The organism is Arcticibacter tournemirensis, from assembly GCF_006716645.1.
Lineage (GTDB): Bacteria > Bacteroidota > Bacteroidia > Sphingobacteriales > Sphingobacteriaceae > Arcticibacter > Arcticibacter tournemirensis.
The window spans coordinates 3,457,845-3,515,515 of the sequence record NZ_VFPL01000001.1; the positions used below are offsets into that span (position 1 = coordinate 3,457,845).

A 57,671-nucleotide genomic window follows, 5' to 3' on the forward strand; every position below is an offset into this window, starting at 1 on the left:
TATTTATAGAAACTTTTCATGATATAAATCCATTATTAAATTAATCAAAAGATGGCCAGCCCGGTGCCTGTGTCAGGCGATTGTTCTTACGCAGCTCATCCCAGTGAATAGGCCAGAAATACATCTTCTGAGAGAAGGCGGTTTGCAGGAGAGGAACACGTACTGGTGAATAGAAAAGAGCGGGATTGCCCTTAGCTGTAATCAAGGTATTGTATCCATAAATCTGCTTCGCATCTTCTACCGGTGCATCTTTCCATCTTCTTAAGTCATAGTAACGCTGGTTTTCGGCCAGCAATTCTATTTGCCGCTCATGTTTGATGCTGTTACGTAGGCTGGCTTGATTTGCATACACTGTCGTTTCGTAATTGGGAACTCCTGCGCGAATACGCACAGGTGAAATAGCTTTGCTCATCTCGTTAACATCCCTTGAAATAATATAAGTCATCGCTCCATCCCATGATGGTATGTTATAAGAGCCTGACAGCTCATTGAGTGCTTCTGCATACATCAGAAGAATGTCGGCATACCGAATGGTGATTTCCACTTTAGGGTAAATTTTTCCGTCGTTATCGGCATTATCTTTCGGGTTTACATATTTCATCATCCCAATCCCAGTGGGCAGCCAGCGATCGCCATTCACCCTTCCTTCTCTTTCCCCACGGTAATAAAATATCTGTTTATTTGTATTCTCTCCTACGTTCTTGGTAGCGCTTGACATGGTCCATAATGCCCCGCTAAAAGCAACGGATGCGTAAAATCTGGGTTCCCGGAGCGCAAACTCTTTCCAAACGTTCGCTTTCAAGGGTTTAAACTGGTCCACTTCATTGCTTTGCACGAACATATTCGAGCCATATTTCTGCAATATCTCAGCCCTGTTAAATGGACGCCCATCGTTCATGTCATACGCATCGCATTGCTTCAAAGTAAGACCATGGCTATTCCATCCTCCCGCTGTCTGCGGCATCTGATGCCTCGTTAATGCGATTACGCCGTGTTCCTGATCAGTTTGGTTCTCGCCCCTCGTGAAGATCATTTCCGTGTTTTCCGAAGCATAGAGGTCGCCGTTGAACAGTGAGCGGTATGACTCGAAGGGATCTATATTGGCCCATCCTTCAGGGAAATTCTTGTTCGAGTACTCAGGATGATGCGGCGGAATTATAGTCGCAGGATAAGATTCTGTACCTTTAATCCTCCTGTCAGCCGTATAGAGCTTATATAAGTTCAATTCAATAACATCTTTAGCTGCAGCTGCAGCCTTTGCCCACTTTTCTTCGCTATATTGTTGCGAAATTAAAACCCTGCCCTGATCATCTGTGAATCCTGCCATCTCCGCGTTTCCGTTCGCTAAAGGACTAGCTGCAAATAACAGCGCTTTTGCCCTCGTTGCTAAAGCCGCACCACGTGTAGGACGGGCAATATTACGGTTATCACGTTTCAATGGAAGGTCTTTAGCTGCCAGGACCATTTCAGAAGAAATAAAATCAGCTACCTCATCGTAGGTATTACGAGGGAACGACAGGTTATCATACGTTTGATCATAATCGACTCCCTTCTCAGGCATGAGGGGTACTGGACCATATTTCCTTAACAGCAACCAGTATAAGTAAGCCCTGATAAAACGAGCCTCGGCCTTATATTGAGCTACCTCATGATCGGTAAAGGTGCCTCCTTCAGAAATTGTATTAATCATTATAGAAGCCTGGCGGATACCGGCGTACGACTGTGTCCAGGACTGATTATACCAGCCTTGATCGTATTCACCAAATTTAAATCTTCTGTAATCAGCGCCGTTTCCCCCTTCGTTATAAAACATGTCATCTGCATAGTTAGAGACCGTATAGTTTTTATGCCCGATTTCCAGGTTATAATCTAACAACTGACTGTAACAATTTGCTAACCATTGTTCAGTGTAGTCTCTGCTGTTAAATATCCGTTCTTCACTTTGCCTGTCGTCGAAGAAATGTTCTACGCTCAGGTAGTCTTTACAGGAACTAGTAAAAAGCCCTGTGCCAACTAACAGTATAATTATTATGTGCTTTGCTTTCATTCTTTTTTTCGTTTATAGAGTTGCACTTACACCAAAGGTAAAGGTCTTTGCCAGCGGATACTGCTGACCGTTGGAACTGTTCATTTCGGGATCCCACAATTTAAACTTGGAGAAAGTGAGCACATTGGTGCCCATAAAGAACAGCCTCATACTATTTACGTGAAATCTATTGATGAGCCGTTTCGGCAGATTGTACCCTGCCTCAACTGTTTTAAGGCGCAGGTATGAACTCTCCCTAAGCCAATATGACGAAGGCCTGTAATTGTTGCCATTTCCACCATAACTTAGTCTGGGATAGGAAGCGTTAACATCTTCATTCTCGCCCAAGACCCAGCGGTTTGCCTCAACTACGTCCGTTAGGATATTACCCCAGTCTCCTCTGCTAAAGGGATACACCGTATAGCCATTGATAAAGAACGACGATTTACCTACCCCCTGAAAAAAGACGTTGAAATCAAAGTTCTTCCATTGACTTACCAGTGCAAAACCATAAACAAGGTTAGGATAAGGAGTTGCACCAACAGGTACAATGTCATTAATGTCGTCTATTTTTCCATCACCATTGATATCCTTGTATTTAATATCGCCAGGCATAACAGGTCCGAACGTTTGTGTCGGGCTGTTCCTGATATCTTCATAATCTTTAAAGAGTCCAAGAGCTATCAGGCCCCGGTTCTGGTTTACTCGAAATCCGGCCTGAGTATTGTACGGATAATTACTGAACTGCTCGTCGTATTCCAGAACCTCATTCTTACCGTAGGTCATCGTACTACGCAATGTGAAATTTATCTCCCCTATTTTTTGAGAGATCTTTAACTGTCCGTCAAAACCCTTTGACACAGCAGAGCCAACATTAGCCCGGGGTCTGGCACCTTGCAGCCCAACACTAGCCGGTATAAAGTCTCTTGACATATAGATTCCATCCCGTTGCTCGTGAAAATAGTCAAGAGCTCCACTAATTTTGTCGCGGAATAATGAAAAATCAAGGCCAAGATTATGCTTGGTAGCCACTTCCCATGTCACAGAATTAGAGGCTATATTATCATAGGTAAGGCCGGAAAAACTGAAGTTACTTTCGATATCTCCCCAGTTATACCCCGTTGCGTTTTTGAAAGAAGCGAGGTATGGAAAACGTATTGGCATGTAATCATTCCCCACCTTACCATAGGAGTAACGGAGCTTGAACATATTCATCCAGCTCAGATTTTTCTTTATAAACGGCTCTTCTCCAATATTCCAGGCACCGGAAATGGCTGGAAAAAGATCAAACTGGTGACCAGTGGCAAAGTTCTCAGAACCGTTGTATCCAAAGTTAAAATCGAAAAAATAACGGGATTTATACCCATAGGTTAATCGTCCGGCGAGCCTTTGGTTACGCCGCTCAATGCCCTGAATCAGATCTGTTCCATAATCGGAAGTGTTTACCTTCTTTTCCTGGGTATATTGCAGCGTACCTCCCATATTATGATTGCCAAGGGTTTTAGCATAGTGAAGTTCGCCTTGTAAAAACTCCATTCGTTCGCCATTCGCATTGGAAAACTGAGTGAGCAACTGTTCAGTTATACGACGCTGAAATATCAGATTTCCATCTGAATCCCTTAGGCGTTCTGCTTCCCATCCTTCAGGCCATTTCATTCTTCTGATATGGTTCCAGTTATTCGTATCGTAACCATATCTCCCAACAAAACGCAAGCCTTTGGTTACGAAGTTCAGATCCTGTTCCAGCGTCACATTGGTTTGGATCTTATTCTCCCAGTTCTCAATGTAACCCTGTTGAGTGATCAACGTCCATGGATTATTTCGTTCTGCCCCCCCTCTCGAAGCTACATACCCATTGGTATAACGGATGGGGATGGCAATGGGATTCTGTCCCATCAATGAGGCCCATATTTCATCATAAGTCCCTCCCGGCAGATTCTGCTTACCCAGCGATCCTGCTATTCCAACCTTCACCAGGGTCGTTTTCGTAAGGTTCATATCCACATTGGAGCGGTAATTCCATCGTTTATAATTGGCATTGGTATTGTAATCTTTTATCGTTTTGTCGACAGCGTACATACCGCCCTCGTCAATATAACTACCCGATACAAAATACCGGGCCGTAGCGCCTCCGCCGTCAAAGTTCAATGAACCTCTTTTTGTATAGGCTCCGTCTTTAAGGAACATTTTCATCCAGTCGATATTGGGGAAAAGGTCCGGATCCAGACCGTCGCGGATAAGACCCAGATCGTCTTCTGAATAAAACGAGGTCTGATTACGCGTGCTGCGCGCTTCGTTCATTAATTGAGCGTAGGTATACCCCCCTACAAACTCTGGAGTGAAGGTTCTGGTGTTGTAAGAACCTTCTGCTTTCCCACTAATGGCAACTTTACCAGCTTTTCCGCGTTTAGTGGAAACCAGAACAACACCGTTTGCCCCGCGCGAGCCATATATAGCCGTTGCTGATGCGTCTTTTAGTACCGAGAACGATTCGATATCTTCGATATTTATTTCATTCAGACTACGCTCAAAACCATCTACCAAAACAAGAGCGGCTGTACCTGCACCGAAGGTGGAAATACCGCGAACCCAAAACTCAGCAGCGTTATTTCCCGGTTGTCCGCTACGCTGCATGGTTAAAACCCCCGCCACGTTTCCGGCTAGCGCATTGGTGATACTGGAACCCGGCGTTTTTAAGGTTTTGGGATCTATCATAGAAACGGCCCCCGTCACTGTTGCTTTCTTCTGTGGGCCCGTGGCCGTAACTACAATTTCCTCGAGAGCATTTGACTCAGCTTCTTTCAATACAACATTGATCTCCAGCTCATCTTTAATCAGTATCTCCCGGGTCACAAATCCTATAAAGGAAAAGACCAGCACCCGGTATTTGTCGGTTTTTATCGTATACTTCCCATTGATATCGGTTGGCACTCCCAAACCCGGCATATCCTTCACTGTAACAGAAACGCCCGGGAGAGCTTCATTCTTTTCATCGACTACCCGCCCTTTGACGGTCACAGGTATTCTGTCATTCTGCCCAAATACCTGGGCACAACAACCCCAAATCCATAAAAGGATAATTATGTATTTCTTCATGTGTTCTTATTTGTATCACCTGCCTGCCATTACATGATGAGTTCCACCATGTAAACGAAGCAAATAATCTTTACTGAAAAACTTGGTTAAGTTGCGGCTATAACTATTCGACGCTGATTGTTCGGATCCTCTTATTGTTCATCTCTGTGATGTAGAAGATTTCCCGTACTGCATCATATGCTATACCACTAGGTTTATTGAAACGGGCTTCTTTTCTCAAGTCACCATCGATATATCCTTCTTTCTTACCATCAGAAGAAGGGCTCCCTTTACCTGCAAAGGTTGATACCTCTCCGGTTGGAGTCACCACACGGACACTGTGATTATCGACATCACACACGTAAAAATCGTATTCGTCCTCCTGGCCTGCATAAGCCGGATTTTTTACAAACACACCCTGATAAAGCCAGCCAAATCTGGCTGAGGTGCCAATGGCATCCACATCGCCTCTAAAACCTTGAGCTCCCGCGAAAACAATAGGTGCCTCCAATTCCTTAGTCGTCCAGTTGTACCTGCTCTTGTACACACAGCCACCTTCCAGAAAATAGGCAAAGTTACCGGAGGGATGAAAGAAGATTGTAGTCTTTATACTGTTATTTCCACCTACTCTGAAAAGTTCCTTGGAATTTAACCCTCCAAGTACAGGATCGTAGAAAGCCTTCAGTAATCCTCCACCCCACCAGGTGTTAAAAAACATAACCCGATCCACAGGATGATGCGCACAGGCATAGCTAGTGCGATCATATAGGTAGGGGTGCACTCTCCTGAAATTCTCGGAACGCAGAGTATAAGCTATGGCCACTGTATTTTTATGATCTGCTCCGTTGTCATCCACGATAAAGAGTGTGTCGTTATCAAAGCTTAACGTAGCAGTCTGAAGTGATTTAAAAGAAGCCTGTCCATTTGTGATCAGAGTAGAAACCATCCTATCGTTGATATCAACTCTTCGAACCAGTTGATCACGTTCCACTACAAAAAGCGAGTTAGTGTTTCGCTCAAAAAGCACCCAGGTCGGATTATTAAAACCGGCTTCTTCAAAGGTCCCGTTTACAACTGCCGAATTGCCGTACTGATCGACCTTTCCCACAAGAGTTCCGACTGAAACCCTTGGCACATAAGTAAATTCCTCGCTAAAGACATGCTCCGCAAGTGGTGTTCCATCGTCACCATTGATCACTACTTTTACCTCACCGGTATTGGTGCGTTTCGGGACGATACAATAAACCTTATCGTCAGAAGCTCCAATGACATTGAGCATGCGACCGCCGATTGACACCTTTATCCTCGAAACGTCGGTCCCTAAATTAGTCCCGTAGATATAGAACCTCGTGCGAACTGATCCTTCCCGGGGCGAGTAATCGCTGAACTCCACCGGCTGGCTCGGATCTGGTCCCTTGCCTACCTCTTCTTTTTCTTCGTCCTTCTTACACCCCCCCAGGGTGAGAAGACAAATGAGTGAAAAAAGTAAATACTTAGTAAAAACTCTCATATGTTTGAATTTAGATTGTTAGTAAGCCAAAGTTGTATAATTACTTTCACCTCGTTTACTGCAGCAGAACCCCTCCAAATAAAATCCAGACAACAAAAACACTAATCAATTAATAAACAACCACTTAACATCGATAACAACGACTAAAATCTAAACCATATCTTGCTCCGAAGCATTCGAAAAGCCAATTTAGGTTCGGCAAACCGGGTAAAATTTATTTCCCGCTAGTACAAAAACTTACTGTAAAGTGCAGGGCTTAGTCCGGGAAGGCAATAAAAAAGGCTCATACCCGTTAGGGCAGAGCCATATTATAAGATCAATACCAATTTATCTACATGGGGTTTTGCGTGAGATTATCCAGATTAACCTCTCTTTGCGGAATAGGAAGCAACAGGTTATTCTCAGTCACCATATAGGAGTTCGAAGGAATGGGTTGTTTTGGAATCTCCTCACGTCCGTGCGCCGTCATCACAGCAACTGCCCTTCCCGACCTTACCAAATCATACCATCGCTGGTTTTCAAAAGCCAGTTCCACTCTCCTTTCCTGAAATATTGCATCCCTGAATTCCTGCTGGTTTTGTATCCTTAACGAAGGATTGACATTGCCGGAAGTTTTAGGCTGCAGGCCCGCTCTAACTCTGATCTCATTTAGCAATGTAAAAGCTTCGCCGTTAGCAACAAATCCCTGTTCGTTCAGGCATTCCGCTATCATCAATAGCACATCAGCGTATCGAATAACAGGAAAATTATCGTCCGTACTACCTATGTCAACGATGCCATGATTGTATTTATTGATGTAAGGAACATTGACGAAACCTGCCTCAGGATCGGTAAATCCTTCTTTTAACGAAACGTCCTTTCTTAGGTCGCCGGGCTCATACGCTTCGATAAGATCCTGCGTCGGGATATTCCATCCTGCGTTGTAAGACAGCGTAGTATTTCGATCACCAGTTACAACACTCCCGGAGTTAAAGGGAGCAAACTGATAAATAAAATTGCTGGCAAGTTCAGGAACGGCACCGAGATACTGTATTTCAAATACCGATTCATCATTGTTCTTATTCTCGGGACTGAATACGCTGGCGTAATTTGGTAATATTCTGTAGCCAAGAGAAGTAACCTGCCGCAACGCCAGCAGCGCTGCCGGATAGTTTTTCTGTGTGAGGTATACTTTTCCCAAAAGAGCCAGCGCAGCGCCTTTTGTTGCCCTGCCTTTATCGCTGGCTCCGTATACCGGGGGCAGCTTTGCCGCAGCATCCTCAAGGTCTGAAATGATCTGCTGGTAAACTTCCTCCACTGTAGCCCGTCCGGCCGACTTAGCATCGCTGGGCGTTTGCGTTACGCTTAGTCTTAAAGGAACGCCTCCAAATTGCCGTACGAGGTTAAAATAATGAAAAGCCCTCAGAAATTTTGCCTCTCCTATAGACTGGTTCCTGGATTCATCCGGCATAACAACAGCCGGCGCATAGGTTATAATATCATTACAACGCGCAATACCCGAATAATTCTCCCTCCAGTAATCCTGGATCAGTGTATTTGTTGAATTTACTAAAAACACGTCAACAAACTCCCTGTTTTCCTGACCGCGCTGCGGAGGATTGTACTGAAAAGTAGTATTATCAGATCTCATTTCACCGAAAACCCAGTAACTGAATAATCCCATATCCCTCAGAGACCGGTAAGCTCCGTTTACCCCCTGTTTTATATCAGACTCGGTCTTAAAGAAAGTGGCGCCTGATAACTCTGTTTCCCGATTCTGATCCAAAAAGTCTTCATTACAAGCTGCTAAAAGTATATTGAGGCACAACAGGCCTGCTAAAAAATTTCTTCTTTGATTTCTCATTGCCAATAGATTTAAAACTCCATCAAAAAGTCATGTTCACTCCAAATGTTACTATCCTGGGAAGAGGATAATTGGTAAAATCCCTCCCGGGAACAAGTACGCTTGAACCTGAAGTACTCGCTTCAGGATTCGCCCCGCTGTAGTTTGTAAACGTGGCGACATTCTGCACACTTCCATAAAGACGCAGGCCTTTTATAGTCTGCGAACTGCCTATAAAAGACTGTTTGAAATTATATCCAAGGCTGATATTCTGAATGCGCAGATAACTTGCATCTTCTACCCATGTAGAATTGACATCGCGGTAAATGACACGGGCGCCATTGGTTGTAGGAGTCATTCCGTCTCCTGGATTCTCCGGCGACCTCCATCTGTTAAGTACTTTTCGGTCCACATTAAACACACCGTCAATGTTGGTCAGGTATTCGTTTGCCGTTTTAAGGATCTGCCCGCCTTGCGATCCTACCAACAAAACGTTCAGGTCAAAATTCTTATATCCGAAACTGTTGGTGAAACCATAGGTAAAGTCGGCCTGGGGATTACCAATCACAGCAAAATCTTTTACCGCCTCTATGATGCCATTCCCATCCACGTCTTTGTATTTTACAGAACCCACTACAGAAGTTGGATGTTTAGGCGAGTTTGCCAGATCCTGGGCATCCGTATAAAGCCCTTCCATCACAAAACCAAAGAACTGTCCGAGAGGCTTACCCACTTCTGTTTTATGAGTATATGATCCCTCTCCGCTGCGACCCGAATATATGGGATCGTTATTTGCATTCAGGGCCAGTACCTTGTTCCTGTTAAAGCTGATATTAAAATTTGTGTTCCATGTAAAATCGCCTTCCAATATCCTTGAGTTCAGTCCTACCTCAAGCCCGCGGTTTCTGATCTTACCCAAGTTTACAATAGCACTGCCAAAGCCCGATGCGAAAGGAATCTCTGCGGTATAAAGCATTGCCGTTGTGATCCGGTTATAATAGTCGACTGTCAAATTCAGACGGGTCCTGAATAAGCCTAAGTCCATACCTGCATCAAACTCATCCGAATTTTCCCAGGTAAGGTCACGGTTATTCAAAGACGTGGAAACGCGGCCATTGGCAAGTTGCCCGCCAAAAGCATAGTTAGCGCGACCAACCGATGATGTATACGTGTAGTTACCGATGTTAAAATTACCCGAACGTCCATAACTAGCCCTTAACTTCAGGTCGCTGATCCAGGAAATATCCTTTATGAAATCCTCCTGTGAAACTCTCCATCCAATCGCCGCGGAAGGGAATGTTCCATATCTGTTATTAGCCCCGAAACGGGAGGAACCATCCGAACGAATAGTCGCAGTTAGAAGATACTTATCTTTAAAAGAATAGTTTACACGGGCAAGATAAGAAAGCAGCGACCACTTTTCTACTCCCTCGCCCCAGGTTCTGATTTGCGTCGCTGCATTGATCGTCTTCACAAGATCATCCGGATAGTTGGTTGCAAAGATCGATATAGTCTCGTTTCTTTCTTCCTGAGCTGTATATCCAACTACTGTATTCAACCGGTGATCGCCGAAAGCCTTATCATAGCTGACCACCAGTTCAGACAACCAGTTAGTTGTGTTACTTCTGCCTGTATTAGAGTTTGGCACTACCGGCGGCGGACTGCTTTCTCCCCCCACTGTAGAAGGATTGAAGTTGAAACTTCTGTTCGCGCTATAGTCAACATTAAAACTATACTTAGCTTTCAAACCTTTGATGATCTCATATTCGGCGAAAGCGCTTCCAATACCTCTGAAAAACTTTTCTTTGGTACCGGCGAATTCAAGTGAATTCAGAGGATTAGGTGCCCCGATTGCCCCGGGAGAAGTTATATATGGCGTTCTGTTTCCCGACGCATCCAGAGCAGGAACAATCGGACTTAGCCAAAGGGCACGCGTGATGATATCCCGGAAACCCGTTTCAAAGGAATTTCTGTTCTGTGTTCCCGCAGTAGGCGCCAGGTTTAACCCTATTTTCAATTTACTGCTCAGATCCGACTCAAGGTTTGCCTGGATGGAATACCTTTCATAATCTGTATACCTTACCGTGCCCTCCTGCGTTAAGCGACCTAAAGAAAAAGAATAACGTGTACTTTCAGATCCTCCCCGTACGCTTGCGTCTACATTATACTGAGGTGCCGTTCTTAAAATTTCGCTGTACCAGTCCGTTCCTTCGCCATACTGAGCGGGATTTCTGAATGCTTCAGGTATATCAGCATCAGTGGTAGCGAGTCCCCGGGCCGTCCGGTCATCTACAATGATATCCCTTCTGAATTGTGCATATTCTGTCCCGTTCAATACCTGCGGACGGCCTTTCTGAGGGATAGTCTGAGATCCGGCATAAGCGTTCACGTTGACTACAGGTGGCCCGGTTTTACCCCTTTTCGTGGTAATGACAACAACCCCGTTAGCGCCCCTTGATCCATAGATAGCCGTAGAAGAAGCATCTTTTAAAACGGTTATAGACTCAATATCTTCCGGGTTGATAATATTTAGCGGATTGTATGTCTGTCCGCTTGTATTCGAGATCGCAAATCCGTCTACGACAAAAAGAGGGTTGTCTCCAGCTCCTATGGAACCCGAACCTCTGATCTTAATTCCCGTCCCTCCTCCGGGGGCGCCTGTCGGCGAAGTGATCAATAAACCCGGCACCTGGCCCACCAGCTTCTGGTCTACAGATGTCACTGGCAGGTCCCTCAGCCGTTGGGCAGAAACCGTCGACACGGAGCCTGTCACATCCTTCTTTTGCTGTTGTCCGTATCCAACTACAACGACTTCTTCAAGAGCTGCACCATCTGCCTCCAGAGTGATTTTCAACCCCGTTTGTCCGGGACTAGCCGATACTTCTTTACTCGCATAACCGATATATTTAATTAGTAAAGTAACCGGCGCATTGCCTTTAACTCTGAGGACAAACTTACCTCCGGCATCGGTCGACGCTCCATTCGTTGTACCCTTTACAATAACACTTGCTCCGATTAAGGGCTCGCCGCCGGGATCGCTGATTGTACCACTGATTATTTCCTGCTGCCCAACATCGGAATCTGCGGGCTTAATGATCACTATATCATTCAGTATTTCAAAATCGAGGGGCTGCCCCTGCAGAACCTGCTTCATTACAGATTGAAGACTGCCGTTCTCAGCAACAACATGCACCTTCTGACGCAGATTGACCTGATCCTGCCGATAAAAAATAGTATAGCCACTGGTCTTTTCAATCTTCTTTAGAACGTTACCCACGGTAGTATTGGGCTCATTTAAAGTAAATGAACTCTGAGAGTAGCCAGCTGCGTGAATTTGCATAACTCCACAAAAAATGAAGAAGGTTGTAAGCTTCATAGCTCTTAAAAAAATTCGCCTTACCGCACTGCAGGGCAGTACGTTTCCTGGTAGAAAAATCATAAATTTGGTTAATTATTGAGTTAACGAAAGGCTGCCCTGGCTTCGCATGCGCAGGCAGCCATTAATTCAGTCACCGGGATGTTAGCGCATCCCGGTTTTAATAAAATTGGTAGTTGTAAGTCTTTCTATCCCATATTCATTTAATTTAGTTATTTCCCTTTATAATGATCTTGTTCCCGCTGATGCTGTAATTTATTGGTGTAGTTTTCTTTATAATTTCCAAAACGGTGGTCACATCATTTACACTACGGAAGCTTCCCGAATACTTAAAATCTTTCAGATCTTCGTTTTCGAAAATCACCTGCACGTTATATCTTCTTTCAATATCCTGGGCAATTTGTTCAAACGTACTTTCATGAAAGGCCAGCAACCCATCTTTCCATCCAATATACTGATCCTCCGTTTCCGGGTTTAGCTGTTGAATCCGAACGGGTACATCAGCTTCAATCGGTTTAGATTGTACTGTAGCTGCGACATTCCCGCTCTGCTGCCCGATATCTATCTTTAAAACCTGCCTGCGCTTCAAAAACACCTTAGCTAATTTTGCCTTCTGATTAAACTTGCCTTCAACGGACACCTCCCCTTCCAATACTGTAGCTTCGAAGACCGGCATTTCGGAGTATGCTTTAATATTGAAAATGGTACCAATATCTCGTATTATAAAATCTTTGGTTTTCACCATAAATGGAATCTTTTTGAGGCCCGGTGCAATATCAAAATAGGCTTCGCCATTTAAATAAACCGTCCTCGATGTCTGACCAAAATCCTTTTCATACTTCAGGGTACTACCGGCGTTTATCCAAACCTTACTTCCATCTGGCAGCAGCAACTGTTTCCGGCTGCCCTTTATAACATTAACAACCGTGAATTCACTTTCATTTCCAGCAGGTCTGGTGAAATAGTAAAACCCTGCCGAAATGCATAGTACAATCGCCGCGGCAGCGGCGATACGCCTCCAGAGTTGCGTGATTCCCGCAGCTGTACTTCCTGCCGGTCCCGCCGTCTGCCCTGTCCGGCTCAGAAATTCAGCGTAGGCCTTATCGGTATTTATCTGATGCCCGGTGATCAGCGTATTATGCCAGGTTTCATAAAGCTCTGCGAAATAAGCCTCGTTCTCCGGGCTTTCTTTCATCCAGGCCTTTAGCCAATCGGCCTCCTTTTCAGACGCCTGTCCGGTTATATATTTAACCACTAATATTTTAATGTCAGAATCCATATTTCAGGTGATAAGACAACCTGGAAGGCAGACACCCCCAAAAGATTTAAAAATTATTGCAAAAACAGCAGGAGCAACAGGAGATGATAACGGAGGGAGTGTCTTAACTTCTCTAAAGCAATGGTGATTTGACGCTCAACGGTCTTCTGGGAGATATTCAGCGTATCGGCGATCTCCCTGTTTTTAAGGTGTGAAAACCTGCTTAACTTAAATACCGCCTTGCATTTCTCCGGGAGAGCATCTATTGCTTTATTAATATCTGCGCGGAGATCTTTCTCGTTGTATAAATGAATGAACGACTCCGTTGCGCTTTGCATGAAGCCGCTCCTCTGAAGGTAGCTGATATACTCGTTCTCCACCTTCTTATGCTTCAGATAGTTCAAACACCTGTTTTGAACCATCTTGTATAAATAAGATTTCAGAGAATCCATCGGTTCCAGCGACTCTCTCTTTTCCCATAAATAGGTAAACGTATCCGAAACTATTTCCTGGGAAAGGTCCAGATCATTTAGAAAACGGTTGGCAAATAAGGTAAGCTCAGGATAATACATCCTGAAAACCCGTTCAAACGCCTTAGCATCTCTGAGGTCATATTGGCTAACAGACGTTTTATTTGCAGATGTCATCTTTTTAAATCCTCCGAAAGGTGTCGAAGTGTCAGGAGCAAACTATCTCACTTCAAAAATATGAGTGCCTGCCGCTAAGTTCAATACCTTTTTCCCCTGGGCATCAACATTTGTTGAAATAAAATCAGTTTCTTTCAAAGCTTTGCCGCTGGTAAACACTCTTTTCCCTTCTGCAACCTTCAGACATACTGTGGCGGTTGAATTGGCGGGAATAACGAAAGTATAGCTGGTCTTTTTATCCGTTTTCTTCCATGAAGATATAATTTCACCGTAAGGACTTTTGTGCTTCGCCTCAAAAGAATTGAGTCCGGCAACTACATGGGGTTCAAGCAAAACGTTTTTAAAACCAGGCGAAGCCTCATCAGGCCTTATACCTCCGGGGCCCTTATACAGCCAGGCACCAATCTCTCCGAACATCATGTGGTTTAACGAAATGTCCCGGGCGGCTTTAATATCCCAGTTCTCGTAAAGCGTAGTTGCACCGTTCACTATCCACCATCCCCATGAAGGATAAGTATCCTGGCGGGCAAGTTTATAAGCAGTTTCCGCTTGTCCATTTTCGCTGAGAGCGTTCAAAATGGCTTTTGCTCCGAGTACCCCAACATCCAGGTGAAAATTGGACTCTTCCACTTTTTTAGCCAGATTAGAAGCAACCTGCGCTTTAAGCTCGTTAGGCACTACGCCCCAGAATAATGGAACACTTAACTCGGTTTGTGTGCCGCTGGCGTAGGTGGCTTTACCCCGGTCGAGGTATTTGTCGTTTATTGCTTTCTTTATTTTCTCAGCAAGAGCGCTGTAGTAGGCATAGTCATCATTCTTATTGAACATTTTTGCAGCTTTAGCAAGAATGCTGGCATCAACAAAATAATATACTGAAGATGTCAGTTCAAGCGAAGATTGCGACTTAACCGGCACCCAGTCGCCCCTCCCCCAACTGGTAAGTCCGCTGGGACTTCTATGTTCAATGTAGTCGACGTAACGCTTAATATTCTCATAACTTTCTTCAAGCAAACGGCTGTCGCCATAAAAAAGATAAACATTCCAGGGAATTATGGCGATGGTACTGGTCCAGTCCGTCCCGTTTGCAGTACCGTAGCCCCAGCCTCCTGTAGGAATTATATCGGGGAGCACACCATTGGGTTGTTGCTCATCCCGGTGATCTGCGATCCACTTTTCATAGATAGTGATACCGTCAAAGTTATATAAACCTGATTCCACTGCAAAATGTCCGTCACCTGTCCAACCGTTTTTCTCCCGTTGAGGGCAGTCTGTAGGGTATCCATAAAGATTCGATAAATATGAATTATTCGTGGCTTGCCAGATCTTATTGATCAGCTCGTCGGACGCATGGATGCTCCCTGCAACCGGCACATCGCTATGCATAAAATAGCCGGTAAGGCTCTCCTTGTTCAGGGTAACAGGCTTGCTGCTTGTTACCTCCACATATTGAAAGCCTTTATAATTGAACTTCGGCATAAACTCTTCGGTTCCTTTCCCACTCAGGATAAAGATATCGGTCTGAAAAGGATCGGTATTATCGAGGGGCCTGTAGTAAACATCGATATTCGACATATCAAGACGGCCGTTCGGATAAAGACGTTCGCCATGCTTCAAACGAAGTGTCGTTCCCTCCGCCCCCTGAACACTGATCCGGCTCACCCCGGCAATATTTCTGCCCAGATCGAACAAATAAGTGGTGTCATTAATCTTTTTAACAGATTTAGCAGGGATCGTTTCGACATTGCGAATTGGATGTAAAGCCTGAGATACTATATTCTGAGAAGGCGCAGCGCGGTACATTACTCCGTGCCACTTAGAATCATCAAAATCAACGGTATTCCAACCCTTTTGTTCACGCCGGGCATCGTAATGTTCGCCCGTATAAATGCTGTTGAATACAATAGGCCCCTGATCGGTTTTCCAGTCGAGGTCGGTGCCCACCACTTCTAACGTTCCGTCCTCATACGTCAGGCGGAGATCCATACAAAATGCCGGCCTGTTACGCCATGGAGCACGCTCAAAGTTCCAAACTGCACGCGATTGATGATTGTACCAGCCGTTGCCAAGAATGACTCCGACTGCATTTTTTCCGCTTTGCAGATGCTCCGTTACATCATAACTTACATAGATGTTGCGGCGGTCGAAACGCGTATAAACCGGATCAAGCCGATGATTACCAACTTTCTTACCATTCAGATACAGTTCATACAGGCCGCCAACAGCAATATAAGCTCTCGCGCTTTTCAGCTTTTTGGAGGTATTAAAAACCTTACGAAAATAGGGCGCAGGCTTCGTATCAATGGAGCCATGATCAGAAATCCAGGTTCCTTTCCAGTTCTGCTGCCCCATCATTCCTGTCTCAAAAGCCGATACCTTTGATTCTGCTGGTTTGCCGAGCTGATCCCAGCTTACAACTTTCCAATAATACCTGGTAAAACGATTTAGTTTTTTTCCGGAATAAATGACCGGCATACTTCCTGGAGAAATTTTCCCCGAGGTCCACAGATCCCCGTCCTTATTCCCTACCCTTATAGAATCAGTTCCAACAATAACCTCGTAGGCGGTTTGCTTCGCTCCCTGGCGACTGTCGTTAAGCGTCCATGTCAGGCGGGGTCTTTCCGAATCAATTCCAAGTGGATTTACAAGGTACTCACACCTAAGGTCAACAGGCTCGCCTTCACTTGCAGCAAACGAGGATGCGGATAAGAAGAAGAGAGCTATCAAAGCTAAAGAGCAGCGGTCAAATTTTACTAACATCTATTCAGGTTATTATTTCAAGGCTAATTTGCAATAATAATTTCATCTTTCAGTGTTAGCAACCTGTACTGTCCTGCCTCAAGGGGGTGTAATGGATATCATAGTAGCTGGAAAGTTCCTTCCTCCTGGCCGGCTAATACGCTAGCTCTTCACAGTTAAAACCAGTGTCCCGCAAGGTTCTGATTATCGTTTCCGGGCTGCCCGCTGGTGTGTCGACGCGTAAGATCTTATCGCAATCGTCTAGATCGAAAGTCCATTTCGCCAGCGGGATTACCTCATTCAAACAAATATTCATGCCTTTGATTTTGTAAAATGTAATTGATCTAACGGTCACTAAAAACGACCTGCTGGTTAAAAGCTTTCATCCTGGTGCGTAGTCTCAAAAGCGGTATCGCGGGATGCCACAGACCTCTTTCCTTTAGCTATACTTTTAAGTCGTATACTTAAATCAGGATAAGAACTTGCGTCCTTAAACACTCTATTGAGTGCAGCAGCGTCAAGGTTTGATAATTCCGGAAACTTCTTCCTGACCTTAGCGTAGAGAGCAGCAAACTGCTTTTGTCGCTTTAAAAAGAGTGCCGGATCTTCTACCCCTCTATTTCGATAGTACTCAATCCATTCCTTCAGCATCTTGTTTTTTTCTCGGGGAGGATGAATATCCTTACTTCTATCCCTGGAGAGCCACATATTCGCAGTGTTTTGATACATTTCATTCATTCTTTTGAATTGGGGGTCTCCCCTGAGCCTCTCAGATAAACGATTTGTAAATGCCAACTTTTCGCTGATTGACATTTGAGAATAAGGTTTGATTTTAGAACTGTTATTCACCGGACCCTTATCCGGGTTGTTGCGACATGAAGCTATCGAAGCGACAATAGATATTAATAAGATTATTCCTTTCATTTGATTTTAATTATTCAAGTAAACAATGGGCTTTTGCGATAACTTGCAAATGGTGGTCGTCTTGTAGAACTCAAGGGCTAGTATCTGTTGCTAAGGTTTGTTTAAGATTTGTTAACGGTTTACAACTGTTGATTCATTAATATCAAAGGTATTGTCAAATTTAGACAACTTCTCTCCTAGGGTATTTGTTCTTGAAAAATCTAAAAACTCAAAACAACAAATATCTATATGTCAGTTATTTAACATTCAAAACAATACAATCTAACTCCAGCGAGAACTCTCACCATGCCTTCAAACATACTAAACACATTGTTGCTCTACAAGATGCGGCTGACAAACTATTTCGGGAGTAGCTTTTTGGATTCGATTTCTGATACCCCATATGATCATTATCTTATTCTGCGTACTTTCAGGCATTTAAATCCAAACATCAATTAACGATGAGAAAAACACTAAGCATACTGGTTATTGTATTGATAGCAGCATTAAATTCAAATGCTCAACTCCAGAAAAGGTACCAATTAAAAAAGGACCCGTGGAATAAAGATGAGTTGATTGATCCGGCAACACTGGCCGCTCTGATAAAAAATCCAAAAGCATCTAAGCCCATCATCTTCAATATAGGTGTAGTTGAGAATATAAAAGGAGCAAGACATATTGGGAAAGCCAGTGATAAGGAAAATTTGGAACAGTTTAGAAAGGCATTATCGTCAATACCCAAAAGTAATAGCATAGTAGTGTATTGCGGCTGTTGTCCCTTTGATAGATGTCCGAATATCCGGCCTGCCTTTGAGATGTTAAAGACCCAGGGATTTAAGAACGGTAAACTCCTCAACCTCCCAACGAATATAAAAGTCGACTGGATTGATAAAGGATATCCTATAGAATAAGCTAATGTGCCCACTATCATATCAAAGTATCCGTCCCGTAATGTAGGTTCCCTAAAGAATACGGGAGCGTTCTACCTTTGAAAAAAAAATCAAAGATGGAAGCAGTCAAAGCCTACACGAAAGAAGAACGGGAGTATCATGTACAGCAATGGCGGGACAGCGGCAAGAGCCAGAAGTCCTACAGCTGGGAAGCAGGCATTCCAGTGTTATCCCTTCATTATTGGATCTACGGAAAGAAAAAGAAAGCAAGACAAAAAAGCGGGATACCAGCCTTTGCCCCCCTGCAAGTGAAAGAAGATGAGGCCCCCCATCTGGAGATCACCCTTGAACTGCCGCGGGGTATACGGATTATCCTTCAGGGCCAGGTGAGTGCAGAATACATCAAAAGTTTGCTTGGATGAGCCTGCTATCGCTGCCCGCCCACCTTTCTTATTATCTGTATACCGGCCATGCTGACATGAGACGTACCTTTGAAGGCCTGTGCGGGCTGGTGCGTAATGAAATGGAAGCAGACCCGCTGAACCATCAGGTGTATATCTTTATTAACCGGCGGGGTACCCAGGTCAAACTATTATTATGGGAAGGCGACGGTTTCAGTATTTACCACAAACGTCTGGAAGCAGGCACCTTTGAAAGACCGGGCCATAGTGGGGACGACCAACGGGCCATCATTAGCAGAACCCAGTTGCAACTGATCCTTCAGGGGGTAAAGCTGCAGAGCGTCAGTTATCGTAAGCGGTATCAGCGGCGGGGAATCCCTTAAAAGATTAACTTTACGGACATGAAGAAGAAGCGGAAACTACCCCGGTTTAAAGACCTGACCCCAGAGGAATACCAAAAGGTGATGGAGGGGCTCAAGGGTGAGATTGACTATCTGAAAAATGAGAATGAGCAGTTGCAAAATGAGCTCTCCGACCTGAGTGCGCGTAAGGCTTTTCTGAATGAAATAGATGAACAAAATGAGCGTCTTTTAAGGGGTAAAAACTTGCTTTAATACGTTTAAAGGCCTATATTTAAAGCATAATGCAGGTCATCATTCCTCTGTTTGAAACCCTTACCCGGGAAGAATATCAGTCGCTGGTACAGCGGCTGCTTACCCGAATTGAGGAGTTGGAAGACCGTCATTATAAGGACCGCAGAACGCTGGCAGAATACGCGCAGCTCATCTGGGGTAAAAAAAGCGAGAAACACATCCGGGCGCTTGCTGAGGCTGACTTGAATACCGTCCAGGGGGAAATCCCTTTCGCAGACCAGCCGGAAATAGAGACCAGCAGGGAGAAGGATGCAGAAGAAACAGCGTCTGCAGAGGTTGTGCCTGCCAGTGAACCGCAGCATCGGTATCAGCGCCGCCTGAAACCTTGCGGGCGCAAAAAACTGAGCGCAAACCTTCCCCGCGAATATGTGGAAATCCTTCCGGAGAATTACCATCAGGAGATGGTGCGTATCGATGCTGAAATTACCGAAGAACTGGACTACCGTCCGGGCAGCTTCTTTGTGCGGGTCATCTCAAGGCCCCGTTTTACCGATCCCCGCACCAAAGGAGTGGCTATCGCCCCCATGCCACAGCGCCCGGTACATAAAGGTATCGCAGGGGCAGGGCTGCTGGCCTGGGTACTGGTATCCCGTTTTTGTGATCACCTTCCGTACTACCGCCAGGTGAAAATGCTCAACCGCTACGGGGAGGATATTGTAAACACCTCTACCATGGGACGCTGGGTAAAGGAATCGATCAACCTTCTGGCCATCATCTACAGCCGGATGAAAGAACAGGTTCTTCAAAGTGATTATCTGATGGCCGATGAAACCACCATCAAAGTACTGGATACCCATAAAGAGTCAGGCAAGCACCAGGGCTATATCTGGGGCTATCTGGCACCGCTGGTAAAATTGGTGGTCATGGACTATGCCGAAGGGAGGGCTGCCGACTATCCAGAACAGTTTATCGGCGACTATAGCGGTACCTTTCAGACAGACGCTTATGGTGGCTATGATAAATTATTGAAAGACAGAAAAGATATGGTACACGCCGGATGTTGGGTCCATACAAGGCGCAATTTTTTTAAAGCCCTCTCCGGTGATAAGAAACGGGCCACAGAAGCATTGGAGATGATCGGGGCATTATATGCCCTAGAATCTTCAGCACGGGACAAGGGGGCAAATGAGCAGGAGTTTTTACGGATGCGCCAGGAGTTTTCCCTTCCCATACTGGCAGAACTGAAAGAATGGGCAGAAAAGCAACTAATGGAACTTAACCACAGGGCTGCCATAGCAGAAGCCTGCCGGTATATGCTTAAGAGATGGGATAAACTGATGCACTATACCACAGATGGAAGAATGCTTCCGGATACCAATCTCCTTGAAGGCCGTTTTCGCTGCATTGGATTAGGCCGTAAGAACTGGTTGTTCGCCGGCAACCATCAATCGGCCGAAAGAAGTGCCATCATCTATTCTATTACAGAATCCTGCATACTCAATAGCATTGATCCTTTCAGCTATCTCAAAGATGTGCTGGCCAGGCTGCCTTATCTGGTTTTTGCACCCAAAGAAAGACTTGATGAATTGCTTCCTAACAATTGGAAGCCGAAGGCCCAACGAATATATACTCCTGTTCAAGGTCAGGATATGATGATGGCCGGCTAAAACTGAAATATTCCCCAGGAATCAAATACCTATTTTACGGCATGGATACATATCAAACTCATGATTCTTTGGACCATTCGTCTTTTTACTCTTTATTAACTTGCATAAAAAACCGCTTTGATAGCCGGTGGCACGCTTTTTAATTTACGTCTCACCTAAAACTGGCAAATAGAACTCAACAAGCATTATGAAGCCCGAAGACAATTTCATAGAAATAAACAAACACTCGTGGAATAATAGAGTAGATACGCATGTGCATTCAGAATTTTATAACCTTGAAGGGTTTTTAAAAGGAGAGACATCTTTAAACCCTATTGAATTAGAGATACTTGGAGATATTAAGGGAAAAAGGATTTTACATTTGCAATGTCATTTCGGACAAGACACCATTTCATTAAGCAGGCTCGGCGCAAAAGTCACCGGTATTGATTTTTCTGACAAGGCAATTGAAAGTGCCAGAAAAATTGCCAGGGAGACCTCTTCAGACGTTCAATTTATCTGTTGCGATTTGTATGATTTAGGAAACCATCTGGATAAGCAATTTGATCTTATTTTCACGAGTTATGGAACTATTGCGTGGTTACCCGACTTAGATAAATGGGGAAAAATAATCTCCAGGTTTTTGAAACCAACCGGGAAATTTATTTTTGTAGAATTTCATCCTGTGGTTTGGATGTTCGACGAGAATTTCAATAAAATCAGCTATAATTATTTTAATGTAGCACCGATAGCGGAAACAGAAAGCGGAACTTATGCGGATAAAAATGCAAGCATATCTCAGTCTTATGTAACATGGAATCATAGTATGAGTGAAGTGATAAGCAGCTTGTTAAATAATTCTTTAGAACTTAACGAAATGCGGGAATATGACTATTCTCCTTATAATGTTTTTAACAATACGATTGAAATAGAGCCTAAAAAATTCAGAATAAAGCATTTCGATAATAAAATTCCGATGGTATTTTCAATTGTTGCAAGCAAGAAAGCTGAAGGGTAATAATCTTCAAATAGTTTCTATATTTTATTCATTTTCTGTTAGTTTAGCTTCCTAAACCACAGAATATCACCAATGATCAAGACACTCACCAGATTACTTCCGTTTGTTTTTCTGTTCACCTTCACATCAGCTCTTTTTGGTCAGGACTGGACGTTGAAGCAAGCTCCCTTAATGACAAAATGGGCTGCACAGGTCGAGCCCAAAAATCCCCTGCCCGAATATCCGAGACCTCAGATGGCACGCGAAAACTGGATGAACCTGAATGGCATCTGGCAATTTCAGGCTAACGGCACGAATGACGGCGTTCCAATTGGTAAAGATTTATCGGGAAGTATTTTAGTACCCTATCCGGTTGAGTCGGCAATATCGGGTGTGATGAAACATCATGAACGAATCTGGTATCGCCGCACTTTTACTATCCCTTCCAAATGGAAGGGCCAGCGCATCATGCTCAACTTTGGCGCTGTCGACTGGGAATCAGAAGTGTTCGTTAACGGAAAAAGTGTTGGAGTGCATCGTGGCGGATATGATCCCTTCAGCTATGATATTACTCCCTATCTTTCAGGTAAAGGGCCGCAGGAACTTATTGTCAGGGTGTTTGATCCGTCGGAAAACGGTGGTCAGCCCCGTGGTAAGCAAGCTACTACGGGTATAGAAATTATGTACACTCCCTCAACAGGAATCTGGCAAACCGTCTGGCTGGAACCGGTCCCCAAAATCAGCATTGATGACATTAAGATCACTCCGGATATTGACAATTCTTCCTTAAAACTGACAGTGAATACAATGGGATCCGCTAACGGTGTTTCGGTTGCTGTAAAGGTTAAAAATGAGGGTAAGATAGTGAAGTCTGTGGTTGGTAATCCGAACACTGAGATAACCATTCCCGTTCCTGATACCCGGCTTTGGTCACCCGACGATCCCTTCCTTTATGATCTTTCAGTCTCTTTAATTCAAAACAAGAAAACCGTCGATCATATTTCCAGCTACTTTGGAATGCGCAAAATTTCAGTCGGTATGGTTGATGGTGTTCAGAGAATATTACTCAACAACAAATTTGTATTTCAGCTAGGTGCACTGGATCAGGGTTTCTGGCCCGATGGCATTTATACTGCGCCGACCGACGAGGCTCTCAGATATGATTTGGAGCAGCAAAAGGCTTTAGGTTTTAACATGATCCGTAAGCATGTGAAGGTAGAACCTTACCGCTGGTACTACTGGGCCGACAAGCTAGGTTTCTTGGTATGGCAGGATATGCCCACCGCCCAGTCATATGGTGGTGTGGGTGCCGATGCGAAGCAATATTCTACTGAACTGGCCAGGATGGTACAAACACACTGGAACGCTCCGAGCATCATTATGTGGGTTGTCTATAATGAAAAATGCGGACAGGATGTTATTAATAAAACGATACCTACCCCTGTGTTAACAAATATGGTTAAGGAGCTCGACCCTTCCCGCCTGGTTAACGAAGCAAGCGGGTACGACTGGTATGGTTCGGGCGATATTGCTGATAGCCACACCTACCCAGCTCCGAAATCTATTCCAGGCAAACCCAACCAGGCTATTGTTAGCGGCGAATACGGCGCTACAAAATATCCTCTCGGAGGGCACCTCTGGGGTAAGGATAATGTAGTTGAAGTGACCTCTGAAGATGAATATATCAATCGTTACGAAAACTATGCAAATGCACTTTGTTACCTGAAAACAAAGGGGCTAAACGGTGCAGTATACACTCAAATCACCGATGTTGAAACCGAACTCAACGGTATCATAACATACGACCGTGCTGCTTTTAAAACGGATATAAATAAGTTAAGAACATTTAACTTAAATGCTATAAATAAGGAACTCTCGCTCGAAGACGTGTTGCCTAACTCCCAAAATCAAGGTCAGTCATGGAAGTATGTCACCGCCGCCCCTGCTGCATCGTGGTACAAGGCCAGCTTTAATGACTCAGGCTGGAGCGATTCAAAAGGTCCTTTTGCTTCTGCGGGCACACCGGATATCATTATTGGAACTTCATGGACTTCATCTGATATTTGGTTACGCAAGCAATTCAGTATGGGAGCGCTGAGCGCAGAGGATTTGAACAACCTGGTATTCAACCTCTACCATGATGACGATTGTGAAATTTACATCAATGGCGTTTTGGCTGCTTCAATCAAAGGTTTTTCAACCTATTCTATCGTTCCGTTTAATGAAGTAGCAAAGAAAGCATTGATTCTAAATGGCACCAATACCATCGCTGTCCATTGCCACCAGGATGCTGGCGGGCAGGGAATTGATGTAGGGATCGCTAAAAAGATTATTAAATAAGCATAAACACAGACATTATACTATTTAAACTGCAAACGGCAGGATGCAAAAGATGCACCCTGCCGTTTGTTTTACACTTCGTTATTTTCTTCCTCTTTTTCCTCTATGGGTTCCCATAGTTCGATGATATTCCCTTCGGGGTCAAGCAAATGCACAAATTTCCCGTAGTCATATTCTGCAATCTCATCAACTACCTGAACACCACTCTCTTTAAGCTGAGCAACCAGTTCGACGAGGTTTTCCACGCGGTAGTTGATCATAAATTCTTTCTCCGAAGGCTTAAAATATTGTGTATCCTTAGGGAAGGCCGACCAAATAGTCAATCCCTTTTGATCAGGGTGCTCTGCGTCGCGCCATTCGAAGTTAGTGCCATAGGGGCCCGTTTTTAAACCGAGGTTTTGGGCATACCATTCGTTAATTTTTTTGGGGTCGTCGCATTTAAAGAAAATGCCTCCAAGGCCGGTTACTTTTTTCATAATCGATTTATTGATTTAATTCTATCTTCAAAATTGAAACATTCATACATTGTTCACATCATCCTTTAGTATGATTTTGAAGATAATGCTGCTTATTCGTCCTTTGCTATTTGCCTGATCACCCTGCATGGATTGCCGGCAGCAAAAACATCCGCTGGAATATCCTTAGTAACCACACTTCCTGCACCGATCACGCTTCTATCCCCTATTGTTACACCGGGACAAACAACTACGCTCCCGCCTACCCATACGTCTTCGCCAATCATGATGGGCCTGGCATACTCCCGTCCCGAGCTCCGCTCAATATGGTTAAGCGGATGTGTAGCCGTATATATCTGAACATTAGGCCCGAACATTGTACGACTGCCAATAACTACAGGTGCTACGTCAAGCACAACACAGTTGAAATTGAAAAACACCTGTGCGCCAATTTTTATATTATATCCGTAATCACAATAAAACGGTGGCTGTAGCCATAAACCGGCTGCTGCGTTGGGTATAAGTTCTTTTAGGATCTGTCCTCGTTTTTCAGGTTCGTCCTCCCGTGTTTCGTTTAGTACTTTTATCAGCAGGCGGGTTTGTATCCTGTCTTCGGTTAATTGTTTGTCAAGCGGATCATACATTTCACCGGCAATCATTTTTTCTTTTTCTGTTTTCATATACGTAGTATGGAAGCACTTGTTCAGGGCGCGTTTCGTTTACTTTTTTTAGATGATTTAGCTTTAGGATTAAAGTCGAGGCATAACTCCACCCAGTGTTTCAGATCTTTTTGCTGAATAGCACCTTCTATCGGGACATATACAAAATCCTTGCTGGCACGTCCTCTCATAATCATTTGCCGGCAGGTACCTTTTCCGAGCTCTTCGGCTGCGCTGGCCTCGCCAATCCGGCACAACAGATCGTCGTTTGTAACGCATATAAGCATCTTGTCGTCAACCATGAAGCACAGACCATTAAACATCGTCTTTTCAATTACATCCTCGTGATCAACCAGCAATTCTCTGATTCGGTCTGCCATTTGCAAATCGTACATTCTTTTCATAGGCTTATCTCATACTAAACCTAAATTAGGAATTACTATGATTATTCCCTAATATTTCGATATTTGGCTGTACCAAATTCAAGGAATAGCGTTTTGGTCGTCGTAGAAACGACAACCACATGGTGCCCATGGCTATTAGCGCAATCAGTATGCTGAATGTGTTTGCAGGATGGGTTGAAAGTTGATATTGCAATTAAGCCGGCAGCGACAACAATTTTCTTTCTCATTTCAATAGATTTTGATGAACTAAAGGCTGATGCATCCGGCAACGGGTAAATCGCCAGTTTATATAATGAGCAAGAGCTATAGTGAACCCTCCTGCCGGAATCAATACAGGCTCAAGCACCTTGTGCCCCGAAAAATGCCCCATAGCAATAAGGAGGAATCCACTTAGTAACGTTGCAATTGGCGTTATCCTGCTGTGATGTTTTTTAAACGAGACACCAAGGGAAAGTATTCCGATCACAAGTGCGGCTCCTATCATTGTTATCTCAACCCATTCTTCTGCTAAAAACTCAAGTCCCCACAAGGGAAGCAGTGTGAGAATTAACGGTACAACTGAGCAATGAACAGCGCAGAGTACACTTGCCACCATACCGGCGTTGTCCAATCGTCCTGTTAACTTTTGTAGTTTCATTTTGCAAAACTAACAAAAGCAACATTATTGCAATAAAACATTTGCAACTTTATTGCAATTATCAATTACTGAACGAGTGTTACATCCTGATATAAAACATCAAATAAGCACTGCGCTTACCTAAAGATTATCTTTTAATTAATCAAAAACTATCCTCATGGGACTTTTCTAAAGTAACCCATAGGAAAAACAACAAGAGTGTGTCAAACATATAAACAGACAATATCTTCAACGATTTAATTGATCAGGTCATGAAAATAAAATCATTTTTACCACTTTTCGCTTTATTATTTGGAAGCATAACTCTTAGCGCGCAAACTAATCCGAATAACAAGGGACAGGGAAACGGGGCAGGTCGGTGCGCTGCTTTTGTAGACAACAGTAAAAACGGTGTCTGCGATAACTATGAGAACCGGAATACGACAACTGTACGTAGTAACTCTCCGGGACGACGCAACTGCTGCGGCAACGGCCGCGGGAACGGATGCGGAAATGGCTATGGTAATGCCAAAAGGAAAGGCAACTCCGGCAACTTCACAGACGCCAACAAAAACGGAATCTGCGACTACTATGAAGCAGCTCCTAAAAAATAGGACTTCCATCGTCCAATGACGGCCGGGTGTAGTATATCCATTAAAAATACACCCGGCTTGTATAAAAAGCTGCGACACTGAGGCATCGTTTTTATACTATTCATACACCTGAATCATACTTCCTTTCGATTATAATTGTAGTTTTGTCTGATAAAGATAGCAGGCATTTGTTCGATGACGCTGCCGCCCTAAATAACAGAGGTAAGGAAATCTTCCAGATTACCTGAAAATATAAAAAACAGATAACCCTGTTGATAATAGGCCCGTATAAAAGGCGAGTCTGAACCTTCCCTCTTCAGTTAGACGCTACCGGTTCGTGCAAAAGATACAGTGACTAATGCCGATGCTGATTTTCGGGACGAATTTTAGATAATTGACGAACTGACATCGATTTGGATTGGCCCGCTGCTGAAGCTGGCCTATATTAATGCCTTTAGAAAACGGTGAATATTTTATGGAATACCGGAAATTAGAAGAAGCCCTTGAACGACAGAATAAACTTATACGTACAATAACCGAAAACGCTACCACCGCCCTCTTTACAATGAATACTGAGGGATACTGTACCTATATGAATCCTGCGGGAGAAAGAATGTTCGGATATACGGCCGAAGAAATCGCTTCAACTCCCCTGCATTATCTTATTCATTCCCGTCGTCCTGATGGCAGTCTTTATCCGATTGAAGAATGCCCTATCGACCGGGCCTTGCCCGAGCATACAACGGTAAGGGCCCACGAAGATGTTTTCTTCCGTAAAGATGGCTCTCCGGTTCCGGTTTCATGTTCAATAAGTCCGGTCTATGAAAACGGACATCCTGTGATAACGGTTTTGGAAGTGCACGACCTGACCGAGCAAAAAAAACACGAAGAGGCAATACTGCGAAACACAAAGAATCTCGAAATTCTAAATTCCATAGGCAAATCGATCTCTGCCGAAATGGATCTCCGGAATATATTGCAGAAAGTAACGGATGCCAGTACCAACCTTACAGGAGCACAATTCGGGGCTTTCTTCTTCAATACAGTAAAAACCAAAGGCGAATCATACCTGCTTTACACTCTATCGGGAGCAACGGCAGACACGTTTAAGGGCTTTCCAATGCCAGGAAAGACACCTTTATTTCATCCTACCTTTAACGGTGAACGTGTCATCCGCAGTGACGACATTACCATGGATCCGCATTTCGGGCACAATTACCACAACGGAATGCCCGGCGGACATCTCCCTGTAGTGAGCTATCTGGCCGTGCCGGTGATCGCCAAATCTGGCGCCGTGATAGGCGGCTTGTTTTTTGGCCATTCAAGGCCTGGTGCTTTCAGCACCGAAGACGAAAAGATGGTGTCGTCGATAGCATCCCAGGCTGCAATTGCTATAGACAATGCCAAACTATTTGACAAAGTAAAAACGGCAAACCGCCAAAACAAACGGCTGCTTAAGATTGCTAAACAGTTGGATGATAAAAAAAATGAATTCATGAGCATTGCAAGTCATGAATTAAAGACTCCAGTAACAAGTATCAAGGGATATCTCCAGATAATTGAAAAAATAGCGAAGGCAGAAGAAAAACCAATTTTAAACGGCTTCATTACAAAGGCGGCGCGACAAGTGGATAAATTAACCTCCCTTGTAAACGATCTGCTCGACGCAACCCGGATACAAGCAGGAAAGATTACTTACAATTTTACGACGTTTAATTTTGGCGACGTACTTGAAGACTCTATCAGTTCACTGCGGGTAGTTAACAATACTCACACGATTGAGATTAACGGAGACCAGAATATCTTCATTACAGCCGACAGGATAAGGCTTGAACAGGTTATATCCAATCTTCTGTCGAATGCGGTTAAATATTCTCCTGAAGCAGATAAGATCATTCTAAACGTCAATCAGGAAGAAGAAATACTAAAAGTGGAAATAATCGACTTTGGCATAGGAATAAGTGAACATACCATTCCTAATATTTTCGACAGGTACTTCCGTGAAATCGATAAAAACTACCAATTTAATGGCCTGGGCCTTGGGCTTTATATCTCCGCCGAAATCATAAAAGGCCATAATGGCATGATCTGGGTTGAAAGCGAACCAGGTATGGGCGCTACCTTTTCTTTCACTATTCCTGTCAACCAGACAACCTGAGCTGTCAGATAAATAAATAAAAGTTATAACTTTTATCGCGCAATTGCGGTATACATGTAAAAAAGCCGCATGAAAACAATCGACAGCCATTTCAGACATTTCTTGTCATTTAGTCCCGAAGCCGAGATAAAAGGCAGTGCTATACTGAGGGCAGTAGAAGGACTAGGAGCGTATTCAAATCAGGTATATACACTTTTAAGTCTCGAAGGCTTACCTATGATTTATGCCGAGGAGTGGTATAACTTGCAAAAATGGCTGAACGTACTCAAACTGGTTTATACGAAGTATGGTGCATTTACGCTGCTAACCCTGGGCAAATCAGTCAGCGACGACTTTCCTGAAAGCGAAACTATGGACTTACAGACCGCCCTGTCCTTGCTGGATTCGGGATATAGATTCAATCACCGGAACGGGGACGTTGGAGGTCTGGAGCTAACCGGATTCGACAAAGAAAAGCGGACTGCAGTTTTTAACAGCCACAGTCCCTATCCCCCTGAGTTCGGCAAAGGCGTAATCCTTGGAATAATGAGGAAATTTAAACCAGATAAAGGTGCTGTTCCGGAAATCATCATCGAAAATACAGAAACACCTTTGAGTTATACATACCACATTTCCTGGTAAGCCCGAATGTCCGTTGTTCTGCTATTCTTTTGCTGTTGCCTGCAACGGTTCACCGCCAGCTTCAGCGACCTTGTTCACTGTTGGACTCGCAGTTTTAGAACCCGGAACCTTCGCCCCTGAAGGCCTAGACGAAGCCGCCGGTACAGCAGCATCCTTTGCTATCGCTTCGGGAACACCACCCTTCTGCTTAAATGCGGCCAGCTCGGTCTGCAAAACTTCATTTTGAGTGCTCCACTCTTTCTCCTGCGCCTTTAAAACGTCTACAACATTACGTAACGCAGATATTTTAGTAGTCAGACTTTGTATGGTAGTATCTTTAGACATTAATAATGCTGTAAGGCTGTCAGCTTTGCTCTCCAGACGTTTTATAACCTCATTATGCGCTTCAGTAGCTCCCTCCAGTCTCGCCTGTTTAATTTCGAGCTGGTGAAAACTTTCACTTTTTGCTGATAGTGCCTTTTGCAGGCTATCCGCCTTCAGCGTCAGTATTTCTATCATTTGCTTCTTGCTCTGTGCACTGGCAGCACTCATGGCTATTACAGCCACACCCATAATCAGAAATAATTTAATTGCTCTCATAGCCTTACTTTTAATTCTTACCACATTTAATAACTCAGCACCTTAAATCTTCGGGATCCAACTGACTACCTCATTCAAATACCAGCCCCTAAAATGGAGTAAAAAACTAAAGATCAGCCAATTGAAGCCAGACGTTTTCAATTAACATTAACTAAGTTTGAAAGTTTAATTGTTTTTTATTTTTTTTCAGAGAAGAATATTGCTGCTGACATAAGGTTGTCAGCTCCGGGTTATTTCTTTGTATCACACAAAAAAAACAACCATGTCAATTATTGAAATGCTCTTAAAAGAACTGGATCAGGAATCACAGATCACACGCAAAATGCTGCAGCGTGTACCCGACGACAAGTATGACTGGCAACCGCACGAAAAAAGTATGACCCTGCGACAGCTTGCTATACATGTTGCCGAACTACCATCCTGGATTATGATGGGACTTACCACCGACGAACTTGATTTCGCCACCAGTCCTTACGATCCGGTGCCTGTTAACAACAATGCTCAGTTACTGGAGCTTTTTGAAAAATCGCTTGCAGAAGGCCGATCGCAGTTAGCTGCTGCAAATGAGGAGAAGCTGGAAGAAAAATGGACTCTTCGCAACGCAGACCAAATCTATTCGGTAATGACGAAAGGAGAAGTAGTAAGGCATTCTCTCAGCCAAACCATTCACCACCGCGCACAATTGGGTGTTTACCTGCGGCTATTGAACATTCCAATTCCGGGAACTTACGGACCAAGTGCTGATGAGCAGGGTTTTTAAATAAATTCCCTATATTTATTGGTCTACAGACCTCCTTTATGTTGAAATATTTAAGTACAATAGCCTTTATAGGATCAATAATCATTTTTTGTTCCAGCTTCAGTAAGCAGGCCGATAATTCGGCACAAATAGCAACGCTGCCTTCATTAAAAGATTCTTCCGGCTTTAAAAAGGCTGCGTTGAACTATACTACTTACTGCGCCGGATGCCATGGCGAAAAAATGGATGCCTTTGTTGACCGTAAATGGAAATTTGGAAATTCACGTAAGGACTTATTCACTTCTATAAAACTGGGGCATCCGAACGAAGGAATGCCTGCCTTCGACGCTACCTTTAGCGACGGGGAAATTTATCAGATATCTGATTATATCTTGCATGGCATAGAGAATGTAAGCAAATATTCCTTTAATGAGAGGCCATCCTCAAACATCTTTAAAACAGAGGAAATGACCATCAGGCTCGATACTGTGGCCAGAGGAATGGATGTTCCCTGGGGGATGGCCTTTTTACCCAATGGCGATATCCTCGTTACCGACCGAAACGGGTCATTCTATCGTGTAAAGAAAGATAAATCGCTTCAACCGATAGACGGTGCGCCCGAAGTGCTTAACCGCGGACAGGGCGGACTAATGGATGTTGTTCCCGATCCATCATTTAACGAGAACAAATTTATTTACCTCTCCTATTCTAAATTCAGGAAGGAAGGCGATGCTGTTCTTGCAACTACGGCAATAATGAAGGCAAAGTTAGAGGGTGATAAATTGATTGAACAAAAAGACATATTTGTAGCGCTTCCTTATTCGCGCACGCAGCATCACTACGGCTCAAGAATGCAGTTCGGCAGAGACGGGTATTTATACTTTTCTGTTGGAGAAAGAGGCAATGAAAAGGAAAATCCGCAGCAGATAAAGGCCAATGATCTGGGCAAGATACACCGGATCAAAAGTGATGGCAGCATCCCATCTGATAATCCTTTTGTCAAAACTAAAGGTGCGGAGCCTTCTATCTATTCATATGGGCACCGCAATCCGCAGGCGCTCACCATACACCCGTTAACTGGTAAAATATGGGAGACGGAACATGGCCCCCGGGGCGGAGATGAGATTAACGTTATTGAACCTGGCAAAAACTATGGCTGGCCTGTAATTACCTATGGAATAAATTACAACGGCAAAATAATAAGTACCATCTCCTCAAAACCGGGAATGGTTCAGCCTCTGCATTACTGGATACCATCTATCGGTCCAAGCGGAATGGCATTTGTTACCGGCGACCGCTACAAGAGCTGGAAAGGTGATATTATGAGTGGTTCACTACGGTTTAAATATTTAAACCGCAGTGTCTTAAAGAACAACAAAGTGGTAAAAGAAGAAATCCTGTTCAAAAATATCGGGCGTGTGCGTGATGTAAGGATGGCTCCCGATGGCTACCTCTATATCGCTGTGGAATCCCCCGGAACTATTTATAAGCTCGTGCCGATAAACGAATAGCGATTCATTCTTCACTCAGCAACCGGTTCCATTGTGGATGACGCTTAAGGAATGTCGCTACATAAGAACAATAGGGTACCAGCTTTAAGCCGCGTTCCTCTATGTCGTTGAATGCTTTTTCTACCATTCCGGCAGCGATTCCTTTGCCTTCGAGTTCTTCAGGCACTTCTGTATGCGTAAGGTAAATGATATTGTCCTTTATCTCATAGTCGATAAAAGAAAGAAGTCCCTCAACTGTTAGTTCATACCGTTGCTTACTTTCATTATTTACCAGCTTAATATCGTTATATTTCATATAGTACAGTGACTTTGAAGTTTAAAACAAAAAATTATAGATTTTTTAAATTTATTTGCAACCTTTCATACCTCGCTCCGTATAATCAAGTGTCCTCCCAAAGGACATGTTTTTCATAGGTAGATGTAGGGCTGAGTTTTTTAACTCGGCCCTTTTTTATTCCTATTGAAAAACGCTTTTTGCCTTCTTTACAGCTTTTTCGAGGTCAATCCCTTCGCCAAGTGCTCCTGCAAATAAATCCCCTTCTGTTCTCAGTCGCCCAATGGCATTGAATATGTTATAGTCTTTCATTTTCAATCCCGGTTTTACTTCGTCCCAGTGAAGCGGCATAGAAACAGTGGCGTTTGGCTTGGGGCGCAACGAGTACGGCCCGGCAATTGTGGCGCCCGGACGGTTCTGCAGAAAGTCGAGATACATTTTCCCTTTACGGTTCTTAATCTGCCTTTCAATACTGGTGTAACCTGGTATTTGCCGATGTACGATGTTGACCAGCAACCGGGCAAACAGCTGTGACTGATCGTATGTGTATTTAGCGCCCATCGGGATGTAGATATGTATGCCTGTGGACCCTGAGGTCTTGCAAAAACAGGGGACATCTATAGCGTCGAGCACCTTCTTAACCGTGAGCGCGGCTTCGATTACCTGTTCAAAAGTATTTTGATCGGGATCCAGATCAATAACACAGTAGTCGGGGTAATCCGGCGACTGCACCCGTGAGAACCAGGGATTCATTTCAATGCATCCCAACGAAGCCATCCATAATAAGCTCGCTTCATCTTTAGGTACAAGAAACTCCTTATGCTCGCCGTCACTGGTTGTGTATGGAAATGTTTCTGCCCAGGCGGGGGCTTTGTCTTTTACGTTCTTCTGGTAAAAGCCTGGTTTGTTAATACCGTTCGGAAACCGGTTGAGCGACTGCGGACGATCTTTCAGATAAGGCATGATGTACTCGCCTACCTGATAGTAGTAGTTAAACAGATCGCGCTTTGTTATGCCATCCTCCGGCCAGTACACCTTGCTGAGGTTGGTAAATTTGATATCATGCCCGCAAATCTTACGTACCTGAGTCTCGTCTTTTGGATTTAGAAGCGACTTCCGTGTTTTATCTTTCGGCGCAGCAATCATTTTCTGCCTCAATGGTTCAGGCTCATCCTTCACTACCTCATCCGTATGTGCTGCCTTTTCGCGAACTACGTCCCTTGCTTTTTTATCCTCACGCAAGCCTTCAAAAGACGGATGTCTGAACACGCCGTCTTCTGTTACTTCCGCAAAGCTAACTTCACAAACAAGCTCCGGCCTCAACCAGATGGCATCGGCCCTGGGCGGGTTCGGGCGAAACCGCGAGGGCTTATTATAGTCTGGCACCGTATGAAAGGGACAGTCATCAGCAATCATGGGCCTGAATCTCTCCATCAGTTCTTTTTGCACTTTCACGCTGAAGCCAGTGCCAACTTTACCGACGTATTGAAGCGTATCGCCTTCGTATACACCTAACAGCAGGGAACTAAACAGTTTGGTGCTCCCTTCATTCCTGGTAAAACCTCCAACCACTACTTCCTGACGTTTATGAATCTTAATTTTAAGCCATTCGCGCGAACGAAAGTCAGGTATGTACAAACTGTCCGCTTTCTTTGCAATGATTCCCTCGAGCCCCATACGCTGCGCTGCGTGAAAAAACTCCGTACCATTCGCCCTGAAAACCTCGCTCAATCGTATCCGGTCGTCAGCTAACGGAAGAACTTCTTTTAAAATAGCCTGACGCTGAGATAATGGCAACTCCATCAAATTTTTTCCATCATACCACAAGATGTCGAATACGTAAAACACAAGATCGCCGTCGGCTTCACTTCTCCAGTTTTGTAAGGATGAAAAATTTGACACCCCTTTATCGTTCAGCACCATAATCTCACCGTCAAAAACAGCATTGATATTCCATTGCTTCAGGATATGATATAGTGGATAAAACTTTTCATTAAAGGATTTCTTATTCCGCGACATCAGTTCTACTTCTCCCCCCTTTATAAAAGCAAGCGCCCTGTATCCATCCCACTTAACCTCATATACCCAGTCGGGATCGTCAAAAGGTTCATCTACAAGCGTGGCAAGCATCGGCTTGATGCCTTCAGGAAATTCGGATTTGGGAGCTTTCGCGGGGGCCATAAGTAGTAAGTTATAAGTAGTAAGTTATAAGTAATAAGTTGTAAGTAAATCTCTATTTTACAGAGTTGTTCTATCCTTAACTTAACAGACGATTAACCAGAAATACATGGAAATAGTTTGCCCCGGGCAGCATTCACAGAGATTTACACTTTATTAGTTACTTTTACGGAATTGTTAATTTATCATTAAGAAAACAGTATACATGTTTGATATCTGCTGTATAGGACACATTACCTTAGATAAAGTCATTACTCCCGGTTCGGAAGTAAATATGCCGGGGGGCACTTCTTTTTATTTTTCAAACGCCCTAAGCAACATGGACGTGAGCTACAGCCTGCTTACCTCTATCGCCGCCAGCGAAAGTTATATTATCGATGGTTTGAATGCAAAGGGAATACATACTGAAGTATTCTGGGGAAAACATACTGTTTGCTTTGAAAATATCTATAGCTTCGATCAGGATCACCGGCAACAGCGGGTACTCGAAAAGGCCGATCCTTTCAATATGGCTCAGCTGAGCCATGTTAATGCCAAAATATATCACCTCGGTCCCCTGCTCGCAGACGATATACCGGTTAACATGATTGAACATCTGTCGCAGAAAGGAATTGTGTCGCTTGATGTTCAGGGATATCTCCGTGAAGTGAAAGATCAGCAGGTGCTGGCTATCGACTGGCTTGAAAAGAAAGCAGCCCTTCCCCATGTAGGGATCCTGAAAGCCAACGAAACCGAAATGGAAGTATTGACAGGGTGTATCGACATCCGTGAAGGCGCAAAAGCCCTGGCCGGAATGGGTGTAAAAGAAGTGGTGATTACCCTGGGCAGCAAAGGGTCTGTAATCTATTCTGAAGGAGTTTTTCACAACATCCCTGCTTACAAACCCACAGCGGTGGTAGATGCAACGGGTTGCGGCGACACGTATATGGCTGGGTATTTATACAAAAAATCGAAAGGAGCTTCCTGCTATGAGGCAGGTACCTTCGCAGCGGCGATGGCAACCTTAAAGATCGGAACTTCGGGTCCTTTTTCGGGCACCAGTGAGGAGGTGATAAAATTATTATCAGCGAACCTGCAGTAGCACGGGCTTAATGCCCGGGTTCAGTTCATAACAATGCTTATTGCCACTCCGAAAATCGCTTTTTCAGGAGAACAGAGAACTTACCGGGACGATAGGAAGCGATGCTCCGGAGCACGAGATTCTCCCGCATTCCGGAGCGTATCCTTTTGTGCATATATCCCACTACCCTGTCCTTCTCTACTTCTCCCTGTTCTTTAATGCCGGGCAGCAAACGAAGAGAGAGCATGGCGAGCAAGCCGCCAATGACAAAAAAGAAGTTAAGTCCCTTCAGACTGATCATTTGAATAACCGTTACCCCATGGGCTCCCTGCCACTGAAAATTCCATTCCAGCTCATGATGTGAAAAGTAATCGGCCATCATACCTGCGAGCAAAGGCGCCATTGCAGCACACAAAGAGACGATAATGTTCTTTACAGCCATATACGACATGGCGTCTTCACGCGGCGCTAGCTTAATTCCGATATTGGAGACAGCAAGGTTAATACCGGCTGTTGATATGCCGCTGAAGATATTTATGACAGCAAGCAATATTATGCTGTATAACTGACCTGAAGGAAGAGATGTAAAGGCCATAGCCATAATACAGGAAATGTATACCGGAGCACAGATGCGGATAATGGTTTTATTGCTGTACCTGTCGGTATACCGTCCCCATAATTTCAGAGATGATATGCTGCTTAGCTGACCAAGAATGGTGAATGCCATGACATAAGATAAAGGGAGGCCGATTGTTTTCATCATATAAACAGAAAAGAACGGCACTGCAAGATCGAGGGCAAAACTCCAGAATGAATTAAAGAAGATCAGCTTCCGAAAGTTCGGGTCTCTCAGGGGCTTTTGAAACGACGTAAGTACTTTGCCGCTGTCGGGCTCAGCTTTTGGTTCAGGAGCCTTTGAAAGTAAATAGACACCTAACATTCCCACTCCGGATCCAACTAAGAACATCACGAAATACGCGGTATTCACCATATCAGGATGATGCACCTTCATGAAGTCAATAAAAAAAGCAACCAGCAGGCTCGTGGTAATACTCAGAATCTGCATCAACCTGGTCCTGTAGGAGAAATACTGTCCGAGTGTTTTTTCGGGAACCAGGTCTTTCATCCATGAATTCCAGCTCGCTGATGCCAGTGAGCCGAAAAAGTAGTGCACGGTTAAAAGGGCGATGAGGAAATTCACATTTGCACTTTTCCCGAAAATAAATGGGATGGCACCAATGATTAACAATGCCAGCCGCGCCACAACAGAAGTAAGCACGGCTATTGCCCGGCGGTTGTTGAATGTATGCACCAGCCAAATTGACGCAAGCTGAAATACATTGGTAAATATTGGAAGCGAAGCCAGTAGCCCGATCTGGAAATTCGAAGCTCCCATAAACACAGCCATCGAAACCAAAAATGTGCCCCCCGTAAGGTTCACCATTACTTCGCCGGCCAGACTTTCTTTCACTATATATCGAAGACCACTTTGTGTCTGTTCATCCGTAAGTTTTACGGAGGGTGATAAAAACTTCATTATTCTCGTGAGTCCTGTTACGATCCCGCTTAAAAAGATGTTACAACAATCTTTAAACAGCTTTTTTGCCTGCATCGGGAGTAAGCGGGATATATTTTCAGTCCTGCTCAAAATCAAGGATCTCCTGGTCGTGTTAAGGTGTGAAATCATGTCATTGCGCTGGACAAACATAGAACGCCACGGTTGATTTTCATAGCAATAACAGGCTTGTGGCATAGTATGACGCTGTTTGACATAATTTGACACGGTTTGACACTGTTTGGCGATGAGAAAACGAACGGCACAGGGGTATACGATTATGGAATGTACATCAACCGGACCCAACTGGGTCTCCGGATGCCTCCCGGATCTCTCTTTACCGTCTGTTTATTTACATGCTGACGAACAGCTATCGAATAACTGACGAACAACTGTAAAGCAATTGACGAACGTTCGACAAGGCGGCGACAAGCATCTGACGAGGAAAAAGCAAGCCGGCAACGCAAGAGAAACGAGAGGAAAGCAAACATCTATCGAACAGCTGTCAAACAAGCCTTGAGACAGTTCAAATAAGTGTGTCAAAACATTCACACCCTTGATTAAACGGATGGTATTCAAACAAAAACGCAGAGACAACGATATTACCTCTGCGTTTTAACGAACAGAACTTTAATGCCTGCAGGCAGTCTGATCTTTATAGTTTCTTCAGTCCTTTTAAGTCGCCTTTATCTTTTGCCTCCATTACGCTGATAGCGAAACCACCGCCCGGAGCCGACTTTTGAGTAAGTTTTGATTTGCTGGTAACAATCACTTTCTTTATCGTATAGGCCTGAGGATTGGTTTTATAATGGGCATCGGCAGCATCGGCATAGATGGTTGCAATATATGTTTTGTTCGGATCAAGGAAGCTGAAATTAACTTTCGATGTAAAGCCGTTTTCGCCGCACACATTACCAACAAACCAGTTATTGGTCCCCTTGGCCTTACGTGCAACGGTAATATACTCGCCCGGTTCGGCTTCGAGATATTTACTTGCATCCCAGTCTACTGCAACATCTTTGATAAACTGAAATGCGTCGGCAAAGCGCTCATAGTTTTCGGGCACATCGGCAGCCATCTGCAAAGGGCTGTACATCGTTACGTACAACGCAAGCTGATTGGCTAATGTACTGTTCACATGCGATTTGTTCGACGGATTCAACTTCGAAATATCCATTTCAAAGATCCCCGGAGTATAGTCCATCGGTCCGCCAAGCAAACGGGTGAATGGAAGAAGAGTGACATGATTTGGCTTGGATCCCCCAAAAGCCTGGTACTCTGTGCCGCGAGCCGACTCGTTACCTATGAGGTTAGGATATGTACGCGCTATCCCGGTTGGACGAACCGCTTCATGAGCGTTGACCATGATTTTATATTCAGCAGCTTTTTCGATGGCATACTGGTAATGATTGATCAGCCACTGACTGTAATGGTTTTCTCCGCGCGGAAGAATATTACCTACGTAGCCGCTTTTTACGGCGTCGTAGCCGTTATCCTTCATAAACTGGTAAGCCTTGTCCATGTGCCGTTCATAATTCCGGACAGACGAAGACGTTTCGTGATGCATGATCATTTTCACACCCTTGCTTTTGGCATACTCATGGATTCCTTTTACGTCAAAATCTGGGTAGGGAGTAACAAAATCGAATACATAGTCTTTAGAATTACCGAACCAGTCTTCCCAGCCAATGTTCCAGCCCTCTACCAATACGGCATCGAAGCCATTTTTAGCGGCAAAGTCGATATACTTTTTCACATTAGCAGTGTTAGCTGCATGGGTGCCATTGGGTTTTACCTTCGTATAATCGGTTATCCCTAACTGTACAGCCGGAACCTCGTTGGTATACGACCATGAGCTTTTGCCTGTGATCATTTCCCACCAAACACCGACGTATTTTACGGGCTTGATCCATGATGGATCTTCTATTTTGCAGGGCTCGTTCAGGTTGTAAATCATTTTGGACGCAATAATGTCACGGGCATCGTCGCTTACCATGACGGTGCGCCATGGCGAAGTACAAGGCGACTGCATATATCCTTTATCACCTATTGCATCTGGAGTCAGCCATGATTCGAACACCATATTCTTGTCGTCGAGGTTCAGGTGCATGCATGAATAGTTGATCAGGGCGGCTTCGTGTAAATTGATATACAGTCCGTTATCCGTCTTCATCATCAGCGACGTTTGAACGCCTGTGGGCGAAAAAGAGGTTTGCGACAGATTTCCGGTGATGGATTTTGACAATAAGCCCCTGATTTCCGACAGTCTTGACTTAGTAAAATCATATTCCTGTGTATCGTAATCTCCTGGAATCCAATAAGCGGTATGATCGCCCGCCATCGCAAACTGTGTACGTTCTTCTTTAATAACAAAATAAACTAAGTTCTTTTGCTGTGGAAATTCATATCTGAAGCCTAATCCGTCGTTGAACAAGCGGAAGCGGATCACCATCTTGCGGTCTGTTCCCTTTTGATTTAGCGTTACGGCCAGTTCGTTATAATGATTGCGGATTTCTTTGCTTTCTCCCCATACTGGTTTCCAGGTTTCGTCGAAGGATGACGACTTTGTGTCTGAAACACTGAAATTATCAAAAAGCGAAGCTTTAGGATTGACAGGTTTCCGTTTCATATCGCCTTCGCCGCCTAAATCAATTTGGGGACCTTCTGCTTTTAACTCCAGTCCTAATTTGCTCGGTTTAATTACTTCTTTGCCTTTGAAAGTCAGGCTGTACGTCGGTATCCCTCCATCCTGAATTGTAAAACGCATAGACAGATTTCCATTGGGAGATTTTAGTTCCTGAGCCAGTACAGCTAATGCAGCTGCGTTCAGAAACAAAAACAAGATTATTCTTTTCATTGTTTATTAGGGTTTATTAACGCTTTTTTTATTTGTAGTCCTTATTCAGGCCGGTCAAATATAGCGTGATTTATCATTTCCCCGAAAATTAAACTGCGCTTACCCTGGCAGGGCCCAACCTAAGCATCTGGCTGTGATTGGTTTTGAACGAGCTATTTTAATATTCACTTGCTTAAAATGGCAGCCTTAGGATAGTATTTATTACGCAGCCAGAAGGCTACATTCACCAGCGCTATCAGGGCCGGAACTTCAACGAGAGGTCCGATAACACCGGCAAAGGCTTGTCCGGAGTTTATTCCGAAGACTCCGATGGCGACAGCAATGGCAAGTTCAAAATTATTACCGGCAGCGGTAAAGGCAATAGATGCGTTCTGGGAATAATCTGCTCCCAACGATTTGCCAAAAAAGAAGCTCACGATGAACATAATGGCAAAGTAAATCACCAGGGGAATAGCAATGCGTACCACGTCGAATGGGATCTGAACAATCAGCTCTCCTTTTAAACTGAACATCACCACAATGGTAAACAGCAAAGCGATGAGGGTGACAGGTGAAATAAAAGGAATGAACTTCTCTGAGAACCATTCAGGTCCTTTGAATTTAATCAGCAGCCAACGGCTGATCACTCCTGCAGCAAAGGGAATTCCTAAATAAATACCTACGGATTTTGCGATCTCGCCCATACTTACATCTACCACAGACCCTTCCATACCGAACAGCGGGAGAAGCACTGTGATAAATACGTAAGCATACACGCTATACAGCAATACCTGGAAAATGCTGTTCAGCGCCACCAGACCGGCTGCATATTCCCTGCTTCCTTCAGCAAGCTCATTCCATACTATAACCATAGCGATGCAGCGTGCAAGTCCAATCATAATCAGCCCGATCATGTACTCGGGCTTGTCATGAAGAAAAGTAACGGCCAGGATGAACATCAGAACAGGGCCGATAACCCAGTTCAATATCAGGGAAGCACTGAGTATCTTCGTGTTCCGGAAAACCTCACCGAGGCTTTCGTATTTCACTTTGGCAAGTGGCGGATACATCATCAGTATTAAGCCGATAGCCAAAGGAATATTGGTTGTTCCGCTGGAGTATGAATTGATGAAGGTGGCCGATGAGGGAACAAAATACCCGAGCGCGACCCCGATACCCATTGCCAGAAATATCCAGAGAGTTAAGTACCGGTCTAAAAAACCCAACTTTTTGCGTCCGGCCGCCGGGGCACAGTTATTTGCACTCATATTATTATTTTAAAATATGCTTATTCACGAAATCAGCGGCATACACTTTAATCATGTCTCTCACCCGCCTGAACTCTTCCATGATCTCTTCCGGTGTTCCCTGAGCTTTAGCGGGATCAGGAAAATTATAGTGAAACCGTTCTACATTGCCAGGAAAGAAAGGACAGGCCTCTTTCGCGTTATCGCAAACGGTGATAACATAGTCGAACGGAACCGAAAGATATTCATCTACATGATTAGAAGTATGCTTAGAGATATCGATATGGTCTTCTGCCATCACCTGTATCGCTTTCGGATTTACGCCGTGCGTTTCTATCCCTGCACTGTAAACACTCGCTTTATCACCTGCAAAATGCCTCAGGTAACCTTCCGCTAACTGACTACGGCAACTATTGCCGGTACATAACACTAAAATATTCTTCATTTAAATAATTTATTCAACATTAATTACAACATCCTGAACCCGGAGTACAGCAACCCGAATTTACTTCTGCGGGCTTTTCACCAAAAACTGTGATGCTTAAGATGCCGGTATTGCCTGACTTAAAACTTTCTATTTCATTTTCAGAGAGATAACGTTTAAGGATATCATCAGGAATGACAATTGCTTTTTGCTTCTGGACGATAACATTTCTAAATCCCGCGGAATTGATGAATTGCAGATACTCCTCTTTCTGTACAGCTCCGGCAACGCAACCGGCATACATTTCGGCATCCTTTACCAGGGTTTCGGGTAACTCTCCTGACAGCACGATATCGGATATGCTGAAATGCCCGCCCGGCTTTAGCACCCTGTAGATTTCCTGAAAAACTGCCTCTTTATTCGGAACGAGATTCAGTACACAATTGCTTACGATTACATCAGCCGTGTTAGCAGTAACAGGCATTTTTTCGATATCGCCCTGGCGAAACTCCACATTATTAAATCCAAGTTTCTCAACATTTGTCCTGGCCTTCTCAATCATTGCAGGAGTAAAATCAATTCCTATCACTTTACCCGACTCTCCAGTCTCTGCCCTTGCAACAAAGCAGTCGTTGCCGGCACCGCTTCCTAAGTCAATAACAGTATCCCCTTTTTTAATCTGAGCAAACTGCGTTGGCAAACCACATCCCAGGCCTAAATCCGCTTCAGGATTATATCCTTCCATAGTGGAATATTCGTCACTCATGATATTATATACTTCGGTAGAGCAACAGGACGACCCGCAGCAGGACGATTGATTTGTTTCTTTGTCCTGAAGGGCTATCTCACTGTACTTTTGTCTCACCAGTTCCTTTAATTTTTCTGAATTTTCCATGATGATTTAATAAATGATATTGCAATATTACGATATATGATTATAAATTTTTTTTAGCAGCAGTCCGCTTGTCCTTTATAAGAAGAAAAAAAGTTATTCAGATGCGACTGAAGATCTTTCCAGACAGTGGGATTTATACAATAGCATACACTTACACCTTCTATCGTCCCCTGAATTAATCCGGCATTCTTAAGTTCTTTAAGGTGCTGAGAGATGGTTGCCTGAGCCAGCCCCAGCTCGTCAACAAGATCGCCGCAAATACAGGCGTTGGCTTTAATGATCTGTTGCAAGATGGCAATTCTGGCCGGATGCGCAATTGCTTTCAGCATCACAGCCATCCGATTCTGCTCTTCCGAAAATATTTCTGTTTTTGTAATCCCCATAATACATTGCAATATTACGATTAATAGTTTATACTGCAAATTTTATTAAAAAAAAGCTGTAACCTTAAGATTACAGCTACGCTAAATATGTATTGCGGATATTTTCTTTTCAATGCACCCACCTTATCAATGCCACAACCAACGGCCTTTGCAGAGGGAACGCAGGCTTATAAGATCATGCGATCTTCTTTACGGTATGAAGATCTTCAGAATATACACCCAGAGTAGCTTCCTCCTGTATCTTCAATGTTGCAAGGATCAGATTTTTATCTTTCTCACTTTCTAGCAATCGTTCGTAAAGCTCCATTATCTTGCTAAAAAGTTTGAAGTCAGCTTGCGCTGTCATTGCATTAGTATGGCGCGTATCACTAACGACCTGATTATTGATAACGGTTTCCTGATTAAAACTAATAATCGTTTCTACACTAACCTGAAGCACATCTGCTATCCGGCAGAGAACATTTTCGTCTATGCTTTCAGCTTGTTCTAATTTAGAGATCTTCTGCTGACTATATGAGAGTGCAGAAGCCAAGTTCCCCTGTTTTATGCCCCTAATTTCTCTAATTGCCCTCACATTTCGACCAATGTGAGCATCTGTCTTTTGACCGTTCATGTACAATTCCCCTAATCGTTAATCCCTTTTCAATAATCCGATTATTCCTGTTTACGGTATCGAGTTTAAATTGGTTATAAAATAAGTGTCAAAAAGACGTGATCTTTATCACTATTTTTACTATCTCTGCAATAAAACGGAGTTTTAGACGTAATCGTCGTTAATTGTACAGCAGAAATGCGGCCACCATAGTTTCCCACCGGCTTGCATCGGTTAGTAGAGCAATATTATCAGAGAAATAAGACATATCAGCCTCAAATAACCGGAGACTATTGCTGCGGCCCAAAAGCAAATCAAGATGATGCTCGCCGCTTTTGTTAACATGAGTTTTATATGTTTCCCAGTGAAACTCTTCTCTGTGAGTATCGATTATCGTTTTCAAGAGCAACAATCCCGTCCGCACGGGATAAAAACTCCGGGGGGCGCTTACATGCAACATAATGCCTTTACACGAAAGGTTCCCGTATTTTCCCGCGCCGGGTATAAAACTTATTTCTCTTGCCCGTACGTTTTCGATTTCTAATGAATTGAACTGTTCGGCTATAAGCCGCGATTCCATCCAGGGAGCTCCCGCTACCCGGAAAGGAACAGCCGTACCCCTGCCCTCGCTTAAATTTGTCGCCTCAAGCAAACAAAGTCCGGGGTACAACAGAGCCGATTCAAAGCTACTTATTGCGGGAGAAGCAGGAACAAAGGAGGCCGACCAATCATGAAACATCATCTCTCTTGTCCAACCCTCACAACGGACCACATCCACAGGACAGTTTAAGTTCCTTGTCGCATTGAAATACAAGGCCAGCTCGCCTAACGTACAGCTATGCCTGAGGGGCATTTCCCATCTGCCAATAAAACTGCTTGCAAACTTTTCATCCAGAAATGGACCTTCGGCGAGGGAAAGCTGTCCGGATATAGGATTGGGACGATCCAGTATTATCAAAGGCTTGTTATACCGGGCAGAACTTTCCATTACCCACGTCATTGTCCATAAGTAGGTATAGAACCTGCTGCCGATATCAGGTAAGTCGACCAGTACAAGGTCTATATCCGCAAGATCTGCATCATCGGGAGCTAACTTATCTCCGTAAAGACTGACTACAGGTAAACCCGTAAGTGTATCGGTACAGGAATTCATCAAATGGCCATCTTCTCCGGTAGTATCTAAACCGTGTTCGGGAGAGAAAAGCTTTACCAGGTGATAACCGTGATTAAGAAGCGCCTTTCGCGAGGCGATATAATCCCTTGTGACCGCTGCATTATTAGTTAACAATCCGAGGCGTTTCGTCTTATCGCCGTTCAACAGGAATATGTCAATGCCATTCAATACCGGCTGCATAATGTTTCTCTGAATATCTGCCTTACGATTGTACAAAAAGAAAGAATTTGAAATTGCTTTCACTAGAAGTGGACGTATTCTAACTCATTATAGAATCTGGACTTTATAAGATCGCTCTAAATAGCTGCAAACCGAAACTGAAGAGCCCCACCACTGGATTACATGTGAAGTACTTACTTCTATTCTTTTGGATTTATGTCCGGGGGAATAATTTGATATCGAGACAAAGGCTTACTAAAGCGGTTTTTTAAATCATCGTACATTTTAAGTTTCACTGATTCAGGATGAACACTATATTTTATTTTTGAAGCTTCATACCAAAAAGCATCCTTGAGAAGCTCGGTTGCCTTTTGGTCATTCCTCCAAAATTGATGTTTTCTAAATTCATCTAAATAAACGTTCTCTGATTTTTTTCCAGATGTTTCGAGATAGTTTTTTATTTTGCCGACATCGCTGACAAGAATAAAAAAACAAACCAGTGCGACAATGCTGATAAGAGCTGCAATAATTGATATAGTTTCCATTTCTAACAGGAGTTTTATAATTATAAATAGCAGTTGTGTGCAAATCGTGTGCACAAAAAACAAATCAGGCTTTTAAGATTTTACCTAAAAGCCTGATTTTCAACGTGGAGAATATCGGAGTCGAACCGATGACCTTTTGCATGCCATGCAAACGCTCTAGCCAGCTGAGCTAATCCCCCCTTTTTTGGAATTGAATGCAAATATAATGCTTCAGAATAAAATTCAAAGAAATATAGATGAAATATAAAAAGGTCCGCAATCTCAAAGGATTGCGAACCTTTTAAGCATTTAATTCTATTTATCCATTAGCATTAGTACATAACTATAGGAGTATTTTTTATCGAGCAAGCGATATTGATCGTGCGGCAATGAACCCCAGCTGTCGTCACCTCCTACCCCCCTTTGCTTCAGGTCAATGTTGAGATATACGTCTTTCCTCGGCTTGATATCTACCGGGTGCTGCTGTTTCTTCGTTAACCCCGGATCCAGATCTTCTGTGAGATTATTGATTGCACTAAAACAGATTGGCTGCTCGCCCTCAATCCTAAGTCCTCTTCCATCGGCATCCGTAAGGCTTAACCAGCGCACGTCGGTTTTATAACCACCTTCCTGTGGCCGAATATAGTTTAAAGTGTACTGGTTGCTTACTTTATCGCTATATCTTCCAATGAAAGCCGCTGTTTTCCGGTCACTATAATTTTCCCAGGGGCCGCGGCCATAGTATTCAAGGTTCTCATACTGTCCCGGCAGCTGCATCCGCATACCGAATCGAGGCAATTCAGGAAGGTCGCGGCCAGTCATATCTATTGAAGCTGTTACTTTTACTGATCCGTCATTTTGTATCAGGTAATCTACCACATATGGTACGCCGATACCGGTCAGTTCATAATCCACTTTGATGGGTAAACCCGAATCTCCCTGTTCTCCTACAGTGATATTTCTGACAACAGCATTTTCATGTGCGTTCCTCCAGATGCCCAGTGTAGAAGGCATCCTGCTTCCAAAATCGTTATCTGTTGGTGCCCTCCAAAAATACGGCTGAGGGTATCCGCTTATGATCCATCCGTTCTTCCCCGAAGAGAAGCGGGTGAATCTACCTTCTTTAGTATTAAACTCGCCGTTTACCGCTCCTGAAGTAAATTTAAGCAGGTTACCGGCCCTTTCAATCTTAAGATCATTTCTGACAGAACCTGAGGCGCGGGCCAAATACTCGCCGGCTGTTTTAAACTGCTCTCTCGCAATTTCGTGTCCTGCAGGAATCATCTCCGTGCCCGACTTCGTATAGGCGTAAACATTCAGAAAGAATTCACTTCCGGCAGCTGCCTTAAATTGTGGCACCTGTAATTTCACATCTTTCTTTTGGTGAGGTGCGAGGCTTACAGAAAATGTACCGTCTTTTACTTTCTCACCGTTAAGGTACATCTCCCATTTGAAATTATACTGATCGAGATTTGTGAAATCGAAGAGGTTTTCTACCGTGATAAGCCCTTTGGAAACATCTTTGTCTTTAAACAGAATGTTCTGATATACTTTCTTCACTTCATACAGTCCGGGATGAGGTGTTCTGTTGGCTGCTATCAGACCGTTAGCACAGAAGTTCTCGTCATTCTGAAGATGATATCCCCCCAGATCCCCGCCATAGGCCCAGAAGGTACGACCGTCTTTTGTTGTGGTTTTCATACCCTGATCTACCCAGTCCCAAATGAAGCCTCCCTGCATATGCTTACTGCCGTAGATGATATCCCAGTATTCCTGAAAATTGCCGTTGCTGTTACCCATCGCATGGGAATATTCGCACATGATATATGGTCTTGATTTCCGTGCATTCGCATATTCTTTCATTGATTCTACGCGGGGGTACATCGGACAAACGATATCGGTATTCTCGCTCTCGCCTGACTGCTCGAATTGTACCATCCGTGTATTGTCCCTTTGCTTGATCCATTTATAGGCTTCATAAAATACGGGGCCGTTACCGCATTCGTTACCCAGCGACCAAATGATCACAGAAGGGTGATTTTTATCTCTTTCCACCAAACGATGAATGCGATCCATATGTGCAGGAGCCCATAACGGCAAATATGCCGGGTGTTTCGACTTATCAAACCAGCCTTGCCATTCAGCGCCCATTCCATGGGTTTCGATATTTGCTTCATCCACGAGATAGAGGCCATACTGATCACATAGCTTATACCACAGCGGATCGTTGGGATAATGGCTGGTACGCACGGCATTGATATTGAACTGCTTCATCAGCATGATGTCTTTCATCATTAGCTCCCTCGAAGGAACATGTCCGTTCACATCATCATGCTCATGCCTGTTGGCCCCCTTAACATAAATGGGCATTCCATTTACCATTAGTTGCGCATCTTTTATCTCAACCTTCCGGAATCCTATTTTAGCGCCGGTATGACCCAGGAGGGTACCTTTATTGTCTTTAAGGCTAATAATGCAATCATAAAGATTTGGATGTTCTGCACTCCATTTTAAAGGATTGCTGACAGTACCGCTAAAATTTATGGTTTGTATAGAATCAGCGCCGATGGATACAACCTTTTGAGAGCTATAGACTGTTTTACCAGCTTTGTCTACCACCGAAACAGACAGGCTTCCTCCTTTAATACTATTACCCGAAAACTGCCTCAGATCAACTGAAGCGGTAAATAACCCGTTGGTATATTTAGAATCCAGATCACCTTTTAAAAAGAAGTCCCAGATGCTTAATTTCGGAAGCGAGTACAAACATACATCCCTTTCAATACCGCTGATCCTCCAGAAGTCCTGATCTTCAAGATAGCTGCCATCGTGCCAGCGGAAAACCTGCACTGCAAGAAGGTTTTGTCCTTTCTTAAGATACCTGGTAATATTAAATTCCGCGGGAGATTTTGACGCTTTTGTCAGTCCGACCTTCTGCCCGTTCACGTAGACAAATGCACAGCCCGTTATTGATCCGAACTGAAGCATCACTTCGCGACCGTCCCAGCTTGCCGGAACAGTAAATGATTTGCGGTAGGTTCCTACCGGATTACCCTCCCCAACATAGGGTGGATTCTTCGGGTGAGGGTAAGTAATATTAGTATAGATCGGAATGCCGAAGCCCTTCAACTCCCAGTTTGAAGGAACAGGCAGCTCACTCCAGTGAGAGTCGTCAAGGTCCGTCCTGTGGAAGTCCTTCAGGCGGTCTGCATACTTATCTACGTATACAAACTTCCATTTCCCGTTTAGTGATTGATAAAATGGCGACCGGGTATAGTCGTCGGCTTTTACATCCTGCTCCTTGTTAAAAAGCATAAATGTAGCATGCGGTTTTTCTTTGTTTTGTTCTATCAGGGCAGGATTTTCCCAATCGTTTTGTTGTGCGCGAAGGCCGCTGGCAGCCAGGCATAAAAGGAAGATCCCCTGAACTAAATAGTTTTTCATTTTATTTAAATTCAAATGGTGTGCATCTGCAAGCAAAGAACGTTATTCAAAGCTATATAGAGCAGGGGTAAATTAAGCATGAAAAGGGGGCAAAATAATTTGCAACAGAAAAATTACTTTGCCCGCGCATTATGGTCTACCTGCCCCCCGGAGGACAATGCGACTTCAGGAAGTTCGTAAACAAGCCCGAAAGATGCTCCCTGGTACCCTCACCTTCGGAGATGGAGTGAGTTCTGTTGGGGTAAGACATCAGTTGAAACTGCTTATTGTATTTTATTAATTCATTAATCAGTAATTCGGCATTTTGATAATGTACGTTATCATCCCCCGTCCCGTGTATGTATAACAGGTTGCCGCGAAGATTCTGAACGTGGCTGATCGGCGAGCCATCAATAAACGGTTTTTTGTCCTCTTTGGGATTGCCCATATACCGCTCCTGGTAGATGTTGTCGTAACTGAGCTGACTAGCAACAGCAGCCACTGCTATACCTGTTTTATAAATTTCAGGGTATTGAAACAGCAGGTTAAGCGTTGAGGAGCCTCCGCCGCTCCAGCCCCATACTGCAACCCTCGACGAATCGACAAACGGCCATTTGAGTATTTCTTTTGCAGCCATAGCCTGGTCCCTGATGTTCAGTATCCCGATGTTCTTATATATCGATTTACGCCATTCCCGGCCTTTCGGTGCCGGTGCACCCCTGTTTTCAACAGACATGTAAATATAACCGTCGTTAGCCATATCGCCCTCATAGAGCCTGTTAAATCCTGTGCCGTAAGAATCGGTAACGGTTTGACCAGCAGGTTCGCCGTAGACATAAAACACAACCGGATATCGTTTCGAAGGATCGAAGCTGGCAGGTTTCACCATCCATCCGTCCATAACCACACCTTCAGCTGTTTTAACCTTAAAGAACTCAGCCCTGTTATTCTTCAGCGAATCCAGAGGCATCTTAGCACCTATCGTCTTATGGGAAGGGAGATCTACCCGTTCGGAGGCGGGAGAAACTAAACTGCTTGAAAAACGGTGAAAAGCCACTTTTCCATTTGGCGATATCAGATAACTGTTTGTACCCGAATATAAAGCTGGAGTGATTCGTTCAGCTTGTTTTTTACCAGAGATCGGAACCCTGTATAAATACGCCTGAGTGGCGTTCGAGGGTGATGCATCGAAATAAATGTAACCACCTTTTTCATCGATGAGGTTAATTGAAGAGATGTCATAATTTCCTTTTGTGACAAGTACCTCTTTTCCGTTCCTGTCAATCCTGTAAATATGGCGCCACCCGTCCTTCTCGCTTACCCAGAGGAATTCTTTGCCGCCGCTGATCCATTCCCAGCCTGAGGGGTCGTCGTCATTCCACCTTGATTTGATGTCGATCCATGCATTATCCTTTTCTGTATATATCGTTTTTACTGCTCCTGAACCTGCATTACATAACATCACCCGGCTTTCATTCTGTTTCCGGTTAAGTTGCTGGATGATCAGTTCATTCGAATTATAAGCCCATTCCATACGTGGAATGTAATGCTGCACGGCGTCTCCTGGTACATTCATCCATACCGGTTTTCCCCCATCGGCGGCGATAACTGCGATCCTGCAGGAGCTGGGATCTTCACCTGCTTTCGGATATTCTACCGGAACGGTAAATGAATACACTGAGTCGGTAGTGTTAATCATCAGGTAATTGCGGATATTTGACGCATCAATCTGCCAGTAAGCCAGTTTCTTGCTGTCGGGCGACCAACGGAAGCCGTCCCTGCAGCCAAATTCTTCTTCATACACCCAGTCAAATGTTCCATTAATTACACGATCCGTCCCATCAAAAGTGAGCTGGCTAACCTTACTGGTCTGCAAATCCTCCACATAGAGATTATGAGCGCTTACATAAGCCGCTTTCGTTCCGTCGGGAGAGATTTTTGCATACATAAGTGAGGAAGACGGCAACCTCTTGCCTAATTGCTTCAACGTACCGGTTTTCAGGTCATACAGATAATAGTCGCCCTTTGTATCATAACGCCATACTCTTTTGGTGTTATTCATGATAAGAAGCTTTTGCCGGTCGGCAGAGAACATAAAACGACGGACAGGAATAGCGGTGCTGCTTCCGGGCATGGTAAGCATTTTAGTACTTACAACTTCCGTGTTAACACCTGTTCTGCTGTCGGTTTGAATGATAGCGCCTTTTTCAAGCTTATAGTAGGAATAGCCGTCTGATGTCCATTGAGTCTCCTGACGAGCCTGGCCAGAGACGTGAGCGGTGACCAGAATTAAAAGTACAATAAGATATCCCCGGGAGGCAAACTTTTTCAGCATCCCTGTTTCAGAAGTTTTGTAAACAAAATTCATTAATGCAGTATTTTAACCAACGTTTTTTAAATAGTTATCTAAGTATTCCCGGGGCGAATTTCCGATAATACTTTTAAAAACCCTGTTAAAATTTGTAATACTATTAAAACCGCAGGTGTATGCCACAGCAGAGATGCTATCAAACCTGCCGCCAGTGAGTTTTTTGCAGGCTTCGTTAATACGGGTTTCGTTTAGAAATGAGATAAAGGTATGCCCGGTATGTTTCTTAAAATACCTGCAAAATGCCTGGGGAGTCATGTGAGCGGCATTCGCAACATCCTCAAGAGTTATATCTTCATGATAACGCTGTAAAATGTAGTTATAAATATTGCTGATACGTATTCCTTCGTTCTCACTGAATGTAGTTGCATGGCCGAAAGATGATAGAGGATTAAGCTTGATTCGCATCTTGTTCATGAATTTCAGCAGAAGGAAAAACTGCATCAACTGATCCGGACCAGAAGATTTTTTTATTTCAAGCATCAATTGAGATACATCGTCGTAATACATTGAGGGTAACTTAAATCCCTGCGCATGCTGATCAATAAAGAACTTTAGCGATTTCATTTCAGGAAGGCCAAAAAGAGAAGCCAGCGGCCCCATTGGATTAAAAAATAACATCAGGGCCTTTATCGTTTTGCCGTTCCTCTCGGTAAAGTATTCGGGATTACTTTTAAACAAATGTGGCTGATTAGGCCCAAGGAAATACACCTCTCCCGATTTAAAACTGTGCATATTGTTTCCAACGACCAGAGTGCCCTCTCCTTCCTGGATCCAGGCAATTTGCGCTTCTGTATGCCGGTGAAGATAGGGATAGAAATGAGGAAGATGATCCTGCTGAACAATCACACTCTTGTCGTGTGCGACTGGAATGGTAAATTGTAATACTTTCATAAGAGCCCCAGTTATTTGAGTTCTCAATTTACGAATATTACCTAATTATTAAAAACATATTATCTTACTGGGTTAAAATATGAGAAGTATTTGCTAAATTAAGACTTAAACCACATGATTTTTGTATAAAAACAGGCAAAAAACGGATAGTTAGCTAAAAAAAGCGATCCGGGGAGAATGCCGACAGGGAGATATCTGGTTTCACCCCAAGCAGTACCTGGCTTACAAGGCGACCTGTGGCAGGTCCCAGACTCAACCCCATCATTCCATGCCCTGTTGCTATTGTGAGGTTAGAATATTTTCTGCTACGCCCGATATAAGGTAAGCCATCCGGAGATGAGGGCCTGAAACCAAACCAGATATCTTTTTCCGCTGGAACATCGGGTTTCAGATCGGGAAAATACCTGGGGACAGACTCAACGATGCCTTTAACCCTGTTGATATTGATATGATTATTAATCTTCCCTATTTCCATGGTACCGCCATACCGAATACTGCCGTTCATTGGTGTTACCGCAACCCGTGCTTCAGCGAGCAGTGCAGGGATCTTCATTCGATTTTCGGGTTCTTTTACCATAAAGGAATATCCTTTACCTGCAAGCAAGGGAACTTTCAATCCCGCCAGCCCCGCAATTGACGGCGACCATGAACCACCAGCAATAACATACTGGTCTGCTGTCCATTTTTCGTTTCCTGTATAAACACAGTTCAGGTTGTTCCCGGAGACTTCGATCTTATTTACCTCTCTGTTCCTTAGGATCTTCACGCCACGTGATTCAAGAAGGTCAACAAGTCCGTTGATGAACTGATTGGGATAAATGTGGGCATCGCAACGGTAATGGACAGCTCCGAGAACATCTATATTCAGATCAGGTTGCAAAGCCCGGCATTCTGCGGCAGAAAGCACTTCCATATCAATACCCAGCTCTCTCGCTTTATCTACCACATGCGCTTCTTCCTCAGCTGCCTTCTCTGTTTTATAGAACATAAGGATCCCCTTCTTTACAAACCCGAACTCGAATGCCTTCTGACTATCCATCTCTTCGTATAACTTTTTACTTAACAGAGAGATGTCGCGGAGCGGAACTGCCGACCGTTCAACATGACCGGCATTGGCGTTTTTTAAGAACTTTATTCCCCACGACAGAAGGTCGGCGCTGAGCGAAGGTTTCACATAAAAAGGACTCTTACTGTTAAACATCCACTTTATGCCCTGCTGAACCATGCCCGGGGCAGCGAGCGGAATAAAATGGCTTGGAACGATCATGCCCGCATTTCCAAATGAGCAGCTATCCGTTAAATCGCCTTTTTCGAGAATGGTAACATCAAAGCCCGCTTCATTCAAAAATTTTGCAGAACAAAGACCTATAATTCCTCCTCCTATAATAATTACACTCGCCATATTGTATCTTCAGAAACTAATTTAAATAACCTGAAATCCATGAGCGTAAGGATCGTCATCGTCTATTTTGATGGTGTTATATCCATATATTCTTGCCCAGCCTTCTACCGAAGGAATAATTGCCTTATAGTCGCCAAGTGCTACAACATCTTCCACAATTCCGGTAAACTTGCTTCCAATGATACTTTCGTGAACGAATGATTCGCCTTGCTTCAATTTACCTTTAGCAAACCACTGAGCCATACGTGCTGAAGTGCCGGTGCCGCAGGGAGAGCGGTCGATGGCCTTATCCCCATAAAACACCGCATTTCGGGCCGTCGCTTCAGGAGACAACGTAGCTCCCGCCCAAAGAATATGAGTGCAGGTATTTATAGTCGGATCTTCCGGATGAACAAAGCGATACTCCTGGTTGATCCGTTTTCTGAGCTCACGGCTCCAGCTGATCAGCTGTCCTGCACTATAGTTTTCCAGCCCTTTAAAATTTGGCTGCGGATCAACGATGGCGTAGTAGTTGCCGCCATAAGCAACGTCGATAGTTAACATACCAAGATCGGGACATTCAACCTCTATACCTTCGGCAGCAAGATAAGCCGGAACATTACGTAATTTAACAGATGTTACCTTGTGCCCCTCCTGCTTGTACTCGATCAGCACCAGTCCTGCAGGAGCTTCCATCCTTACAATGCCCGGCACTTTCGGTTGCAAAAGGCCCTCTTCTATGGCAATGGTAATGGTGCCTATTGTACCATGGCCGCACATTGGCAGGCATCCGCTGGTTTCGATAAACAGCACAGCAACGTCGTTCTCAGGATTATGCGGCGGATAAAGAATGCTCCCCGACATCATATCATGACCACGAGGTTCAAACATCAGTCCGGTTCTTATCCAGTCGTATTCTTTTAAAAAATGCTGACGCTTCTCGCTCATGCTGTCGCCTTTAAGGATAGGGCCACCGCCGGCTACCAGGCGTACCGGGTTTCCGCAGGTATGAGCATCAATACAAAAAAAAGTTTTAACCGCCATTTATTCTTTAGTCCATTTATTATTAACCTTCCTCCAGATTCCTGAGGGATTATCACTCTTCAGTTCAGCAGGCAACAATTCGTCGGGCCAGTCCTGCCAGCTCAGGGGGCGTACAAACCGATAAATAGCCGAAGTGCCTACCGATGTAAACCTGCTGTCGTTGGTTGAGGGAAATGGCCCCCCATGCTGCATTGCCGGGCAGACCTCAACGCCCGTGGGAACGCCGTTTAGTATAAGCCTTCCTGCCTTTGCGCCAAGGTCGTAAATAAAACCGCGGTATGCTAAGAGTTCTGAAGGTTCGGCCATCACAGTGATAGTAAGCTGCCCACCCAAAGTGTCGACCACTTTTTCAAGTTCCTCCTGCCCCTCCGCAATCACCAGTAAAGAAAACGGGCCAAACACTTCTTCCCTTAACCGGGGATTTGCGATAAAATCGGCAGCCGAAACCTTTGCGAACACAGGAACGGACGAATAACCCCCAGATTCCGGTAAGCCCTCAGATCGCGCCAGGAGCGTAACCCCAGGAGCCGCTAAGGCCTCTTCAGAAAGCTTTTTATAATTACTGCAGATCCCCGGAGTGAGCATCACAGCGGGCTGTACTTTTTTTATCGCTTCAGATAACTCTGAAATAAAGAAGTCCAGCGCTGGATTCTTCACAGCCAAAAGGAGGCCCGGATTGGTACAAAACTGCCCGGCCCCCAGGGTGATGGACGCCGCATACTTCATCGCAAGATCGCTGGCCCTTTCTTTTATTGCTTCCGGTAAAAAAACCACGGGGTTTATACTTCCCATTTCTGCAAACACAGGGATCGGCACCTCGCGTTCCTGTGCTATCTTCACGAGTGCCATTCCACCCTTAAACGAACCGGTAAAAGTAACAGCTTTGGTTTCGGGATGCCGCACGAGTTGTTCGCCTACAGAATATCCGTTATCATACAAAAGTGAAAAAATACCTTCGGGCATTCCAGTCCTTTTTACTGCAGCCAGGATAGCCTGGCCTACGAGCGCGCTGGTACCAGGATGAGCCGGATGGGCTTTCACTATGACCGGGCAGCCAGCAGCAAAGGCAGAGGCAGTGTCTCCTCCTGCCACGGAAAAAGCCAGAGGAAAATTACTCGCACCAAAGACGACAACAGGTCCCAGGGGGACCAGCATCTTCCTGATGTCAGGCCTGGGTAAAGGAACCCGATCAGGCATGGCAGTATCAATGACAGCATCAACCCACGACCCTTCTTCTACGAGATCAGCAAACATATTCAGCTGCGAAGTAGTCCTTCCGGTTTCTCCGCTGAGCCGCCCCAGTGGTAATCCACTTTCCGCAGCCGCCCTTTCGGTCAGCGCGGGCGCCAATGAGGTTATCTCCGAAGCAATCGCCCTTAAAAAAGCCGCCCGTTGCGCTGCCGGAATCTCACGACTTATTTGAAAGGCCTGGCTGGCGGCCGCCAGGGCATCGGACACCGCCGTGTCTCCGGCTTTGAAGAATACGCCCTCCAATTCCCCACCATTCGCAGGGTTTATAGCTTTAAATGTTTCCGTCTCAAAATTTACATAGTTGCCAGCAACTATATTTCTTCCGTCCATCTGCTTTTTATTAAGCGGTTACCGGCTGCCTGCCCCAGCTGCCTTCAGGCAATTCGGGACGAACAGCGAGAGCCTTGTTGATTATATTCAATACTTTTTCCCTTTCAGCACCTTCGATAGACAGCCTTGGCGCCCTTACAGTTTCTGTGCCTATGCCTGTCATTACTTCGGCGAGCTTGATATACTGTACAAGTTTCGGGTGGATATCAAGCTCTAAAACCGGCAGGAACCAACGGTAGATGTTAAGCGCCTCGTCTATTCTTCCGGCTTTTACCAGGCGGAATATCGCAACTGTTTCTTTTGGAAAGGCATCAACAAGTCCGGCAACCCATCCATCAGCCCCCATCACCAGGCTTTCCAGAGCAAGGGGATCAACACCACATAATATTTTATAACGGTCGCCAAACCTGTTAATCATACGGGTGACATTAGTGATATCCCTTGTCGATTCCTTTACAGCTTCAATATTACTACATTCTGCAAGTTCTTCAAACATGTCTAATGTAATATTAATCTTATAATCTATCGGATTATTGTAGATCATGATTGGCAAAGACGTTTCCTTCGCTATTTCCTTAAAATAAACTATTGTTTCGTGATCGTCGGCTTTATATCGCATAGGGGGAAGCAGCATCAATGCATCCGCGCCTAAATCTTCAGCTCGCCTGGCTATATTTACAGCTACTTTGGTAGCCTGTTCTGCTATATTTAATACCAGAGGAATCTTATTATCAACCAGCTTCCTGGTATGTTGCAACAATCCGAACTTTTCATCGTCAGTCAATACACTTGCTTCTCCTAACGAGCCGCCCAGAACCAGTCCGTCTATCCCAGCCTCAAGCTGCGCAACAATATTCTTGTCATATGCATCAAAGTCCAGTTCATCATCTAAGGTAAATTTAGTGGTTATTGCAGGATAAACTCCTTTCCATTCTACTTTCATATTGTACTTTTTTTGTTTTTCCAAAATTATAGAGAGGAAAAATGCGTGCTTACATTAAAATTATCCGGTACTACCTCTATTTTAACTTCTGGCACCACTAAACCGTCCGGGGCGGCCAAACCGGTATCGGGATATCATTAATATGTAAGTTATGTTGGCTAAAATGTAAGAAGTTAAAGCG

The 57,671-nt window shown here is 44.2% G+C and carries 46 protein-coding genes and 1 tRNA gene (1 of these 47 only partly in view); 13 read left to right on the forward strand and 34 right to left on the reverse strand.

Annotated features, from left to right (window positions below; all coding sequences use genetic code 11):
- The 10 genes from BDE36_RS14585 to BDE36_RS14630 all read right to left on the reverse strand — a co-directional run.
- Positions 1 to 20 carry the 5' end (the start) of a DUF4973 domain-containing protein gene (locus BDE36_RS14585; RefSeq protein WP_141815456.1) on the reverse strand. 985 nt of this gene lie to the left of the window's left edge, so only the first 20 of its 1,005 coding nucleotides appear in the window; the start codon lies at positions 18 to 20; its stop codon lies beyond the left edge, outside the window.
- Between the two features lie 20 nt (positions 21 to 40).
- The gene (locus BDE36_RS14590) at positions 41 to 2,047 is read right to left on the reverse strand and encodes a RagB/SusD family nutrient uptake outer membrane protein (RefSeq protein WP_141815457.1); all 2,007 of its coding nucleotides are present in this window, start codon (positions 2,045 to 2,047) and stop codon (positions 41 to 43) included.
- A 12-nt stretch (positions 2,048 to 2,059) separates the two neighbouring features.
- The gene (locus tag BDE36_RS14595; RefSeq protein ID WP_141815458.1) at positions 2,060 to 5,122 is read right to left on the reverse strand and encodes a SusC/RagA family TonB-linked outer membrane protein; all 3,063 of its coding nucleotides are present in this window, start codon (positions 5,120 to 5,122) and stop codon (positions 2,060 to 2,062) included.
- Positions 5,123 to 5,225: 103 nt separating this feature from the next.
- Positions 5,226 to 6,611 carry an IPT/TIG domain-containing protein gene (locus BDE36_RS14600; RefSeq protein WP_141815459.1) on the reverse strand — a complete coding sequence of 462 codons (1,386 nt, stop codon included), beginning with the start codon at positions 6,609 to 6,611 and terminating at the stop codon, positions 5,226 to 5,228.
- A gap of 331 nt (positions 6,612 to 6,942) precedes the next feature.
- Positions 6,943 to 8,454, reverse strand: a complete 1,512-nt coding sequence (locus BDE36_RS14605; protein WP_141815460.1) for a RagB/SusD family nutrient uptake outer membrane protein — start codon at positions 8,452 to 8,454, stop codon at positions 6,943 to 6,945.
- Between the two features lie 22 nt (positions 8,455 to 8,476).
- Entirely contained in the window at positions 8,477 to 11,773 is a 3,297-nt protein-coding gene (locus tag BDE36_RS14610; protein ID WP_161987631.1) for a TonB-dependent receptor, read from the reverse strand.
- A 244-nt stretch (positions 11,774 to 12,017) separates the two neighbouring features.
- The gene (locus BDE36_RS14615) at positions 12,018 to 13,088 is read right to left on the reverse strand and encodes a FecR family protein (RefSeq protein ID WP_141815462.1); all 1,071 of its coding nucleotides are present in this window, start codon (positions 13,086 to 13,088) and stop codon (positions 12,018 to 12,020) included.
- A gap of 53 nt (positions 13,089 to 13,141) precedes the next feature.
- The gene (locus BDE36_RS14620; protein WP_128767564.1) at positions 13,142 to 13,714 is read right to left on the reverse strand and encodes an RNA polymerase sigma-70 factor; all 573 of its coding nucleotides are present in this window, start codon (positions 13,712 to 13,714) and stop codon (positions 13,142 to 13,144) included.
- 42 nt (positions 13,715 to 13,756) lie between these two features.
- Positions 13,757 to 16,471: an alpha-L-rhamnosidase gene (locus BDE36_RS14625; protein WP_141815463.1), complete on the reverse strand. Its 2,715-nt coding sequence runs from the start codon at positions 16,469 to 16,471 to the stop codon at positions 13,757 to 13,759.
- 351 nt (positions 16,472 to 16,822) lie between these two features.
- Positions 16,823 to 17,374 carry a hypothetical protein gene (locus tag BDE36_RS14630; protein ID WP_141815464.1) on the reverse strand — a complete coding sequence of 184 codons (552 nt, stop codon included), beginning with the start codon at positions 17,372 to 17,374 and terminating at the stop codon, positions 16,823 to 16,825.
- 440 nt (positions 17,375 to 17,814) lie between these two features.
- On the opposite strand from BDE36_RS14630, the gene BDE36_RS14635 reads away from it, so the two are divergent.
- The 7 genes from BDE36_RS14635 (at position 17,815) to BDE36_RS14665 (ending at position 24,220) form a co-directional block, all read left to right on the forward strand.
- A complete protein-coding gene (locus BDE36_RS14635; RefSeq protein ID WP_141815465.1) occupies positions 17,815 to 18,264 on the forward strand; it encodes a rhodanese-like domain-containing protein in 450 nt (149 codons plus the stop codon).
- Positions 18,265 to 18,359: 95 nt separating this feature from the next.
- The gene (tnpA, locus tag BDE36_RS14640) at positions 18,360 to 18,665 is read left to right on the forward strand and encodes an IS66 family insertion sequence element accessory protein TnpA (RefSeq protein WP_141815466.1); all 306 of its coding nucleotides are present in this window, start codon (positions 18,360 to 18,362) and stop codon (positions 18,663 to 18,665) included.
- Entirely contained in the window at positions 18,662 to 19,027 is a 366-nt protein-coding gene (tnpB, locus tag BDE36_RS14645; RefSeq protein ID WP_141815467.1) for an IS66 family insertion sequence element accessory protein TnpB, read from the forward strand. The genes tnpA and tnpB overlap by 4 nt, the downstream gene beginning before the upstream one ends.
- An 18-nt stretch (positions 19,028 to 19,045) precedes the next feature.
- Positions 19,046 to 19,258: a hypothetical protein gene (locus tag BDE36_RS14650; protein WP_141815468.1), complete on the forward strand. Its 213-nt coding sequence runs from the start codon at positions 19,046 to 19,048 to the stop codon at positions 19,256 to 19,258.
- A gap of 29 nt (positions 19,259 to 19,287) precedes the next feature.
- Complete coding sequence (gene tnpC / locus BDE36_RS14655; RefSeq protein ID WP_141815469.1) at positions 19,288 to 20,904, forward strand: IS66 family transposase; 1,617 nt, start codon at positions 19,288 to 19,290, stop codon at positions 20,902 to 20,904.
- A 187-nt stretch (positions 20,905 to 21,091) separates the two neighbouring features.
- Positions 21,092 to 21,901, forward strand: coding sequence for a class I SAM-dependent methyltransferase (locus tag BDE36_RS14660; protein ID WP_141815470.1), 810 nt, complete (start codon positions 21,092 to 21,094; stop codon positions 21,899 to 21,901).
- 72 nt (positions 21,902 to 21,973) lie between these two features.
- Complete coding sequence (locus BDE36_RS14665) at positions 21,974 to 24,220, forward strand: glycoside hydrolase family 2 protein (RefSeq protein WP_141815471.1); 2,247 nt, start codon at positions 21,974 to 21,976, stop codon at positions 24,218 to 24,220.
- A 71-nt stretch (positions 24,221 to 24,291) separates the two neighbouring features.
- Here BDE36_RS14665 and BDE36_RS14670 read toward each other — a convergent pair whose 3' ends face one another.
- The 4 genes from BDE36_RS14670 to BDE36_RS14685 all read right to left on the reverse strand — a co-directional run bounded on the left by BDE36_RS14670 (position 24,292) and on the right by BDE36_RS14685 (position 26,375).
- Entirely contained in the window at positions 24,292 to 24,696 is a 405-nt protein-coding gene (locus tag BDE36_RS14670) for a VOC family protein (protein ID WP_128767573.1), read from the reverse strand.
- A gap of 92 nt (positions 24,697 to 24,788) precedes the next feature.
- Entirely contained in the window at positions 24,789 to 25,355 is a 567-nt protein-coding gene (locus BDE36_RS14675; protein WP_141815472.1) for a sugar O-acetyltransferase, read from the reverse strand.
- Between the two features lie 23 nt (positions 25,356 to 25,378).
- Entirely contained in the window at positions 25,379 to 25,738 is a 360-nt protein-coding gene (locus BDE36_RS14680) for a TfoX/Sxy family protein (RefSeq protein WP_211360924.1), read from the reverse strand.
- Between the two features lie 223 nt (positions 25,739 to 25,961).
- Complete coding sequence (locus tag BDE36_RS14685) at positions 25,962 to 26,375, reverse strand: MerC domain-containing protein (RefSeq protein WP_141815473.1); 414 nt, start codon at positions 26,373 to 26,375, stop codon at positions 25,962 to 25,964.
- A gap of 251 nt (positions 26,376 to 26,626) precedes the next feature.
- Between BDE36_RS14685 and BDE36_RS14690 the strand changes: the two genes are divergently transcribed.
- From BDE36_RS14690 to BDE36_RS14700, 3 genes are all read left to right on the forward strand, one after another.
- A complete protein-coding gene (locus BDE36_RS14690; protein ID WP_141815474.1) occupies positions 26,627 to 26,968 on the forward strand; it encodes a hypothetical protein in 342 nt (113 codons plus the stop codon).
- A gap of 427 nt (positions 26,969 to 27,395) precedes the next feature.
- Positions 27,396 to 29,105, forward strand: a complete 1,710-nt coding sequence (locus tag BDE36_RS14695) for a sensor histidine kinase (protein ID WP_141815475.1) — start codon at positions 27,396 to 27,398, stop codon at positions 29,103 to 29,105.
- 69 nt (positions 29,106 to 29,174) lie between these two features.
- Positions 29,175 to 29,726, forward strand: a complete 552-nt coding sequence (locus BDE36_RS14700; protein WP_128767578.1) for a hypothetical protein — start codon at positions 29,175 to 29,177, stop codon at positions 29,724 to 29,726.
- Between the two features lie 21 nt (positions 29,727 to 29,747).
- Here the strand turns inward: BDE36_RS14700 and BDE36_RS14705 are convergent, their stop codons facing one another.
- On the reverse strand, positions 29,748 to 30,305 hold the full coding sequence (locus BDE36_RS14705) for a hypothetical protein (RefSeq protein WP_141815476.1): 558 nt from the start codon (positions 30,303 to 30,305) through the stop codon (positions 29,748 to 29,750).
- Between the two features lie 262 nt (positions 30,306 to 30,567).
- Between BDE36_RS14705 and BDE36_RS14710 the strand changes: the two genes are divergently transcribed.
- Positions 30,568 to 31,065 (forward strand): DinB family protein, encoded by a 498-nt coding sequence (locus BDE36_RS14710; protein ID WP_141815477.1) that lies wholly within the window; start codon positions 30,568 to 30,570, stop codon positions 31,063 to 31,065.
- 38 nt (positions 31,066 to 31,103) lie between these two features.
- On the forward strand, positions 31,104 to 32,555 hold the full coding sequence (locus BDE36_RS14715; RefSeq protein ID WP_141815478.1) for a PQQ-dependent sugar dehydrogenase: 1,452 nt from the start codon (positions 31,104 to 31,106) through the stop codon (positions 32,553 to 32,555).
- Between the two features lie 4 nt (positions 32,556 to 32,559).
- Here the strand turns inward: BDE36_RS14715 and BDE36_RS14720 are convergent, their stop codons facing one another.
- Together BDE36_RS14720 and ligD are read right to left on the reverse strand one after the other, a co-directional pair.
- Positions 32,560 to 32,850 (reverse strand): GNAT family N-acetyltransferase, encoded by a 291-nt coding sequence (locus BDE36_RS14720; protein ID WP_128767582.1) that lies wholly within the window; start codon positions 32,848 to 32,850, stop codon positions 32,560 to 32,562.
- A gap of 162 nt (positions 32,851 to 33,012) precedes the next feature.
- A complete protein-coding gene (gene ligD, locus BDE36_RS14725; protein ID WP_141815479.1) occupies positions 33,013 to 35,010 on the reverse strand; it encodes a DNA ligase D in 1,998 nt (665 codons plus the stop codon).
- 202 nt (positions 35,011 to 35,212) lie between these two features.
- On the opposite strand from ligD, the gene BDE36_RS14730 reads away from it, so the two are divergent.
- The gene (locus tag BDE36_RS14730) at positions 35,213 to 36,088 is read left to right on the forward strand and encodes a PfkB family carbohydrate kinase (RefSeq protein ID WP_141815480.1); all 876 of its coding nucleotides are present in this window, start codon (positions 35,213 to 35,215) and stop codon (positions 36,086 to 36,088) included.
- A gap of 37 nt (positions 36,089 to 36,125) precedes the next feature.
- On the opposite strand, the gene BDE36_RS14735 is transcribed toward BDE36_RS14730, so the two are convergent.
- The 17 genes from BDE36_RS14735 to BDE36_RS14815 all read right to left on the reverse strand — a co-directional run bounded on the left by BDE36_RS14735 (position 36,126) and on the right by BDE36_RS14815 (position 57,490).
- Positions 36,126 to 37,604, reverse strand: a complete 1,479-nt coding sequence (locus BDE36_RS14735; RefSeq protein ID WP_161987632.1) for an MFS transporter — start codon at positions 37,602 to 37,604, stop codon at positions 36,126 to 36,128.
- Between the two features lie 673 nt (positions 37,605 to 38,277).
- A complete protein-coding gene (locus tag BDE36_RS14740) occupies positions 38,278 to 40,479 on the reverse strand; it encodes a glycoside hydrolase family 97 protein (RefSeq protein ID WP_141815482.1) in 2,202 nt (733 codons plus the stop codon).
- A gap of 164 nt (positions 40,480 to 40,643) precedes the next feature.
- The gene (arsB, locus tag BDE36_RS14745; protein WP_141815483.1) at positions 40,644 to 41,726 is read right to left on the reverse strand and encodes an ACR3 family arsenite efflux transporter; all 1,083 of its coding nucleotides are present in this window, start codon (positions 41,724 to 41,726) and stop codon (positions 40,644 to 40,646) included.
- A 4-nt stretch (positions 41,727 to 41,730) separates the two neighbouring features.
- Positions 41,731 to 42,150, reverse strand: a complete 420-nt coding sequence (locus BDE36_RS14750; RefSeq protein WP_141815484.1) for an arsenate reductase ArsC — start codon at positions 42,148 to 42,150, stop codon at positions 41,731 to 41,733.
- Positions 42,151 to 42,169: 19 nt separating this feature from the next.
- Complete coding sequence (locus tag BDE36_RS14755; protein WP_141815485.1) at positions 42,170 to 43,024, reverse strand: arsenite methyltransferase; 855 nt, start codon at positions 43,022 to 43,024, stop codon at positions 42,170 to 42,172.
- Positions 43,025 to 43,077: 53 nt separating this feature from the next.
- Positions 43,078 to 43,407: an ArsR/SmtB family transcription factor gene (locus BDE36_RS14760; protein ID WP_128767595.1), complete on the reverse strand. Its 330-nt coding sequence runs from the start codon at positions 43,405 to 43,407 to the stop codon at positions 43,078 to 43,080.
- 175 nt (positions 43,408 to 43,582) lie between these two features.
- Entirely contained in the window at positions 43,583 to 44,020 is a 438-nt protein-coding gene (locus BDE36_RS14765) for a helix-turn-helix domain-containing protein (protein WP_141815486.1), read from the reverse strand.
- A 160-nt stretch (positions 44,021 to 44,180) separates the two neighbouring features.
- Positions 44,181 to 45,416: an exo-beta-N-acetylmuramidase NamZ family protein gene (locus BDE36_RS14770; protein ID WP_202618220.1), complete on the reverse strand. Its 1,236-nt coding sequence runs from the start codon at positions 45,414 to 45,416 to the stop codon at positions 44,181 to 44,183.
- 116 nt (positions 45,417 to 45,532) lie between these two features.
- Complete coding sequence (locus BDE36_RS14775) at positions 45,533 to 45,877, reverse strand: hypothetical protein (protein ID WP_141815487.1); 345 nt, start codon at positions 45,875 to 45,877, stop codon at positions 45,533 to 45,535.
- Between the two features lie 105 nt (positions 45,878 to 45,982).
- A tRNA-Ala gene (locus tag BDE36_RS14780) sits at positions 45,983 to 46,056 on the reverse strand.
- A 115-nt stretch (positions 46,057 to 46,171) separates the two neighbouring features.
- Positions 46,172 to 49,300, reverse strand: coding sequence for a beta-galactosidase, LacZ type (gene lacZ / locus BDE36_RS14785; RefSeq protein WP_141815488.1), 3,129 nt, complete (start codon positions 49,298 to 49,300; stop codon positions 46,172 to 46,174).
- A gap of 136 nt (positions 49,301 to 49,436) precedes the next feature.
- A complete protein-coding gene (locus tag BDE36_RS14790) occupies positions 49,437 to 51,647 on the reverse strand; it encodes a S9 family peptidase (RefSeq protein WP_235904522.1) in 2,211 nt (736 codons plus the stop codon).
- Between the two features lie 12 nt (positions 51,648 to 51,659).
- Positions 51,660 to 52,541 carry an AraC family transcriptional regulator gene (locus tag BDE36_RS14795; RefSeq protein WP_141815489.1) on the reverse strand — a complete coding sequence of 294 codons (882 nt, stop codon included), beginning with the start codon at positions 52,539 to 52,541 and terminating at the stop codon, positions 51,660 to 51,662.
- A 154-nt stretch (positions 52,542 to 52,695) separates the two neighbouring features.
- Positions 52,696 to 53,943: an NAD(P)/FAD-dependent oxidoreductase gene (locus BDE36_RS14800; protein ID WP_141815490.1), complete on the reverse strand. Its 1,248-nt coding sequence runs from the start codon at positions 53,941 to 53,943 to the stop codon at positions 52,696 to 52,698.
- Positions 53,944 to 53,964: 21 nt separating this feature from the next.
- Positions 53,965 to 54,966, reverse strand: a complete 1,002-nt coding sequence (locus BDE36_RS14805; protein ID WP_141815491.1) for a 4-hydroxyproline epimerase — start codon at positions 54,964 to 54,966, stop codon at positions 53,965 to 53,967.
- The gene (locus BDE36_RS14810; protein WP_141815492.1) at positions 54,967 to 56,547 is read right to left on the reverse strand and encodes an aldehyde dehydrogenase (NADP(+)); all 1,581 of its coding nucleotides are present in this window, start codon (positions 56,545 to 56,547) and stop codon (positions 54,967 to 54,969) included. It abuts the gene before it with no gap.
- A gap of 10 nt (positions 56,548 to 56,557) precedes the next feature.
- On the reverse strand, positions 56,558 to 57,490 hold the full coding sequence (locus BDE36_RS14815; protein WP_141815493.1) for a dihydrodipicolinate synthase family protein: 933 nt from the start codon (positions 57,488 to 57,490) through the stop codon (positions 56,558 to 56,560).
- Between the last annotated feature and the right edge of the window lie 181 nt (positions 57,491 to 57,671).

Coding starts and splice junctions, on each gene's coding strand:
- BDE36_RS14615 (WP_141815462.1), bottom strand. CDS start 13,088: ATGGATTCTGACATTAAAATATTAGTGGTTAAATATATAACCGGACAG.
- BDE36_RS14765 (WP_141815486.1), bottom strand. CDS start 44,020: ATGAACGGTCAAAAGACAGATGCTCACATTGGTCGAAATGTGAGGGCA.
- BDE36_RS14760 (WP_128767595.1), bottom strand. CDS start 43,407: ATGGGGATTACAAAAACAGAAATATTTTCGGAAGAGCAGAATCGGATG.
- BDE36_RS14685 (WP_141815473.1), bottom strand. CDS start 26,375: ATGAAACTACAAAAGTTAACAGGACGATTGGACAACGCCGGTATGGTG.
- BDE36_RS14680 (WP_211360924.1), bottom strand. CDS start 25,738: ATGAAAAGAATGTACGATTTGCAAATGGCAGACCGAATCAGAGAATTG.
- BDE36_RS14660 (WP_141815470.1), top strand. CDS start 21,092: ATGAAGCCCGAAGACAATTTCATAGAAATAAACAAACACTCGTGGAAT.
- ligD (WP_141815479.1), bottom strand. CDS start 35,010: ATGGCCCCCGCGAAAGCTCCCAAATCCGAATTTCCTGAAGGCATCAAG.
- BDE36_RS14795 (WP_141815489.1), bottom strand. CDS start 52,541: ATGAAAGTATTACAATTTACCATTCCAGTCGCACACGACAAGAGTGTG.
- BDE36_RS14690 (WP_141815474.1), top strand. CDS start 26,627: ATGAAAATAAAATCATTTTTACCACTTTTCGCTTTATTATTTGGAAGC.
- BDE36_RS14695 (WP_141815475.1), top strand. CDS start 27,396: ATGCCTTTAGAAAACGGTGAATATTTTATGGAATACCGGAAATTAGAA.
- BDE36_RS14805 (WP_141815491.1), bottom strand. CDS start 54,966: ATGGCGGTTAAAACTTTTTTTTGTATTGATGCTCATACCTGCGGAAAC.
- BDE36_RS14620 (WP_128767564.1), bottom strand. CDS start 13,714: ATGACATCTGCAAATAAAACGTCTGTTAGCCAATATGACCTCAGAGAT.
- tnpA (WP_141815466.1), top strand. CDS start 18,360: ATGGAAGCAGTCAAAGCCTACACGAAAGAAGAACGGGAGTATCATGTA.
- BDE36_RS14750 (WP_141815484.1), bottom strand. CDS start 42,150: ATGAAGAATATTTTAGTGTTATGTACCGGCAATAGTTGCCGTAGTCAG.
- BDE36_RS14710 (WP_141815477.1), top strand. CDS start 30,568: ATGTCAATTATTGAAATGCTCTTAAAAGAACTGGATCAGGAATCACAG.
- BDE36_RS14715 (WP_141815478.1), top strand. CDS start 31,104: ATGTTGAAATATTTAAGTACAATAGCCTTTATAGGATCAATAATCATT.
- BDE36_RS14675 (WP_141815472.1), bottom strand. CDS start 25,355: ATGAAAACAGAAAAAGAAAAAATGATTGCCGGTGAAATGTATGATCCG.
- BDE36_RS14720 (WP_128767582.1), bottom strand. CDS start 32,850: ATGAAATATAACGATATTAAGCTGGTAAATAATGAAAGTAAGCAACGG.
- BDE36_RS14730 (WP_141815480.1), top strand. CDS start 35,213: ATGTTTGATATCTGCTGTATAGGACACATTACCTTAGATAAAGTCATT.
- BDE36_RS14625 (WP_141815463.1), bottom strand. CDS start 16,471: ATGTTAGTAAAATTTGACCGCTGCTCTTTAGCTTTGATAGCTCTCTTC.
- tnpB (WP_141815467.1), top strand. CDS start 18,662: ATGAGCCTGCTATCGCTGCCCGCCCACCTTTCTTATTATCTGTATACC.
- BDE36_RS14815 (WP_141815493.1), bottom strand. CDS start 57,490: ATGAAAGTAGAATGGAAAGGAGTTTATCCTGCAATAACCACTAAATTT.
- BDE36_RS14610 (WP_161987631.1), bottom strand. CDS start 11,773: ATGCAAATTCACGCAGCTGGCTACTCTCAGAGTTCATTTACTTTAAAT.
- BDE36_RS14635 (WP_141815465.1), top strand. CDS start 17,815: ATGAGAAAAACACTAAGCATACTGGTTATTGTATTGATAGCAGCATTA.
- BDE36_RS14810 (WP_141815492.1), bottom strand. CDS start 56,547: ATGGACGGAAGAAATATAGTTGCTGGCAACTATGTAAATTTTGAGACG.
- BDE36_RS14595 (WP_141815458.1), bottom strand. CDS start 5,122: ATGAAGAAATACATAATTATCCTTTTATGGATTTGGGGTTGTTGTGCC.
- arsB (WP_141815483.1), bottom strand. CDS start 41,726: ATGAGTGCAAATAACTGTGCCCCGGCGGCCGGACGCAAAAAGTTGGGT.
- BDE36_RS14700 (WP_128767578.1), top strand. CDS start 29,175: ATGAAAACAATCGACAGCCATTTCAGACATTTCTTGTCATTTAGTCCC.
- BDE36_RS14790 (WP_235904522.1), bottom strand. CDS start 51,647: ATGAATTTTGTTTACAAAACTTCTGAAACAGGGATGCTGAAAAAGTTT.
- BDE36_RS14705 (WP_141815476.1), bottom strand. CDS start 30,305: ATGAGAGCAATTAAATTATTTCTGATTATGGGTGTGGCTGTAATAGCC.
- BDE36_RS14650 (WP_141815468.1), top strand. CDS start 19,046: ATGAAGAAGAAGCGGAAACTACCCCGGTTTAAAGACCTGACCCCAGAG.
- BDE36_RS14665 (WP_141815471.1), top strand. CDS start 21,974: ATGATCAAGACACTCACCAGATTACTTCCGTTTGTTTTTCTGTTCACC.
- BDE36_RS14755 (WP_141815485.1), bottom strand. CDS start 43,024: ATGGAAAATTCAGAAAAATTAAAGGAACTGGTGAGACAAAAGTACAGT.
- BDE36_RS14605 (WP_141815460.1), bottom strand. CDS start 8,454: ATGAGAAATCAAAGAAGAAATTTTTTAGCAGGCCTGTTGTGCCTCAAT.
- tnpC (WP_141815469.1), top strand. CDS start 19,288: ATGCAGGTCATCATTCCTCTGTTTGAAACCCTTACCCGGGAAGAATAT.
- BDE36_RS14735 (WP_161987632.1), bottom strand. CDS start 37,604: ATGAAGTTTTTATCACCCTCCGTAAAACTTACGGATGAACAGACACAA.
- lacZ (WP_141815488.1), bottom strand. CDS start 49,300: ATGAAAAACTATTTAGTTCAGGGGATCTTCCTTTTATGCCTGGCTGCC.
- BDE36_RS14630 (WP_141815464.1), bottom strand. CDS start 17,374: ATGAAAGGAATAATCTTATTAATATCTATTGTCGCTTCGATAGCTTCA.
- BDE36_RS14740 (WP_141815482.1), bottom strand. CDS start 40,479: ATGAAAAGAATAATCTTGTTTTTGTTTCTGAACGCAGCTGCATTAGCT.
- BDE36_RS14600 (WP_141815459.1), bottom strand. CDS start 6,611: ATGAGAGTTTTTACTAAGTATTTACTTTTTTCACTCATTTGTCTTCTC.
- BDE36_RS14590 (WP_141815457.1), bottom strand. CDS start 2,047: ATGAAAGCAAAGCACATAATAATTATACTGTTAGTTGGCACAGGGCTT.
- BDE36_RS14800 (WP_141815490.1), bottom strand. CDS start 53,943: ATGGCGAGTGTAATTATTATAGGAGGAGGAATTATAGGTCTTTGTTCT.
- BDE36_RS14670 (WP_128767573.1), bottom strand. CDS start 24,696: ATGAAAAAAGTAACCGGCCTTGGAGGCATTTTCTTTAAATGCGACGAC.
- BDE36_RS14775 (WP_141815487.1), bottom strand. CDS start 45,877: ATGGAAACTATATCAATTATTGCAGCTCTTATCAGCATTGTCGCACTG.